The 54,517-nt window shown below is 50.8% G+C and carries 71 protein-coding genes, 1 tRNA gene and 1 pseudogene (1 of these 73 cut by a window edge); 65 read left to right on the top strand and 8 right to left on the bottom strand.

What is annotated here, in order from left to right; all coding sequences use genetic code 11:
• Positions 1 to 274, bottom strand: partial view of a flavin reductase gene (locus tag T320_RS11355; protein ID WP_037355868.1) — the 5' portion only. The gene continues 347 nt to the left of window position 1, outside the view; 274 of the gene's 621 nt are visible here — the first part of the coding sequence; its start codon is at positions 272 to 274; the stop codon falls past the left edge of the window.
• 134 nt (positions 275 to 408) lie between these two features.
• Here T320_RS11355 and smc point away from each other — a divergent pair, with 134 nt between their 5' ends.
• Both smc and ftsY read left to right on the top strand, forming a co-directional pair.
• Positions 409 to 3,954: a chromosome segregation protein SMC gene (smc, locus tag T320_RS11350; RefSeq protein ID WP_037355865.1), complete on the top strand. Its 3,546-nt coding sequence runs from the start codon at positions 409 to 411 to the stop codon at positions 3,952 to 3,954.
• 10 nt (positions 3,955 to 3,964) lie between these two features.
• Positions 3,965 to 4,882 carry a signal recognition particle-docking protein FtsY gene (ftsY, locus tag T320_RS11345; RefSeq protein ID WP_026761122.1) on the top strand — a complete coding sequence of 306 codons (918 nt, stop codon included), beginning with the start codon at positions 3,965 to 3,967 and terminating at the stop codon, positions 4,880 to 4,882.
• A gap of 64 nt (positions 4,883 to 4,946) precedes the next feature.
• Here the strand turns inward: ftsY and T320_RS11340 are convergent, their stop codons facing one another.
• Both T320_RS11340 and T320_RS11335 read right to left on the bottom strand, forming a co-directional pair.
• Entirely contained in the window at positions 4,947 to 6,455 is a 1,509-nt protein-coding gene (locus tag T320_RS11340) for an IMP dehydrogenase (protein ID WP_037355862.1), read from the bottom strand.
• Positions 6,456 to 6,893: 438 nt separating this feature from the next.
• Positions 6,894 to 6,969 (bottom strand) — tRNA-Ala (locus tag T320_RS11335).
• 162 nt (positions 6,970 to 7,131) lie between these two features.
• On the opposite strand from T320_RS11335, the gene ylqF reads away from it, so the two are divergent.
• The 6 genes from ylqF to T320_RS15010 all read left to right on the top strand — a co-directional run bounded on the left by ylqF (position 7,132) and on the right by T320_RS15010 (position 12,792).
• Entirely contained in the window at positions 7,132 to 8,037 is a 906-nt protein-coding gene (ylqF, locus tag T320_RS11330) for a ribosome biogenesis GTPase YlqF (protein WP_026761120.1), read from the top strand.
• Positions 7,985 to 8,818 (top strand): ribonuclease HII, encoded by an 834-nt coding sequence (locus T320_RS11325; RefSeq protein ID WP_231465897.1) that lies wholly within the window; start codon positions 7,985 to 7,987, stop codon positions 8,816 to 8,818. The genes ylqF and T320_RS11325 overlap by 53 nt, the downstream gene beginning before the upstream one ends.
• A gap of 30 nt (positions 8,819 to 8,848) precedes the next feature.
• Positions 8,849 to 10,903 carry a hypothetical protein gene (locus T320_RS11320; protein ID WP_037355859.1) on the top strand — a complete coding sequence of 685 codons (2,055 nt, stop codon included), beginning with the start codon at positions 8,849 to 8,851 and terminating at the stop codon, positions 10,901 to 10,903.
• An 83-nt stretch (positions 10,904 to 10,986) separates the two neighbouring features.
• On the top strand, positions 10,987 to 11,319 hold the full coding sequence (locus T320_RS11315) for an EscU/YscU/HrcU family type III secretion system export apparatus switch protein (RefSeq protein ID WP_026761117.1): 333 nt from the start codon (positions 10,987 to 10,989) through the stop codon (positions 11,317 to 11,319).
• Positions 11,320 to 11,343: 24 nt separating this feature from the next.
• On the top strand, positions 11,344 to 11,709 hold the full coding sequence (locus tag T320_RS11310) for a YraN family protein (RefSeq protein ID WP_037355857.1): 366 nt from the start codon (positions 11,344 to 11,346) through the stop codon (positions 11,707 to 11,709).
• A gap of 12 nt (positions 11,710 to 11,721) precedes the next feature.
• Positions 11,722 to 12,792, top strand: coding sequence for a YifB family Mg chelatase-like AAA ATPase (locus tag T320_RS15010; RefSeq protein ID WP_081824826.1), 1,071 nt, complete (start codon positions 11,722 to 11,724; stop codon positions 12,790 to 12,792).
• Positions 12,793 to 13,282: 490 nt separating this feature from the next.
• Here T320_RS15010 and T320_RS15005 read toward each other — a convergent pair.
• The 5 genes and pseudogenes from T320_RS15005 to T320_RS11290 form a co-directional block, all read right to left on the bottom strand.
• Positions 13,283 to 14,371, bottom strand: a pseudogene (locus T320_RS15005) (recombinase family protein); the annotation flags it as partial.
• Positions 14,372 to 14,456: 85 nt separating this feature from the next.
• Positions 14,457 to 14,684: a hypothetical protein gene (locus T320_RS14715; RefSeq protein WP_156032841.1), complete on the bottom strand. Its 228-nt coding sequence runs from the start codon at positions 14,682 to 14,684 to the stop codon at positions 14,457 to 14,459.
• 117 nt (positions 14,685 to 14,801) lie between these two features.
• On the bottom strand, positions 14,802 to 15,029 hold the full coding sequence (locus tag T320_RS11300; RefSeq protein WP_037355854.1) for a hypothetical protein: 228 nt from the start codon (positions 15,027 to 15,029) through the stop codon (positions 14,802 to 14,804).
• Between the two features lie 187 nt (positions 15,030 to 15,216).
• The gene (locus tag T320_RS14080; protein WP_051608741.1) at positions 15,217 to 16,245 is read right to left on the bottom strand and encodes an ImmA/IrrE family metallo-endopeptidase; all 1,029 of its coding nucleotides are present in this window, start codon (positions 16,243 to 16,245) and stop codon (positions 15,217 to 15,219) included.
• A complete protein-coding gene (locus tag T320_RS11290) occupies positions 16,238 to 16,600 on the bottom strand; it encodes a helix-turn-helix domain-containing protein (protein ID WP_037355852.1) in 363 nt (120 codons plus the stop codon). The genes T320_RS14080 and T320_RS11290 overlap by 8 nt, the downstream gene beginning before the upstream one ends.
• Positions 16,601 to 16,748: 148 nt before the next feature.
• On the opposite strand from T320_RS11290, the gene T320_RS11285 reads away from it, so the two are divergent.
• The 57 genes from T320_RS11285 (at position 16,749) to T320_RS11025 (ending at position 53,840) form a co-directional block, all read left to right on the top strand.
• Positions 16,749 to 16,952: a helix-turn-helix transcriptional regulator gene (locus tag T320_RS11285; protein WP_037355850.1), complete on the top strand. Its 204-nt coding sequence runs from the start codon at positions 16,749 to 16,751 to the stop codon at positions 16,950 to 16,952.
• A gap of 37 nt (positions 16,953 to 16,989) precedes the next feature.
• Entirely contained in the window at positions 16,990 to 17,742 is a 753-nt protein-coding gene (locus T320_RS14415) for a BRO-N domain-containing protein (RefSeq protein WP_231465896.1), read from the top strand.
• 12 nt (positions 17,743 to 17,754) lie between these two features.
• Complete coding sequence (locus T320_RS11275) at positions 17,755 to 18,054, top strand: hypothetical protein (protein ID WP_037355842.1); 300 nt, start codon at positions 17,755 to 17,757, stop codon at positions 18,052 to 18,054.
• Between the two features lie 5 nt (positions 18,055 to 18,059).
• On the top strand, positions 18,060 to 18,464 hold the full coding sequence (locus T320_RS11270) for a helix-turn-helix domain-containing protein (protein WP_156032837.1): 405 nt from the start codon (positions 18,060 to 18,062) through the stop codon (positions 18,462 to 18,464).
• Between the two features lie 150 nt (positions 18,465 to 18,614).
• Positions 18,615 to 18,824 (top strand): hypothetical protein, encoded by a 210-nt coding sequence (locus tag T320_RS11265; RefSeq protein WP_037355840.1) that lies wholly within the window; start codon positions 18,615 to 18,617, stop codon positions 18,822 to 18,824.
• Positions 18,821 to 19,183: a LysM peptidoglycan-binding domain-containing protein gene (locus T320_RS11260; RefSeq protein ID WP_081824824.1), complete on the top strand. Its 363-nt coding sequence runs from the start codon at positions 18,821 to 18,823 to the stop codon at positions 19,181 to 19,183. The genes T320_RS11265 and T320_RS11260 overlap by 4 nt, the downstream gene beginning before the upstream one ends.
• Complete coding sequence (locus T320_RS11255) at positions 19,180 to 19,431, top strand: hypothetical protein (protein ID WP_037355838.1); 252 nt, start codon at positions 19,180 to 19,182, stop codon at positions 19,429 to 19,431. Before T320_RS11260 ends, T320_RS11255 begins: the two co-directional genes overlap by 4 nt.
• Before the next feature lie 249 nt (positions 19,432 to 19,680).
• Complete coding sequence (locus tag T320_RS11250) at positions 19,681 to 20,169, top strand: hypothetical protein (RefSeq protein ID WP_037355836.1); 489 nt, start codon at positions 19,681 to 19,683, stop codon at positions 20,167 to 20,169.
• Positions 20,162 to 21,349, top strand: coding sequence for a DUF2800 domain-containing protein (locus T320_RS11245; RefSeq protein ID WP_037355833.1), 1,188 nt, complete (start codon positions 20,162 to 20,164; stop codon positions 21,347 to 21,349). The genes T320_RS11250 and T320_RS11245 overlap by 8 nt, the downstream gene beginning before the upstream one ends.
• A 21-nt stretch (positions 21,350 to 21,370) precedes the next feature.
• Positions 21,371 to 21,913, top strand: a complete 543-nt coding sequence (locus tag T320_RS11240; RefSeq protein WP_037355830.1) for a DUF2815 family protein — start codon at positions 21,371 to 21,373, stop codon at positions 21,911 to 21,913.
• A 14-nt stretch (positions 21,914 to 21,927) separates the two neighbouring features.
• Complete coding sequence (locus tag T320_RS11235) at positions 21,928 to 23,898, top strand: DNA polymerase (protein WP_037355825.1); 1,971 nt, start codon at positions 21,928 to 21,930, stop codon at positions 23,896 to 23,898.
• A gap of 13 nt (positions 23,899 to 23,911) precedes the next feature.
• Positions 23,912 to 26,392, top strand: a complete 2,481-nt coding sequence (locus T320_RS11230) for a virulence-associated E family protein (RefSeq protein ID WP_051608739.1) — start codon at positions 23,912 to 23,914, stop codon at positions 26,390 to 26,392.
• A gap of 293 nt (positions 26,393 to 26,685) precedes the next feature.
• On the top strand, positions 26,686 to 26,988 hold the full coding sequence (locus tag T320_RS11225) for a VRR-NUC domain-containing protein (RefSeq protein ID WP_051608738.1): 303 nt from the start codon (positions 26,686 to 26,688) through the stop codon (positions 26,986 to 26,988).
• Between the two features lie 139 nt (positions 26,989 to 27,127).
• The gene (locus T320_RS11220; protein ID WP_231465895.1) at positions 27,128 to 28,354 is read left to right on the top strand and encodes a DEAD/DEAH box helicase; all 1,227 of its coding nucleotides are present in this window, start codon (positions 27,128 to 27,130) and stop codon (positions 28,352 to 28,354) included.
• 1 nt (position 28,355) lies between these two features.
• The gene (locus T320_RS11215; RefSeq protein WP_037355823.1) at positions 28,356 to 28,637 is read left to right on the top strand and encodes a hypothetical protein; all 282 of its coding nucleotides are present in this window, start codon (positions 28,356 to 28,358) and stop codon (positions 28,635 to 28,637) included.
• Positions 28,638 to 28,639: 2 nt separating this feature from the next.
• Positions 28,640 to 29,212 carry a hypothetical protein gene (locus T320_RS11210; protein ID WP_037355820.1) on the top strand — a complete coding sequence of 191 codons (573 nt, stop codon included), beginning with the start codon at positions 28,640 to 28,642 and terminating at the stop codon, positions 29,210 to 29,212.
• A complete protein-coding gene (locus T320_RS15075; RefSeq protein WP_255327100.1) occupies positions 29,209 to 29,340 on the top strand; it encodes a hypothetical protein in 132 nt (43 codons plus the stop codon). Before T320_RS11210 ends, T320_RS15075 begins: the two co-directional genes overlap by 4 nt.
• Positions 29,327 to 29,464, top strand: a complete 138-nt coding sequence (locus T320_RS14705) for a hypothetical protein (RefSeq protein WP_156032832.1) — start codon at positions 29,327 to 29,329, stop codon at positions 29,462 to 29,464. Before T320_RS15075 ends, T320_RS14705 begins: the two co-directional genes overlap by 14 nt.
• Positions 29,465 to 29,608: 144 nt before the next feature.
• A complete protein-coding gene (locus T320_RS11205) occupies positions 29,609 to 30,016 on the top strand; it encodes a hypothetical protein (RefSeq protein ID WP_037355818.1) in 408 nt (135 codons plus the stop codon).
• Positions 30,017 to 30,029: 13 nt separating this feature from the next.
• Complete coding sequence (locus T320_RS11200; RefSeq protein ID WP_037355815.1) at positions 30,030 to 30,251, top strand: hypothetical protein; 222 nt, start codon at positions 30,030 to 30,032, stop codon at positions 30,249 to 30,251.
• On the top strand, positions 30,251 to 30,418 hold the full coding sequence (locus T320_RS14880; protein WP_197019428.1) for a hypothetical protein: 168 nt from the start codon (positions 30,251 to 30,253) through the stop codon (positions 30,416 to 30,418). Before T320_RS11200 ends, T320_RS14880 begins: the two co-directional genes overlap by 1 nt.
• On the top strand, positions 30,387 to 30,599 hold the full coding sequence (locus tag T320_RS14700; protein WP_156032830.1) for a hypothetical protein: 213 nt from the start codon (positions 30,387 to 30,389) through the stop codon (positions 30,597 to 30,599). Before T320_RS14880 ends, T320_RS14700 begins: the two co-directional genes overlap by 32 nt.
• A 17-nt stretch (positions 30,600 to 30,616) precedes the next feature.
• A complete protein-coding gene (locus T320_RS11195) occupies positions 30,617 to 30,901 on the top strand; it encodes a hypothetical protein (RefSeq protein WP_037355812.1) in 285 nt (94 codons plus the stop codon).
• Entirely contained in the window at positions 30,882 to 31,085 is a 204-nt protein-coding gene (locus T320_RS11190; RefSeq protein WP_037355809.1) for a hypothetical protein, read from the top strand. Before T320_RS11195 ends, T320_RS11190 begins: the two co-directional genes overlap by 20 nt.
• The gene (locus T320_RS11185; RefSeq protein WP_037355806.1) at positions 31,078 to 31,320 is read left to right on the top strand and encodes a DUF3310 domain-containing protein; all 243 of its coding nucleotides are present in this window, start codon (positions 31,078 to 31,080) and stop codon (positions 31,318 to 31,320) included. The genes T320_RS11190 and T320_RS11185 overlap by 8 nt, the downstream gene beginning before the upstream one ends.
• Positions 31,310 to 31,816 carry a hypothetical protein gene (locus tag T320_RS11180; protein ID WP_037355803.1) on the top strand — a complete coding sequence of 169 codons (507 nt, stop codon included), beginning with the start codon at positions 31,310 to 31,312 and terminating at the stop codon, positions 31,814 to 31,816. Before T320_RS11185 ends, T320_RS11180 begins: the two co-directional genes overlap by 11 nt.
• Positions 31,817 to 31,969: 153 nt before the next feature.
• Complete coding sequence (locus T320_RS11175; RefSeq protein WP_037356570.1) at positions 31,970 to 32,485, top strand: terminase small subunit; 516 nt, start codon at positions 31,970 to 31,972, stop codon at positions 32,483 to 32,485.
• Positions 32,463 to 33,707 (top strand): PBSX family phage terminase large subunit, encoded by a 1,245-nt coding sequence (locus T320_RS11170; protein ID WP_037355802.1) that lies wholly within the window; start codon positions 32,463 to 32,465, stop codon positions 33,705 to 33,707. The genes T320_RS11175 and T320_RS11170 overlap by 23 nt, the downstream gene beginning before the upstream one ends.
• 12 nt (positions 33,708 to 33,719) lie before the next feature.
• On the top strand, positions 33,720 to 35,126 hold the full coding sequence (locus T320_RS11165) for a phage portal protein (RefSeq protein ID WP_037355799.1): 1,407 nt from the start codon (positions 33,720 to 33,722) through the stop codon (positions 35,124 to 35,126).
• Entirely contained in the window at positions 35,119 to 35,304 is a 186-nt protein-coding gene (locus T320_RS11160) for a hypothetical protein (protein WP_037355795.1), read from the top strand. The genes T320_RS11165 and T320_RS11160 overlap by 8 nt, the downstream gene beginning before the upstream one ends.
• Before the next feature lie 54 nt (positions 35,305 to 35,358).
• Positions 35,359 to 35,988 (top strand): phage scaffolding protein, encoded by a 630-nt coding sequence (locus T320_RS11155; protein ID WP_037355792.1) that lies wholly within the window; start codon positions 35,359 to 35,361, stop codon positions 35,986 to 35,988.
• A gap of 14 nt (positions 35,989 to 36,002) precedes the next feature.
• Entirely contained in the window at positions 36,003 to 36,992 is a 990-nt protein-coding gene (locus T320_RS11150) for a major capsid protein (RefSeq protein WP_037355789.1), read from the top strand.
• A gap of 15 nt (positions 36,993 to 37,007) precedes the next feature.
• A complete protein-coding gene (locus T320_RS14070; RefSeq protein WP_051608737.1) occupies positions 37,008 to 38,699 on the top strand; it encodes a minor capsid protein in 1,692 nt (563 codons plus the stop codon).
• 14 nt (positions 38,700 to 38,713) lie between these two features.
• Positions 38,714 to 38,899, top strand: a complete 186-nt coding sequence (locus tag T320_RS11140; RefSeq protein ID WP_197019427.1) for a hypothetical protein — start codon at positions 38,714 to 38,716, stop codon at positions 38,897 to 38,899.
• 8 nt (positions 38,900 to 38,907) lie between these two features.
• On the top strand, positions 38,908 to 39,276 hold the full coding sequence (locus tag T320_RS11135; protein ID WP_051608736.1) for a YjcQ family protein: 369 nt from the start codon (positions 38,908 to 38,910) through the stop codon (positions 39,274 to 39,276).
• 53 nt (positions 39,277 to 39,329) lie between these two features.
• Positions 39,330 to 39,686 carry a phage head-tail connector protein gene (locus tag T320_RS11130; RefSeq protein WP_037355781.1) on the top strand — a complete coding sequence of 119 codons (357 nt, stop codon included), beginning with the start codon at positions 39,330 to 39,332 and terminating at the stop codon, positions 39,684 to 39,686.
• Between the two features lie 3 nt (positions 39,687 to 39,689).
• Positions 39,690 to 40,067, top strand: coding sequence for a hypothetical protein (locus T320_RS11125; RefSeq protein WP_037355779.1), 378 nt, complete (start codon positions 39,690 to 39,692; stop codon positions 40,065 to 40,067).
• Positions 40,067 to 40,651: an HK97 gp10 family phage protein gene (locus T320_RS11120; RefSeq protein ID WP_037355777.1), complete on the top strand. Its 585-nt coding sequence runs from the start codon at positions 40,067 to 40,069 to the stop codon at positions 40,649 to 40,651. Before T320_RS11125 ends, T320_RS11120 begins: the two co-directional genes overlap by 1 nt.
• Positions 40,641 to 41,069 carry a phage tail terminator family protein gene (locus T320_RS11115; RefSeq protein WP_037355773.1) on the top strand — a complete coding sequence of 143 codons (429 nt, stop codon included), beginning with the start codon at positions 40,641 to 40,643 and terminating at the stop codon, positions 41,067 to 41,069. Before T320_RS11120 ends, T320_RS11115 begins: the two co-directional genes overlap by 11 nt.
• A gap of 5 nt (positions 41,070 to 41,074) precedes the next feature.
• On the top strand, positions 41,075 to 41,272 hold the full coding sequence (locus T320_RS11110) for a hypothetical protein (protein WP_037355770.1): 198 nt from the start codon (positions 41,075 to 41,077) through the stop codon (positions 41,270 to 41,272).
• A gap of 5 nt (positions 41,273 to 41,277) precedes the next feature.
• On the top strand, positions 41,278 to 42,633 hold the full coding sequence (locus tag T320_RS11105; RefSeq protein ID WP_037355767.1) for a phage tail sheath C-terminal domain-containing protein: 1,356 nt from the start codon (positions 41,278 to 41,280) through the stop codon (positions 42,631 to 42,633).
• Positions 42,634 to 42,691: 58 nt separating this feature from the next.
• Entirely contained in the window at positions 42,692 to 43,177 is a 486-nt protein-coding gene (locus T320_RS11100) for a phage tail tube protein (protein ID WP_037355764.1), read from the top strand.
• Between the two features lie 15 nt (positions 43,178 to 43,192).
• Positions 43,193 to 43,621: a phage tail assembly chaperone gene (locus T320_RS11095; RefSeq protein WP_037355762.1), complete on the top strand. Its 429-nt coding sequence runs from the start codon at positions 43,193 to 43,195 to the stop codon at positions 43,619 to 43,621.
• 243 nt (positions 43,622 to 43,864) lie between these two features.
• A complete protein-coding gene (locus tag T320_RS11085; RefSeq protein WP_037355756.1) occupies positions 43,865 to 45,943 on the top strand; it encodes a tape measure protein in 2,079 nt (692 codons plus the stop codon).
• A complete protein-coding gene (locus T320_RS11080) occupies positions 45,940 to 46,647 on the top strand; it encodes a hypothetical protein (protein WP_051608735.1) in 708 nt (235 codons plus the stop codon). Before T320_RS11085 ends, T320_RS11080 begins: the two co-directional genes overlap by 4 nt.
• Positions 46,648 to 46,651: 4 nt before the next feature.
• Positions 46,652 to 47,683, top strand: a complete 1,032-nt coding sequence (locus T320_RS11075) for an XkdQ/YqbQ family protein (RefSeq protein ID WP_231465894.1) — start codon at positions 46,652 to 46,654, stop codon at positions 47,681 to 47,683.
• A gap of 32 nt (positions 47,684 to 47,715) precedes the next feature.
• Positions 47,716 to 48,090: a DUF2577 domain-containing protein gene (locus tag T320_RS11070; RefSeq protein WP_197019426.1), complete on the top strand. Its 375-nt coding sequence runs from the start codon at positions 47,716 to 47,718 to the stop codon at positions 48,088 to 48,090.
• 6 nt (positions 48,091 to 48,096) lie between these two features.
• Complete coding sequence (locus T320_RS11065) at positions 48,097 to 48,534, top strand: DUF2634 domain-containing protein (protein WP_037355754.1); 438 nt, start codon at positions 48,097 to 48,099, stop codon at positions 48,532 to 48,534.
• The gene (locus tag T320_RS11060) at positions 48,535 to 49,632 is read left to right on the top strand and encodes a baseplate J/gp47 family protein (protein WP_037355752.1); all 1,098 of its coding nucleotides are present in this window, start codon (positions 48,535 to 48,537) and stop codon (positions 49,630 to 49,632) included.
• Positions 49,622 to 50,269, top strand: coding sequence for a putative phage tail protein (locus tag T320_RS11055; protein WP_037355751.1), 648 nt, complete (start codon positions 49,622 to 49,624; stop codon positions 50,267 to 50,269). Before T320_RS11060 ends, T320_RS11055 begins: the two co-directional genes overlap by 11 nt.
• Positions 50,262 to 51,638: a glycine-rich domain-containing protein gene (locus T320_RS15085; RefSeq protein WP_037355750.1), complete on the top strand. Its 1,377-nt coding sequence runs from the start codon at positions 50,262 to 50,264 to the stop codon at positions 51,636 to 51,638. The genes T320_RS11055 and T320_RS15085 overlap by 8 nt, the downstream gene beginning before the upstream one ends.
• 17 nt (positions 51,639 to 51,655) lie before the next feature.
• Positions 51,656 to 51,958, top strand: coding sequence for a hypothetical protein (locus tag T320_RS11045; RefSeq protein WP_037355749.1), 303 nt, complete (start codon positions 51,656 to 51,658; stop codon positions 51,956 to 51,958).
• A 2-nt stretch (positions 51,959 to 51,960) separates the two neighbouring features.
• Complete coding sequence (locus T320_RS14695; protein WP_156032826.1) at positions 51,961 to 52,113, top strand: hypothetical protein; 153 nt, start codon at positions 51,961 to 51,963, stop codon at positions 52,111 to 52,113.
• 94 nt (positions 52,114 to 52,207) lie between these two features.
• Positions 52,208 to 52,663, top strand: a complete 456-nt coding sequence (locus T320_RS11040; protein ID WP_081824821.1) for a phage holin family protein — start codon at positions 52,208 to 52,210, stop codon at positions 52,661 to 52,663.
• A complete protein-coding gene (locus T320_RS11035) occupies positions 52,653 to 52,868 on the top strand; it encodes a hypothetical protein (protein WP_037355748.1) in 216 nt (71 codons plus the stop codon). The genes T320_RS11040 and T320_RS11035 overlap by 11 nt, the downstream gene beginning before the upstream one ends.
• A 3-nt stretch (positions 52,869 to 52,871) precedes the next feature.
• Positions 52,872 to 53,414, top strand: a complete 543-nt coding sequence (locus tag T320_RS11030; RefSeq protein WP_037355746.1) for an N-acetylmuramoyl-L-alanine amidase family protein — start codon at positions 52,872 to 52,874, stop codon at positions 53,412 to 53,414.
• 147 nt (positions 53,415 to 53,561) lie between these two features.
• Positions 53,562 to 53,840, top strand: a complete 279-nt coding sequence (locus T320_RS11025; RefSeq protein WP_037355744.1) for a hypothetical protein — start codon at positions 53,562 to 53,564, stop codon at positions 53,838 to 53,840.
• Positions 53,841 to 54,517 lie beyond the last annotated feature (677 nt).

Genomic DNA, 54,517 nt, shown 5'->3' with positions numbered 1-54,517 from the left:
CGGCGAATTTATCCACGTTTTTCCCGGATTGGAAACCGAAGCGCTTGAACAACTCAAAGTCCGCGTTCTGGCTGATGATGGAGGCGGTGAATTTTTTGCTGGCGGCAATCATATCGCGGGTGTGGTTGAGTTTATTGACCGCAATACTTATCTGATTCGGGTCGGAGGTTACCTGCGTGACGGTGTTGATGATACAGCCATTGTCCTTGCCGTCCAGATTGGCGGTCAGGACGTAAAGACCGTAGGAAATGTTGAACATGGCCTTGGGGTTCATAAGCTCTCCTCCTTATGGATCAATATAATAGATGAAAATTCAGATATATCTGCCATCTATTATACACGGTTTCGCAATAGACGTAAATATGGTATGATATAGGATATGTGTGAATCGTGAATGAGGTGTAGATTTTGCAGTTAAAACGCTTGGAGGCTTATGGATTTAAGTCCTTTGCAGATAAGATAACCATAGATTTTGACCAGGGGATAACAGCTATCGTCGGCCCGAACGGCAGCGGCAAGAGCAATATCACCGATGCCATCCGCTGGGTGCTCGGGGAGCAGAATGTCCGCAACCTGCGCGGCACCAAGGCCGAAGATATCATCTTCACCGGTTCGGCCTCCCGTAAGCCCTTGGGCGTAGCGGAGGTTTCCCTGTTCTTTGCTAATGACGGCACCCTGCCTGTGGATTTCCGCGAAGTGGTTGTGACCCGCCGTCTTTACCGCAGTGGGGAGAGCGAATTTTACATCAATCGCTCTCGCTGCCGGTTGAAGGATATCTATAACCTCTTTGCTGACACGGGCATCGGCCATGATGGCATGAGCATCATCGGTCAGAACCGCATTGACGATATCTTAAACAGCCGTCCCGAAGACCGCCGGGCGTTCTTCGAGGAAACGGCAGGGATTACGAAGTACCGCAACCGTAAGCGCGAGTCGGTTAGAAAGCTTACGGATACGGAAAACAACCTCGTGCGTGTGCAGGATATCATCCACGAGATTGAAAATCAGCTTGAACCTCTGGCCCGACATGCGGAAAAGACGCGGATTTACAATGGCCTCAACGAGGAATATCAGCGGTGCAAGCTGACCCGTCTGGCGCATGATTATGCCAAGGAAGCGGCGCAGAAGCAGGAAAATGACGAAAAGCTGGCTTCCCTGCGTGATGATGTTCTGGCGGCGGAAACTGCCGTGCAGGCTGTGGCGGCGGAAAAGGAACGGCTGGGCAAGGAAATCATTGACTTGGAGCGGGCGCTTAAAGAGCAGGCGGAAAAGAATGAAGCCCTGCGCCAGAAGATGGAAGGGGCCGCCCAGGAACTGGCGAAGCTCCATGAGCGGCAGGACCAGAGTGATGGCGCCCGTCAGAAGATTTTGGACCGGCGGCAGGAACTCAACCATGAGATTGCTCAGGCTGTTGCCGATATTGCCCGGCTTACGGAGCAGGCCAGCCAGCATAAGCAGGATTTGGCGCTCTTGGATGAACTTCTGCAGACTGAGCGGGCCAAGGAAAAGAAACTGGCCAAGCGGATTCACGAAGAAGAAGACAAGGCCCGGGCTTTGCAAAAAAAGCGGGAAGAGCAGCAAAATATCTGGAATGCCAAACAACAGGAATTTGCACTGGCGGAACGTGATTTGCAAAACGGCACGGATGGTCAAGAAGACCGGGAACGGGAACTTGCTCAGGCCAGGGAAAAGCTGGCAGAATTGGAGAACTTGCAGACCCGGCTCACGGCGGACCTGCAGGCAACGGTGGAAACCATTCAGATGGGCCAGCGCCAGGCAAAGGATGCCGAGGCGGAGAAGAATGCTGCTGTGGAAGCCCAACAGGCGGCAATCCGCCAATTTAATGACACGGTACAGCAGTTAAAGAGCGGCGAGAGCAAGCTGCAATTTCTCGTGAAGATGCAGCAGGCCTATGAAGGTTTCGGCAAGGCCGTTAAGGCTGTGCTGAAGGCCAATGAAAAATGGCGCAGTGGTGTGGCCGGTGCCGTGGCCGAACTTATTGATGTGCCCAAGGATTATATCACCGCCGTAGAAGTGGCCCTGGGGGGCAATCTGCAGAATGTGGTGACGCAGGACACCGATACGGCCAAAGCCGCCATCGCTTACCTAAAACGGGAACGGCAGGGCCGTGTGACCTTCCTGCCCCTGTCTACCTTGGTGGTGCGCCAGCCCCAGAGCATCCGGGAAGGCAAAAGTGACGGTGTGATTGGCTGGGCCAATACGCTGGTGAAGGTGGACAGCCAATACCAGAAGGCCGTGGACTTTTTGCTGTCCCGGACACTGGTGGTAGATACACTGGATAATGCCTTGCAGATTGCCAAGGCCCATGAACAGCGGCTGCGCATCGTGACACTGACCGGTGAACTCTTGAATCCCGGCGGTTCACTGTCCGGCGGCAGCCGCCAGCATGCGGAAGCCAGCTTCTTAAACCGCAGCGGCGAGATTGAAGAACTGAAAGCAAAATTAGCAGCGCTGACGGAAAAACAGCAGGCGCTCAAGGAAAGCCGCGCCATCAGAGAACAGGCGGTGACGGCGGCGGAAAACAAACAGCTCGAATTGCAGAAGGAACTGCAGGCACAGCATATCCGCAAGGCGGAGCTCAACACCAATCTGGAGCGTCTGGGCGAAAATCTGACCGAACAGAAGGTGCAGATTGGCGACTTGGAGCAGGCTATGGCGGCCATGCAGGAGACCTTTGCGAAGCTGCAGGAGAAGAAGGTGCTGGCCAAGCGGGCGGCCGCAGCGGCTGAAGCCCAGTACAATGAGCTGGCCCGGCAGGAAGCAGAAATCCGCGAGGGGCTTACGGATATTGAGCAGGATGCAGACGATTTGGCCCAGTACATCCACGATAGGGAAGTCAAGCGGGCTACTTTGGAGCAGGAAGCCATGGGCAACCGTCAGTTCCTCGAACTGCGGCAGCAAGCCAAGGCCAACAGTGAAAATGCCCTGCGGGACAATGAACGGGAAGAACGGGATTTGGACAGCAGTCTGGCTGACAGTGTAGACCGGCTGAAGGTGCTGGAGGACCAGCAGCGGGCTTGGCAGGATGTTTATGATGAAGGCCAGGTCAGCCATGACGGGCTGTATAAACAGCGAATGGACAAGCTGGAGGCTGGCCAGGCGGCAGACCGCAAGGCCCATGAGGCCGCGCAGAAGCGCAACCGCCTGCAGGAAGCCATCCAAAAGCATGAGGTGGCGGACAACAAGCTGCAGATGCACTTAGAACAGCTGCAGGAAACCATTCTGGCAGATTACGGCCTGACCCCGGAGCGGGCGGCCGAGGAAGCTATGGATGGGGAACCGGCGGAAATCCGCAGCCAGATGCAGACATTGGAGCGCAAGCTCAAGGAACTCGGGCCGGTCAACCCTAACGCCTTGGAAGAATACGAGGAACTTTCCAAGCGCCATGACTTTATGGAAAAGCAGGCAGGTGACCTCAATAGTGCCAAGGAGGATTTGGAACGCATCCTGGCGGATATGGATGAAGCCATGACCAAGCAGTTCAAGGAGGCCTTTGCCCAGATTCAGGTGTACTTTGCCGATATCTTTGTGCGGCTCTTTGGCGGCGGCAAGGCGGAATTGAAATTGCTGGATGAAGAGGATGTGCTTAACTCCGGTGTGGATATTCTTGTGACCTTGCCGCAGAAGAAGCGGCAGAACCTCTCGGCGCTGTCCGGCGGCGAGCGTGCGCTTACCGTTATTGCGCTGCTCTTTTCCTTCCTGCGCTATCGTCCGTCGCCCTTCTCGGTGCTGGACGAAATCGATGCGCCTTTGGATGAAGCCAACGTCGTACGCTTTGGTTCCTTCCTCAAGGAATTTGCCGAGAACACCCAGTTCATCGTGGTTACCCACCGTAAGGGAACCATGGAAGCGGTGGATACCCTTTACGGTGTCACCATTGAGGACGCCGGCGTGTCCAAGATATTGTCCGTAAAAATAGACGAAGTAGAATAAGGAGTAAACGATGGGATTTTTTGATAAATTGAAAAAGGGCCTGAATAAGACCCGCGAAAACCTGACCAATAAGATTGAAAAGCTGGTTATCGGTTATGCCGATATCGATGATGACTTCCTCGATGAACTGGAAGAAACGCTGATTATGGCTGATGTTGGCGTGCAGACCACCGAAAAGCTCATGACGGCTGTGCGCAAGGGCATCAAGAAGAAAGAAATCAACAGCCCCGAGGATTTGAAGCCCTTCCTGGAAAAGGAAATTGCCGAAATTCTCAATGCTGGTGAGGATACTACCCGCACGGCCGAGAATGGCCCTACGGTGCATCTGGTTATCGGTGTAAACGGCGCCGGTAAGACTACGACCATTGGCAAACTGGCAGCTTATTACAAGGCACAGGGTAAAACCGTTATGCTGGCTGCGGCGGATACCTTCCGTGCGGCAGCCATTGACCAGCTCGAAGTATGGGCGCAGCGCAGCGGCGCGCAGTTCATCAAGCACGAGGAAGGTTCTGACCCGGCAGCTGTTGCCTATGATGCGGTGAAGGCGGCCACGGCCCGCAATATCGATGTTCTGCTTATCGACACCGCCGGCCGTTTGCAGAATAAGTCCAACCTCATGCAGGAATTGGAGAAAATCAACCGCGTCATCGGCCGCGAAATCCCCGGTGCGCCTCATGAAACCCTGTTGGTGCTTGATGCCACCACAGGGCAGAATGCCATCAGTCAGGCCGAACTCTTTACAAAAGCTGCGCCGATTTCCGGTGTGGTGCTGACGAAATTGGATGGCACGGCCAAGGGGGGCGTGGTTATCGGCATCAAGAGCCAGCTTTCTATGCCGGTCAAATGGATTGGCGTTGGTGAGGGTATTGAGGATTTGCGTCCTTTTGTGGCGGAAGACTTTGCCAAGGCACTCTTTGCCAAGGAATAAGAGGATAACAAAAAATCCGCTGAAGCAGCATGCTTCAGCGGATTTTTATTGTCCGATATGTTTATTAATCTCTGCCCAGACGGTCGCGCAGGATTACGTCATGGGAGCCGCCTTCCACGATACTGGTTGCGGAAACCAGCGTGAGTTTTGCCTTGTCGCGGAATTCGGGGAGGGACAGGGAACCGCAGTTGCACATGGTGCTGCGGATTTTTGCAAGCGTCGTGCCTACATTGTCTTTGAGCGGGCCGGCGTACGGAACATAGGAGTCCACGCCTTCTTCGAAGGAGAGCTTCTTGGAGCCGCCCAAGTCGTAGCGCTGCCAGTTGCGGGCACGATTGGAACCTTCGCCCCAGTACTCCTTGTAGTAGGTGCCGTTGACTTTAACCTTGTCCGTCGGGCTTTCGTCAAAGCGGGAGAAGTAGCGGCCGAGCATCAGGAAGTCTGCGCCCATGGCCAGAGCCAGGGTCATGTGGTAATCATGTACGATACCGCCGTCGGAGCAAACCGGGATGTAGACACCCGTTTCTTCATAGTACTTATCGCGTTCACGGCAGACATCGATAAGAGCCGTAGCCTGACCGCGGCCGATACCCTTGGTTTCACGGGTGATGCAGATGGAACCGCCGCCGATGCCGACTTTGATGAAGTCAGCGCCAGCTTCAGCCAGGAAGCGGAAGCCTTCGGCATCTACCACGTTGCCGGCGCCGACTTTGACATCTTCGCCGAAGTTTTCGTGGATGTATTTGAGGGTAATGCGCTGCCATTCGGAGAAACCTTCCGAGGAGTCGATGCAGAGAACATCAGCACCAGCCTTGATGAGGGCAGGCACACGTTCTGCATAGTCGCGGGTGTTGATACCGGCGCCGACGATATAGCGCTTGTTGTCATCAATGAGTTCGAGCTCATTGTCCTTGTTGGCATTGTAGTCTTTACGGAAAACCATGTAGCGCAGGCGCTGGTTCTTGTCGATAATCGGGAGCATGTTGAGCTTGTTTTCCCAGATGATATCGTTGGCCTGACCAATGGTGGTTACTTCTTCGGCCTTGGCATAAACGAGATTTTCGAAAGCCGTCATAAATTCGCTGGCCGGGGTGTCCATGGACATGCGGGAAACGCGATAGTCGCGGCTGGTCACAATACCCAGCAGTTTGCCGTTAGCCGTGCCGTCTTCCGTTACTGCCATGGTGGAGTGGCCCGTATCCTGCAAGAGGTCTAAGATTTCGCCCAGAGTGGTGGAGGGCTTGATGTTGGAGTCACTGCTGACAAAACCGGATTTGTAATGCTTTACTCGGGAAACCATAGCAGCTTCGTCTTCGATGCTCTGGGAGCCGTAAATGAAGGACACACCGCCCTCTTTGGCCAGTGCAATCGCCATGTTGTCATCGGAAACCGCCTGCATGATGGCAGAGGTCATGGGGATGTTCATGGAAATCTTCGGTTCCTCGCCCTTGCGGAACTTGACCAGCGGCGTCTTTAAGGAGACATTTGCTGGGATGCATTTGTCCGAGGAATAGCCGGGAACGAGAAGATACTCGCCAAAAGTGTGTGATGGTTCTTCAAAATAGAATGCCAACGTAACCCCTTCTTTCTTGATACTGATAATCTACGATATAGCTTTACAGGCGTCAGCCGCCGTGTATATTGTGTAATATATTAATATATGGATAGGGCCTGTGTCAATCAGAAATTAAAATTTATGTTACAACTTTACACTTATACAAAGAACTAGCAGCTTGCCTCTTTCGGTCAAGCTGCTAGTTTATGTTCAAATATTCTATTTTCATCTTGTTTATGGGTACCAATCTTACGGGCCCATTGGACTCCCCTCCTTCACGAGCCATGTAACAACATCAGGTTTGAACTTCCCCTACGGCTAGCTATTACCTTTTCCGGTTGGTTCAACCTTTAGCTTGAAGTAATAATAACACAGAATAAACACAAAGTCAATAATTTTCTGACATGGATGGACAAAAATAAAACGGCCGCGAACAGCGACCGTAACATTCTCTTATGGTGGAGACAAGGAGGATCGAACTCCTGACCTCTTGCATGCCATGCAAGCGCTCTCCCAGCTGAGCTATGCCCCCATGGGTTGTTGTGACCTCGTGTGTCATCAACGAGTATTAGTATACGGGATAATGCTGCCCTTGTCAACAGCTTTTTTAATTTTTTTGCTGAATTTTTTTCGGCGGGGAAATATGATACAATGGTAAGCACAGATATTTATGTAAGACAGGAGAATTATATTAATGGAAAAACAGGATATTCCCAATTTGCAATGGTTCCCGGGGCATATGAAGAAAGCCCAGCGGCTGATTGAGGAAAATTTGAAACTGGTGGATGTAGTCATCGAGCTCTTGGATGCGCGGATTCCTCTGAGCAGTGCCAATCCCATGCTGGCGGAAATCATCAAGGGCAAGCCCCGCATGATTGCGCTGAACAAGGCGGACTTAGCTGACAGCGCCAGTACGAAAAAGTGGCTGGATTACTTCAAGAGCCAGAATGTGCCGGCAGTCGCCATTGACTCCATGAAGGGCAAGGGCATGAAGCAGCTCGTGAAGGTGGCTGAAGATTTGGCCCGTCCTAAGACGGAAAAATTTGTCAGCAAGGGAGCAAAGCCACGGGCTGCCCGCTGTATGATTCTGGGCATCCCGAATGTCGGCAAATCTTCGCTTATCAATCGTCTGGCCGGTGCCGTAAAGGCCAAGGCTGCCGATAAGCCCGGTGTGACCCGCGCCAAGCAGTGGATTAAGATTGGCACGAATCTTGACCTCTTGGATACGCCGGGTATCCTCTGGCCGAAGTTTGAAGACCAGACAGTTGGCTTAAAGCTCGCCTTTACGGGCGCCATCAACGACGATATCTACGACCGCGAAAAGGTTACGGCACTGCTCTTGGGCATCATGCGCCGCGATTATCCGGAGCGCTTGGCCGAACGCTTTAAGCTCACGGGTGATGTGCCGGAAGATGGTCTGGAAATTCTCGAGCTTATCGGCCGCAAGCGTGGCTGTCTTGTCAAAGGCGGGCTGGTGGATTTGGAAAAGGCCCAGAACATCGTGCTGAATGAATTCCGGGCAGGCAAACTCGGGCTTGTAACGCTGGATGAAGTGCCTGCAGATGATTCCGCAGAAGATGGTGAAAAAAGTAGTGAATGATTTAAGCAAATATACGATAAAACAAGTAGAGGAGTTTTTCGCGCAGGGACAGGTGACGGAGGAATTTCTGTCTGCTTGCGCGAATGATACAAGAAAGGCAGTGGGCACGCTTCTGCGCCGTTATCAGCGCAAGCAGGCAGACAGAAAGCGGGTGTCAGAACTCTATAGCTTTGAGCGGGAGTTCTGGGCCAAGGGCTGCGAGTTTGTGGCCGGTGTGGACGAAGCAGGACGCGGGCCGCTGGCCGGGCCGGTGTCCGTGGCGGCAGTGATTCTGCCCCATGATTTGTACCTGCCGAAAATCAACGATTCCAAGAAGATTTCCGCCAAGGTCCGCGAAGAACTTTATGATGAGATTATGGCCAAGGCCATTGCGGTGAAGGCGGCCTTTGTGGATGCCAAGACCATTGACCGGGTGAACATCTATCAGGCCACCATCAATGGCATGTACGAGTCTATCTTTGGGCTGGAGCAGGAAGCAAATGCCGTGCTCATCGATGCTGTGAAGCTGGAGAACCTCAATGTGCCCTCCCTGTCCATCATCAAGGGGGATGCCAAGTCCGCTTCCATTGCGGCGGCCTCGATTATCGCCAAGGTCAACCGTGACCGGCTGATGGATCAATACGACAAGGAATATCCGCAGTATGGATTTGCGCATCATAAAGGGTATGGCACGGCAGAGCATATCGCCGCCCTGCGGCAGTATGGACCCTGCCCCATACATCGTCAGTCTTTTGAACCAATTCGCTCCATGGTGGATAAAGAGATGAACGTTCCGTTTTAGGGATTTATTTTAGAGAAGGTGTGATGGGAAATGCCAATGGAAGCCTCAATGAATGTGGGAATCCGCCCCGTAGAACGACCCCAGGCCCCCAGTGCGGGAGAAGGTGTCGGCCGTCGTGGTGATGGCGGTGGCTCTTCGGCGGCATTTAGTCCCAAAACAAATGTGGCCATCCAAAATGCCGTGGATGATATGGCAGGGATTTTGTCTAAAATCGCGAGCAACCAGACTGACGCCGTGGAAAAGATGCCTGCGGATTTGCAAAAGCTCATTCAAAATGTCATGAAGCAGGCATTCTCTTTAGAAGAAACTTTGGCACAAGGTCTGGGGAGTACCTTGGAAAGCCAGCGCTTTTCCATGGAGCAGTTAAGTTCCTTTTCCCGCATGCTGACGCAGATGGGAAAGCTCATGGACCGGGGCATGACCATGGAAGTCAGCGATACCATGCAGGCTTTGCTGACCAATCTCAAGAATCTGGCCAGCACGGAGCAGGGAGCGGCCTTGGAGCCAGTTCTCCTGACCAAGGCGGCCTTTGAACTGCTCGATGGCAAACCCTTTGCTGAACTGCCCAAGGATGTTCAGCAACTGCTCCTGACCATGCAGCCCCAGGGCATGGTTCAGCCGCTGCCTGCAGGGGAAGGCTCGGCTACGAACTTTCTGAAACAGCTCGTGCAGTACTTTATGCCGCGGCCAGCTAGTGATGGCAGTGGGGCGCAGCCGCAGGCCAATCCGCCGGGACAGGCTGCCGCGCAAGGACAGCCTGGGCAGCCAATGGCGCAGAATGCAGCAGGACAAAATGCCAATGCTGCAGCCCAGCCAAATGCAGCTGCCACACAACCAGGACAGACCGCCAATGCACCGGCGGGCGGCAATTCGGCGGCCGGACAGAATGCGCCGCTGAATGCCAATACCATGGCTAATAACCAACCGTCTGGGCAGGCAAATTTGACAAGTCAAAACCAATTGACAAGTCAAAATGCGGCAAACGGTCAAAATCTGACAAGTCAATCTGCTCCGCAAAGTGGAGGACAGCCGGCGCAGGCCAATCAGTCAGGCCTTTCGGCCAATCCTGCAGGACAGGCAGCTGGCGGACCGGCCGGCAATGTTTCAGCTGGTGCAGGTCAGACGGCTTCACAGGCACAGGGCCCCGGTCAGGGAAACACGGCTTTGGGAAACACCGTACAGCAGTCTGGCGGAAATCAGCCCGCTGCGTCTAATAGCCAATCTGGCCCCCTGCAGGATGTCCGGGCAAATCTCGGTCAGGGAATGGCCCGGGAAAGTATGGTACAGTCGGAAGTGGTACAGCGGCCGCAGCAGACAGCTATGCAGCAGGCCAAGAACCAGCTGATGAATCAGGTGATGGAAAATACGCCGCAAACCATGAATGTCATGCGGGATTTGGCGCAGCTGCTCCTGAAAGATGGCAATCTGACTCAAAAGGACGCCCTGCTCATGCAGAGTTTTGTCAACGGCAAGGAGGCACTTTTAAGCGCCAAGGAAACCCAGCAGTTACAGCAGCTGATTCGCCTCTGTCAGGCCAATGTGCCGGCCACCATCCAGCAGGCGGCGCTGCAGCAGAATATTCCCGATTTGCCACGGCTTTGGGCCTTTATGCAGCTTTGCGATATGACATACACCAGGAATATGACGGCCCGGCAGTTAAAGAAGGCGGGCAAGGATGTGGCTACCTTTGTGCTCTCCATGCGGGGCTCCATGGAAGGGGATAACAGCATTGTTCCCGGACAGCGCTCTCTGAATTTCATGCTGCCCATGTATATGGGGGAGGAGAGTACCTATCCCGCTTATATCCATGTATATGATGAAAAACAGCCGGACCCCGAAACGGGCGAGATGAAGAAGGAAACCTGGCTGCGGCTCTGTGTGCTCACGGATAATATCGGGGCGGTGGAGCTGACCTGCAGGGTCTATCATGAAAATCAGCTCGATATGCGGCTCTTTTTCTCCAATACGGAAATTGCCAACGAATTCCGCTCGCAGGTGGATGCTTTGCGGAGCTCTTTGCGGGACAGCAGCCTAAAGCTCAAAGAACTGAAAGTAGGGGCTGTAGGTGAGCGGCGTTTTATGTAAATGATATAATGATGTCCTTGACACATGGACGGCTGTGACATAAAATATTAATGGTGAAGGAACACTCAGGCAGGTGAACAGGAATGCAGAAGCAGCGGGTACCACTAAAGACAGAACCGGAAACGGACCCCAATGTCCCCCAGCAGGCGGTGGCATTGAAGTATGATATGGAGCGCGATACGGCGCCGAAGGTCGTAGCTAAGGGCCGCGGTCACGTGGCGGAAAATATTCTGGCTGCTGCTCAGAAAAATGCCGTTCCCGTTTACCAGAACAAGACGCTGGTCAATATGCTCATGGCCTTGGAGATTGACCGGGAGATTCCCCCGGAACTCTATCGCACCATTGCAGAAGTCATGGCCTATGTCTATCGTATTGACAAGAAAGCGAAGAAGAATCAGCCTGGGCCTAAACTTTAATTTCAGGTTAAAGAAGGGCTGTCTATGCGTAATCAGATTCTTGGCCGTCAGGGAGAACAGGTAGCTGTTGATTTTTTGCAGCGGCAGGGCTATGGGATTTGTGCCCGTAATTTTCGGGTGCCGGTAGGAGAGATTGACATCATTGCCCGGAAGGGGGATGTGTTGGCCTTTGTCGAGGTCAAGACCCGTCATGGCAATCGCTATGGAACTCCTGCGCAGGCAGTGAATTTTCACAAACAAAAGAAAATAATTCAGACCGCTCAATGGTTTTTACGGCAGAAACGTTTATCGGAGGATAAGTGTTTCTGCCGTTTTGATGTGGTGGAGGTCTATGCCCTGCCGGAGGGGAAATGGCAGGTGCACCATCTGCCGGGGGCCTTTGAATGTTAGGGAGGGGATTGGATGTTTGCGCGGACTTTTGGGGCAACAACTTTGGGCGTGGACGGGCTGATTATCCATGTGGAAGTGGATTCAGCGGCGGGGTTGCCCGGCTTTGATATTGTGGGATTGGCTGATGCTTTGGTTAAGGAAGCCAAAGAGCGGGTGCGGACGGCCATCCGCAATTCGGGCATCAAGCTGCGGCAGGAGAAAGTCACCATCAATCTGGCGCCTGCCGATGTGCGCAAGGACAGCTCGGGGCTGGATTTGCCCATTGCGGTGGGACTGTTGGCGGCGTATGGATTGGTGTCGGCCGCGACCTTGGATAAATACCTCTTTGCGGCAGAACTGTCCTTGGAAGGAGACTGCCGGGGCATCCGCGGAATTCTGCCCATGGCGGTAAAGGCCAAGGAAGCGGGATTTACCGCCATGTTTGTGGCCAGAGATAATGTCAATGAGGCCTTGTTGGTTGAGGGGCTTGAAGTCTATGCGCTGGACAACCTTGCGCAGCTCGTGGGCTTTTTGACCGGCCAGGAACGACTCGTGCCTGCCAAACCGCAAGTGGCTGCTGCGGAGGAAGGCGTTTTCAGCGATGACTTTGCCGATGTGCAGGGGCAGTTTCAGGCGAAAAGAGCCTTGGAAATTGCTGCAGCCGGCGGCCATAATGTACTGCTGGTCGGCGTTCCAGGTGCTGGCAAGACCATGCTGGCGCGGCGCATGAGTTCCATCCTGCCGGAGATGACGCCGGAGGAAGCCCTCGAGGTAACGAAGATATACAGTGTGGCAGGTCTGCTCAAAGGCGGCGGACTCATCAAGGAACGCCCTTTCCGCAGTCCCCATCATACGACCTCGATGGTGGCTATGATTGGCGGCGGCAGTGTGCCAAGGCCTGGGGAAGTGACGCTGGCGCATAATGGCGTGTTGTTTCTCGATGAACTGCCGGAGTTTGGCAAGAAGTCTTTGGAAGTTCTCCGTGAGCCTGTGGAAGACAGAAAGATAACGATAGCCAGAGCACATGGTACCATGACATTCCCAGCCAATCTGATTCTGATTGCTGCGGCCAATCCATGCCCTTGCAGTCAACTGTGCGGGTAAAATCCGTGGGCGTAGTATCGTGGAATTTGTAGTGGATGGTTATGCGTGCCCGGGGCTTGGCACCGCTGGTGTCCGTGAGAACGGTGACCCTATCGACCATGGCCCGGATGACGGCCTGTTTTAATTCAAAGGTTATCTCTGCTTGCTTCAAATTTTTCTGCAGCAGTTCCAGCATATCGAGAGCAGTTTCTTTGGAATTGAATATCTCACTGGCCGACTTCTTAGCCATCAGCCTCATCAGTTCATCCTCGACCGCGGCGCGGTCTTTTTTTATTTTGTCCAGCTGGGCAGTAAGGTCATCAAGGCCGATAATCTTCTGGCGGTACAGGTCAAGCATACGTTCATGGTCTTCATCCAGCTCAGCAAGGCGCCCGCGAAGCCGTTTTTCCGTTTTGCCGTCGACGTCAATGTCGGCCGCAGCGGCCTCGATGGAGTCGACAACCAGCTGGGGATTGTTAATATAGCGCATGCAGTTGAACCAGACGAAATTATCCAGCCACTTCATATTGATACTCATGCCCTGACATTTTTCACGGTTCATGCGCCGATAATTTGCCCGGCCACCGCATGAGTAATACCCGTCCTTACAGGACTTAGATGGAGCATTGCCACGGTAGGTTGCTCCGCAGAGCTCACACTTAATGAGTGACTTTAACAAATACTGGTTTTTGGCATTTTTCAAGGCGTCAATCTTATTCATTTTCAGAACGACTTGGGCTTTTTCCCATGTCTCGGTATCAATGATGGCGGGAACCTGCCGTGATATCGTCTCACGGCCCCGCTGAGAGCGTTTTCCGTACTCATGTATACCTTTATATGTACTGGCGCGTAAAATGCGCAGAATACGGCTAGGGCCCCACATCCCGGAAGTATTATTCCGGCGTTTACCGCCTAAGTTGTGGGCAACCCATGCGGGCGGAATGCCCAGCGCGTTCAGATGGTCTGAGATTTTCAGGGTGGAAGCGCCTTCATCAGCACACATGTGGTACATCATCCGTACAACGTCAACCTCTGACATGTCGGTGCCGGGGATTGTGGTTTCATTCGGTTCAAGGTATCCCGCGTCATTTTTGAAATAGCCATACGGCACGATACCGCCCAGCCATTTCCCTTCTTTGGCCGCCCGCGTGGCACCTAAATCCATGCGCTGCAGGATGTTGGAGCGTTCCAGGTCAGCAACGCCAGCGAGGATAGTCAGCAGGAACCGACCGGAGGCATTGCTGGTGTCGAAAGGCTCGGTCATACTGCGGACTTTTATATCCATAGCGTCAAGGTCATGGACGGCGTTCAAGATAACCCGCGTTGACCGGCCGAGGCGGTCAAGTTTGAAAATCAGCACAAGCTGGAACTGGCCATCTTTGGCATCCGCCAGCAGTTCTGCGCCGGCAGGGCGGTCCTGCAGGGGCAGGGTGCCCGTGATACCGTCATCCCGGTATATCTTGGTTATGGCGATACTGTTAAGGTCGCAGTATTTCTGTGCAAACTCCACTTGGCTCTCAATGGTCTGCCGTTCCTGCTGGACTTCCGAGGATACCCGGCAGTATACAGCAGCCTTTTGTGGGGCTTCAAAATCAAACATATGCATCACTTCCTTTGGTAGATAAAACGGCCCCCGAAGGGATACTGGAATAGCGCAGTAACTTCTACGGGAGCCAGGAGCATACTTACTTATGAGTAGAGAAATAAGTGTCCGCTGCTTTTTCTAAAGCTTCTCGTAACTGAGGGTCTGTTGGTGCATGGGTGCTAAGGTCATACGTGTAATGGCTATTTTGAGCGTCTGGTTCATAAATTATAAAAGGAACACCGGTATCTTTATGTTTTACAATGCAGGCCCGCCTGCCGTTTAATTTTCCGTGATCTGCTGTGAAAAAGTCATTTTCTGAATAATGCATTGCTTAAAATCCTTTCTTGTTTCTTGTATAGTAACTTCTTTTATTAAAACGGCCCCTGAAGGGATACTGTAACTAGAATAGTGCAGTAAGTCCTGCAGGGGCCTTGGTTTTTATAGCTTAGAAGTCAAAGCTATATTCAGGATGATTCTTTAAGAAATCTTTCTGGTTAGCGGGATCATTTAAGATACGCATCAGCGAGTCAACCGTAGGGAAGCCATAACCGCATTTTTCAGCGAATAAAGCGCGGACCGCGTCAATGCTCTGATTACCACCATTGTTTACATGGTCAATGAAGATTTTGTAAGCCTGGGTAATCTGTTCATCTGTGAAATTGATTGTTGCCATAATTTTTACAAATCCTTTCGTTCCGCCAGAAGGCGGTTTTTTAATTTATTGCTACATAATACTGCTACGAATTGTATTGTATTATGATTTAGCCATTATTATGCGGCTCTCGATGAAGCGGCTTTTGTTGCGAGGTTATCTGGTGCATTTGCGAGGTTCATATTTATGCAGAGGAGGGCGGGAGAAGTTAGAAGGGCATTTCCTCAGAAAAAATGTTGGAATATTTATCGTTGGCGACTTTAGTCCACGGTTCTAGAATACCCTGTTGCAAGTAAGTGGTGGGAGAGCCGCAGTATACGCAGTATCTAGCATTGTTATCGGCATCGGCTCGGCATTCTTCGTTGGTGCAGGTATTAACAAATGTAGTGCCACATATTTTACAATAAGCATCAGTATCTGAAATTTCTTCGTTGTCGCATTTTGGACAGTTATGAAAATCTGGACCCGGATAAATCATATGGTGGATGACACCTCTTTCATCTTTAAGGAATTCAAAAATTGTTAAGTTAGGATTGTACCATGTATGGTGTACGCCCCCACATATAGGGCAGTAGTCTGCATCTTTAATGATAAAAAGCGCATGGCATCCAGGACAGTATTGGATATGCATGAATTCAAAGAACTGTTTGCGTAGCAACATATACTTAGGTACGTTAGAATATGCCGCGATACTTGATAGATATTGGGCTTTGTATTTGGCTGCAGTGTATGATATGCCACAGACATCTTGGATGGTATCTCGGTTACGGTAGGCTCCAGATTCAAATAGAACCAATCCCGGCGCCAGTACTTCAGAAGCAAAAGCATCGGCCTCTTGATCCAAGACACGGTATTCGTTGTCCGTCAAACCGCCACGCGCGAGCCGAGTTTCAGTAAACTCGGTAAAATGTCCTAATACAATATGACCGAGTTCATGGGCCAATGTCCAGCGTTGCCGTTCTGGAGGATATTTTGTTTCATTATACGCCACTGCGTACTTATTGGTATCAGCGTCATACGATGAGTATCCGTCCGCGGATTCAAATGTTTCTGCTATTTCATCATATGAGCAATTAAGCCTATTAGCAATCTTGCCATAAGTATTTATCTTTACCCCCATCTGATGCAAGACATCTAAGGGGACAAATGGCAGTTTTGTGATGTTCATCTTGATTAGGAAAGCATCTGCCATTTCCTCAGCTCGATGGAATCGAGCCCTGCGGGGAATCTTATTCATCAAACATAACTTCCAACATTTGTTTCAGTTTTTTCTTTTTCTTCTCTATCTCTTCAGGGGACTTGCCTGTTAGAGTTTTACGCGCTAATGCTCTGATATCATGGTCATCGAATATATCATCGACATCATCCTTTGCGGTGGGGGGTGCGGTCTGGTGTTCAGTTCGTTCTATAAGGCTCCCCATTGACACATTAAAGAAATCGGCTATCTGCTCAAGGGTTTCATAGCTAGGCATACGTTTTCCTGATTCATACATACTAACAGCGCTGCGCCCAATGCCCGATTGTTTGGAAAATTCATCTTGTGTTAAATGTCGAGATTTGCGCAGTTCTTTAAGTCTTTCATTAAATGGCATGATGCTCACCTCCTTATATAACCCATATTATCACATACCGTGACGATAAACAATGAAAAAATGTCACAAAAAGTGTTGACACTAATTGTGGCTAGTGATATAGTATAGCCATAGCCACGAAATGTGGCAAAAGAAAGGAGGCTAGAAAATGCCCGATAAGAACAAAATTGGTGAACGGCTTCGCCAACTTAGGGGGCACCTTCCGCGCGAATCCGTTGCCAATGCTTGTGGCGTAAGTCTTTCCGCATTATCAATGTATGAGAATGGCGAGCGTATTCCACGTGATGAGGTGAAAGTACGATTTGCTAAATTCTTCGGCAAGTCTGTACAAGCAATTTTTTTTGCTGATTAATGACACATATAGTGGCAAACAGAAGGAGGAAGAAACGTTGGGAAAAGAAATTCAAATCTTCAACAATCCAGAGTTCGGAGATGTTCGTGTAATGGATATTGAGGGAGAACCTTGGCTGGTCGGTAAGGATGTGGCTGAAAAACTTGGCTACACCAATACGCGCAAGGCCATTGCTGACCACGTGGACGAAGAAGATAAGGGGGTAACGAAATGTGACACCCTTGGTGGTAAGCAAGATTTGGCCATCATCAACGAGTCCGGTTTGTACGCATTAGTCTTTGGCAGTAAACTCCCCACCGCAAAGAAATTTAAGCACTGGGTAACGAGTGAGGTGCTGCCACAAATCCGCAAGACGGGAAGTTACAGCAAGCCAATGAGCCAGGTAGAGATACTTGCACAGGCCGCCCAGCAACTGGTAGAGCAGGAGCGGGAACTTGCCCGCCTGCGACTCGATAACGAGGAAATCCGCAAAGAGCAGAAAATCCAGTCAGCCCGAATTGATACCCTCAATGGCGTATGTACCGAGGGCACAAAACGGCAGAAGCTTGTGGCGATGATTCAGGCCTATGCGGCAAAGAACGGCCTGGCCTATCGCGAAGGATGGCACCGCTTCAAAGCGGCATACAATATGGCCTACCATACCAGCTTAGGCAATTCCATTTCCTACTACATGAAGGAGAAAGGCTTAAAGAAAAAGCCGTCCGTGCCTGAATTTTTGGAGGCAAAAGGGTTGCTGGACGATGCTCTGCGAATTGCGGATAAGTTGTTGAATGGTGAGATTGCAGCGTAAGGAGAGTTTTTTATGGATAAAGAATCATATTTGGATGTAAGGGTTGGCCGTACAGAGGCTTTTGAGTCAACGACTTTAGCAGTCAGTAATTATTTAGACAGCTTGCCTATCACGGTTGAACAAAATAACAAGTTGATAGAGCTGATTTGCCAGAATATCACCGCGGCGGAGCAGGGAGCCTTTTCTTTTGGCATCACAATCGCGAGTGCGGCGGCAGCTTATGCAGCTAAAGAAAATCGACAGCCGGAAGAAAAGGATTTTTTGAAAGCCGCTAAAGAGTATGGTGCGTTAGAAACGGAGGCACGGGCATGAAGCAAATGATGGTATCTGATGCAGTTATTGACCTCGTGGGCACACATGATGAGCTGATGAAAACTTTCGGGTGCAGTAGCGAACGCGCCTGGGATGTTGCCGAAAAGCTCTGCGCTGACCGCTACGGCGTGAATTTTGAGCCACTTCGGGCATTCATGAAAAGAAAAACGGAAGGCATTTCTTCAACCGGCATAGCCAAGGCGCTGGGGATAGTGAACGGCAAGGGCACGCCTGACCCAGCGGCGGTCAACCGCAAGTTGACGGAACTAGGGCTCCAGCACAGAGTAAATGGGCAGTGGACGCTGACCGAAAAAGGTAGAGCCTACGGCGAGAACAAGCCTTTTACCCGCAACGGACATAGCGGTTATGTGATTAACTGGCACGAGAGTGTGTTGGAAGTGATGAAGTAAGGGAGGTCGTTACTATGGCCCGAAAAAAGGAAATTACGGTGGCCGAGTCATTCGGGACTGTAAGCAAAGCAGAGGTGTTTGAAGAGTTGATTTGGATAGTATGCAAAAAGCGGGTGAAGCTGAAACCCGCGCCAGTAGGAGGTGGACACGATGACAGAGCAGGAGGCCATGAGAGTGGCAGAGCGTGCTGAGGGGCTTTACCACAGGGCCGTGCAGTATGCCGCAGGTAAAGAACATGGCGCAGAACTGCGGTTCCGGGCAGAGCGGGACGCTCATATAATCGGGCAGATTCTCGGTAAGGAATACCTTGATGTGATAGCAGATATTGAGACCTACGCCAATAAGGAGGTTCAGTCATGACGGATTTTTTGGAGCGAGTCGAGGAGGCGCGGGCTCACAAACGTGGCATTGAGTCGGCACTTAAGAAGTTTCTTGCCGGTACCGCCATCATCGGGGCCGCAGTAATTTGCGCTGGCTTTTACGACGGTGACCAAGTGAGAGTGGAAACAGTCTACACGGTACAGCCCGGCGATACTTTGTGGTCTATTTCCGAGGAGTATCTGCAGAAAAATACTGGCGGGCGGCGCTATATTCTGGAGTTCAAAGAGGGTATCAAGGAGCTGAATCCTTGGCTGATTGATAGCAAGGAACAGGTTCAGCCCGGCGACAAGGTAACTATCAGCTACTGGATAAAGAAATCGGAGGTTGAGAATAGATGACGAAAGTCGAAAAACACGCTGATTATGTCATAGACCATACGGATATGGCTGTAATGGCCTACCTCGAACAGGACTCGGACAAGCTTGCCGTCTGTACATATTGTGATTACCCCGAATTTATCAGTGCGGTGGCCTTCCTTATTTGGGACGCCCATACGGAAAAAGGGGTACTGCTGGAGAAAATCGGCGAAGACCTGAACAAGGCGGTAAAACTTTTGGCTGCGGAAATGTATGAGGAGAGTGATTAAGACGCAAGCAGTTACATGTAAGCCCGGATATGGGTGCCTGTCCTGCCGGTTACCCGCCAGCTACTGTAAAGGAGCTTCACCGGGGGTAACACCGGAAGAGCGTCAAATGCTTATTGTTGCTGGCGCCAGCAATAGAGACAGAGGCGCAATAAAAAGGTCGCTCCTGCGCCAACAGGAACGACCCGAATAAAACCCCACTCCAAAAGGATTTTATAGTCTGATTTTACCACAGGAGGTTATGAAAAATCTATGGATATCAACGTAAACGTACACTTTGACGAAAATTTTGTGAATGCCCTGTCTGATATTGCGGGGTGTCTGGCGGCGGTCAGCATGGCACACAGCGGTAATGTGAATGCCCATCTGCCGGAAAAGACGGTGGAACCGCCCAAGGCGCCCGCTAAGCCCGCCGAAAAGGCAAAGGCTGCCAAGGATACCAAGACGGCGGAAAAGCCGCTCTCGGGCGCTCCTGTGAGCCCTGCTAAGGCAAAGGAAATCAATGACCTGGTGAAGGAACCGGAGCCGAAGAAAGCAGAGGCCGCAGATAAACCGACCACAGAGGAAATCGAAGCTATCCGGGGCAAGGCCGGGGAATTCATGAAGGCCGATAAAGCCACCAATCAGCCGAAGATTGCGGCATGGCTTAAAGAGAACAGTCTGAAGCGGGTAGGCGAGATTGAAACCCGTGCCCAGATTGATTCACTGAAAGCACTTATTGGAGGTGACAAAGTTGCCTGAAGTACATGCAATGCTTAGTGCTTCCGGCTCCCACAGATGGCTGCATTGTCCGCCATCGGCGAAGCTGGAAGCGGCTGTCCCCGATAAGACCTCCAGTTATGCGGAGGAAGGAACGGCGGCTCATGCGGTGGCAGAATTGCGGCTCCGGCATTTTCTCCGGACAGGGAAGGTCGCCAAGGAGCGGTTGAAGTCCATCTCTATCCCCAGACAGATGGGCGAACATTATGAGTACCCGGTAGACGATGAAATGTGGGAAGCCACCGGCCGTTATCTGGATGTCTGTATCGAGAAAATCAACGCCGCGCGAAAAGCATCGGGGGACGCCAAGATTATGGTGGAACAACGGCTGGATTTCAGCGCATGGGTGCCGGAAGGCTTTGGCACGGGTGACCTTGTTATCGTATCCGATGGCGGTTTGGAAGTCTGTGACCTCAAGTATGGCAAAGGAGTGCCTGTGGATGCTGTGGGCAATACGCAGATGCGCCTGTACGCTCTGGGGGCCTATAACGATAACTACCTGCTCTATGATGTCAGCAAGATTCGCATGACCATCATCCAGCCGCGGCTTGATTCGGTGTCAAGTGATGAACTCACGGAAAAGGAACTTCTGGAATGGGGCGAAACCGTCAAGCCCATTGCCCAGCAAGCCTATAAGGGCGAAGGCGAGAAGGCCGCAGGCGAACATTGCCGTTTCTGCCGTTGCCGGGAAACCTGCCGCCAGCTGGCAGATTATATGCTGGCCTCGGTGAAAACCGACCTTACGAGTTCCGACCTGCGGGCGGATGAGATAGCCGACATCGTTCTGAAGGCCAAGGAAATCAAGAAGTGGCTGACAGACATTGAAGACTATGCGCTGGCAAAAGCCATCGAGGGGCAGGAATGGCCGGGGCTGAAAGTAGTGGCCGGCCGAAGCTCCCGCAAGCTGTCAGACCCTGCACTGGCGTCAGGCATTCTGCTGCAGGAAGGATATGCTGAGGCAGATATCTATAAGCCACAGGAACTTCATACGCTGACAACGCTGGAGAAGCTTGTCGGCAAGAAAAAACTGAGCGAACTGCTCAAAGATGTGATTGTGAAGCCTCAGGGCAAACCCACGTTGGTTGCTGAAAGCGACAAGCGCCCGCCCATGGAGCTTGATAATATAGCCGCGTCAGACTTTGACGATTCTTTACTTAACTGATTACTTTGGAGGTAAAACATTATGAAAATCACTACTGGTCTTGTTCGTCTTTCCTTTGCTCACCTGTTGACTCCTGCGGCCATGATGGGCAGCGATGTCGAGAAATACTCTGCTTCCTTCATTATCCCGAAGTCGGATAAGAAGGGCGTAGCTATCATTGAGAACGCCATTGAGGCCATGAAGAATGATAAGGACGCTATTGCAAAATGGGGCGGCAAGAATACCGGTATCCGTATTCCCCTGCGCGATGGTGATACGGACCGGCCGGAGGATGCGGCCTATGCTGATTCCTACTTCCTCAATGCCAACGCCAATGTTGACCATAAGCCCCGTGTACTGAACCGCGATATGGTGGAAATTGCTGACCCTGATGAAATCTATTCCGGCTGCTGGGTGCAGGCAGTTCTCTCGATTTTCCCCTATAACTCCAACGGCAACAAAGGTATCGGTGTAGGCCTTCTGGGTGTCCGCAAGATTAAGGATGGTGACAGCCTGGGCGGCACGGTTGTTTCGGATAGTGACTTCGATGACAGCCTGCTGGGTGATGCCGAAGACCTGCTGTAAGAAAGGAGTATGCTATGTCCACTGTAATGTGCGTGGACATCGAAACATACAGCTCAAATCATATAAAGTACGGCGTTCACAAATATGTGGACGCCGATGATTTTGAGATACTGCTTTTTGCATACTGTTTCGATGATGGGCCGGTGACAGTGGTTGATTTCACCGCAGGCGAACAGATTCCGCCCGATGTTTTCAATGCACTGCGTGACCCCAAAATACTAAAGACCGCATACAATGCCAATTTCGAGATTACCTGCCTGAAGGCGGCCTTTGGTGCGGATGCAGTTCCGGATGACCAGTGGGAATGTGATTCCGTCCTTGCTCTTTATAACTCCCTTCCTGCAGGGCTGGGGGTGGACGCCAAGATACTTGGCTTTCCGGAAGATAAACAGAAGGACACCCGAGGCAAGGCGCTAATCAAGTATTTCTGCGTTCCCTGCAGCCCCACAAAGAGCAACGGCGGCCGTACCCGCAACAGGCCCGGTGATGCCCCGGACAAATGGGAAATTTTCAAGGAATACAACGCGCAGGATGTTGTGACGGAAAGGGCCATCCGCAACGCACTGATAAGCAACCGCCCAAGTCCCGAGGAACATGAAATGTGGCTGATTGACCGCTGGATCAATAACAACGGCATTGCCATTGATATGACCCTCGTGGACAACGCCATCCGTATGAACGAGGAACACGGCGAGGTGCTCATGGAAGAAGCCCGCCAGCTCACAGGACTGGATAATCCAAACAGTCCGCTGCAGTTAAAGAAGTGGCTTGGCACGATGCTGGGGGAGGAAATCACCTGTCTGGATAAGGCCGCGATTGCCGACCTGCTCAGCCGGGAAATTCCGGAACCTGTGCGCAGGCTCCTCACGATTCGCCAGAGCCTTGGCAATACTTCCGTTAAGAAGTATCAGGCGATGAAAGAGTCGGTATGCTCTGACGGCCGCATCCATGACCTGTTTCAGTTTTATGGTGCCCAGCGGACGGGGCGTTTTGCCGGCCGAAATGTCCAGCTGCAGAATCTGCCGCGAAATTACATGTCCGACCTCGATGATGCAAGAAACTGCGTTATTGACGGAGATACCGAAATGATGGAAATGCTCTACAATGTGCCGGACACGCTCAAGCAGTTAGTTCGTACGGCGCTGGTGGCCCCGGACGGTACCCGCTTTGTAGTGGCTGACTTTTCCGCCATCGAGGCCCGCGTTATCGCCTGGGTAGCGCAGGAGAAATGGCGGCAGGATGCCTTTGCCAATGGGGAAGATATTTACTGCGCCTCAGCTTCACAGATGTTTCACTGCAAGGTAGTCAAACATGGTGAGAACGGGGAACTCAGACAAAAGGGGAAGATTGCGGAGCTGGCGCTTGGCTATGGCGGCGGCATCGCGGCGCTCAAAAACTTCGGCGCAGATAAGATGGGACTGTCAGACCCGGAGCTGGAGGATATTGTACAAAAGTGGCGGGCGGCATCGCCAAGGATTCCAAAGCTGTGGCATGAGCTTGAAAATGCGGCTCTTGAGTGCATCCGTACAAAGCGTACGATTCATCTGCCGCAGTACCGCAACATTGCCCTGGAATGGTTCGAGGACAGTCTTATGCTGGTACTGCCAACCGGCAGGAAGCTGCGCTATAAGGACGCCACCATTGCCAGCAATAAGTTTGATAAGCCCGCCATTATCTTCAAGAGCATGAATCAGCAGGCCAAGAAATGGGCGAAGACAGAGACATGGGGCGGCAAGCTGACAGAGAATCTTATACAGGCTATTGCCCGCGACTGCCTCTGCGCCGCCATGAAGCGGCTCAAAGAGTGCAAGCATGCGTCTTATAAGATATGTGCCCATATCCATGATGAGGTTGTTCTGGAAGTTCCCAAAGGGGAAGGGAGCCTCGAAGATGCCGTGGCTATCATGACACAGAATGAGCCGTGGAATGAGGGCCTTTTGATGAATGCCGACGGATTCGAAAATAACTATTATATGAAAGACTAAGGAGGCGCGGTCATTGTTCAAATTCAATATAGCAACCGCACCGACGCGCAATACTAAGCAATGGACCAATAGGGAAATGACCTGGCAGGAGTTCTGCCATACTATCGAGGAGCCGATAGTCACCAGCGAGACGGCGGCCGAGTACAAGGCAATGACCAAAACCGAAAAGGGGCAGGCGAAGGATACCGGCGGCTTTGTCGGCGGTTATCTGGAAGACGGCCTCCGGAAAAAGGATAAGGTCAAAAACAGAGTGCTGCTGACGCTGGATGCAGACCGTATCAGCAAAGGGGACGCCTTCCTTACTTCTGTCAGGGAACAGCTGACGGGAACGGCATGGGCGGTTTACTCCACCCACAGCCACACGGCAGACAAGCCCCGTTTCCGTTTGGTGGTTCCGCTGAGCCGTAAGGTCAGCCCCGATGAGTATGAGCCGATAGGCCGCAGGATTGCCCAGCGCATTGATATCGAGGCCATGGACCCGACGACCTATGAGGCCTCACGTTTTATGTACTGGCCAAGTCACAGTAAAGATGGCGAGTATATCAAGGAAATCAGCGAGGGCAGTCTGCTGGATGTTGATGCGATACTCAGCTCCTATGAGAACTGGCAGGACGCCACAACATGGCCGATTGCCAAGGCAGAGACAGTGGCCCATCAGCGGGAACTCAAGAAGCTGGGGGACCCGCGGGAAAAGAAAGGTATTGTCGGGGACTTCTGCAAGGCCTATAGCATTACGGAAGCCATCGCGGCTTTTCTGCCGGAAGTCTATACGCCCTGTGATATCCCGAACCGTTACACCTATGCCGAAGGCTCGACTACAGGCGGCGTCATTATCTATGATGACGACCTGCACGCTTACAGCCATCACGCGACGGACCCCATCAGCGGGCAGGATGTCAATGCTTTTGACCTTGTCCGGCTCAATAAGTTCATCGAGCGGGATGATGATATCAAGGAAGACACGCCTATCAATAAGCGTCCGAGTTACATGGCCATGGCAGAGTTTGCCCAGCAGGACGCCAACGTGGCGAAGGTGCAGATGGCAGAAATCGCCGGTGACTTTAGCGATGATCTGCTGGACGGCGAAGGCGCCGGGGATGAGGCCTTTAACTGGCTGACGGCGCTGGAGCGTGGCGGTAAGGATGGCAGAACCATCAAGGCCACCGCCGGCAACTTCCTTCTCATCCTCGAAAATGACCCGCGACTCAAAGGAATGGCGGCTTTGGATGATTTCAGCCACCGCGTCCTTTTGAAGCGGGATTTACCCTGGCGCAGGATGCGCAAGAAGGACGGGGATGTGTGGACGGATGCTGACGACGCCCAGCTTAGGAACTATATCAGCACAACCTACAGGAATCTTACAGGCAAGGCGCTCATCGATGACGCCTTTACGGAAGTGACACAAAAAGCCCATTTCCATCAGGTCATTGACTGGTGGAACACACTCAAGTGGGATGGAAAGCCCCGTGTCAGCCGTATCCTTATCGATTACTTAGGCGCAGAGGACTGCGAGTACACCGAGGCCGTTACGACACTGTTCTTTAAGGCCGGCGTTGCCCGTTGCTTTGTCCCCGGCATTAAGTTTGATACCTGCCTTGTGCTCACAGGGCCGCAGGGGATCGGCAAATCAACCATCCTCAACCGTATGGGCGGTGCATGGTTCAATGATTCCATTATTTCCCTGCAGGGAAAGGATGTTATTGAACAGCTGCAGGGGAGCCTTGTGGTAGAACTGGCAGAAATGCAGGCCGCAAAACGTGCCGAAAATGACCAGATGAAGGCGTTTATCAGCCGACAGGTGGATAAGTTCCGCTTGCCGTATGGTCACAGGACGGGAGAATTTCCACGCCAGTGCATTTTTGCAGCTACCACTAATGAAGATGCTTTCCTCAAAGACCGCACCGGTGCCCGCCGATTCCTTATCGTGCCTTGCATGGGCGGCGGCGTAAAACCGCTGAAAGAGTTCACCAAGGCCGAGGCGGCCCAATGCTGGGCAGAGCTTTTGGAAATCTGGAAAGAGGATAAGAGCATGATGCTTAGCGAGGAGATGCAGAAGCAGGCGGCTGAGATTCAGGAAGAGCACTCAGAAGGCTCCGAGAAGTTCGGCCTGGTGCAGGATTATCTTGATACATTGCTTCCGGAAAGCTGGGATGACTGGGACCTTAATACGCGGCGGCAGTTTTTGCGTGGCGATATGATAGAGCCGCCAGCTGGTGAGGTGGTTCGCGACAAGGTTTGCGCTATGGAAATATGGTGTGAGCTTTTCGAGAACAACCGGGCAGCCATGAAAAACGTTGACGCCAGAGAGATTAATTCCATTCTGCTGCAGATGCCGGGATGGAAGCCTAAAAAAGGCGGGGGAGGCAGAGGACGCTTAAAGTTTAAGCATTATGGTTCACAAAGAGCTTTTGTCAGAGTGTCCGTAGATGAAGAACAATGCAGGGGTGTCCAATACACATCCGAAATTGAACACCCTATGGAAGATTTATTGTAATTGGACACCTTACAGCGGTGTCCAAAGTGTCCAATTAAAAATGAATTGGACACCGAATTGGACACCGCGCAATGCTAGTAAATATAAGGGGTTATGATGTATGGTGTCCAAAGTGTCCAATTATTTATATATAAGAGTTATATGGTTATTTAGGCGCGTATACGCGCGAGGCTATATGCCTAATCGCCCCTAACGCCCCTAATTCTATATAAACTATAAAACCTTGCAAAAATTGGACACCTTGGACCCTTAAATCAGTTTTGAAAAGTGGAGAAAATGAGGTGTGTTTGTGAGTGACGGACATTTTGGAGAAGGATGTAGAGAAGAAATTGAAGGTGAGGTTGGAGAAATCCGGTTGTCTGGTGCTGAAATTTGTCAGCCCCGGCAATGCGGGTGTTCCCGACCGGCTGATTATTACGCCATCAGGCAGGATGTGTTTTGTGGAGCTGAAACGGCCAGGCGGAAAGCTGAGGCCGCTGCAGAAGTTATGGCGGGGTAAACTCCGCCGGTATCAGGTGGAGTATTTCAAAGTGGAAAATGAGGTTGAGATTGAAATGGTTCTGGAATGGACCAAGAAAGAAGGTGATGCCAAGTGAAGTTCATACCACATGCGTATCAATCCGAAGCGATTGACCGCTTGGAGCGGTTCCCGAAATACGGCCTGTTCCTTGATATGGGCTTAGGCTAGGCAAAACCATCATCACTCTGACGGCTATTCAGAATCTGATTTATGACATGTTCGCCGTCCGTAAGGTGCTGATTGTGGCACCAAGGACGGTGGCAGAGTCAACATGGCAGGATGAAGCGAAGAAGTGGCAGCACCTCCAGTTGAGATTTTCCACGGTGCTGGGAACTCCCAGACAGCGTGTTATGGCGCTTGAACGTGATGCAGACTGTTATGTTATCAGCCGTGACAGTGTCACATGGCTTTGTGAGTATTACGGGTACCGGCTGCCTTTCGATATGCTGGTGCTGGATGAGTCATCGAGTTTCAAGAATCCGCAGGCAAAGAGGTTTAAGGCCCTGCGAAGAGCGCGGCCCAGCTTTGACAGGGTGGTACTGCTGACAGGAACGCCGGCACCTAATACGCTGATGGATATATGGAGTCAGATTTATCTGCTGGACGGCGGAGAGGCACTTGGCAAAACCATCACTTCTTACCGTACCCGGTATTTCAGACCGGCCCAGACTAATGGCTATATCGTCTACAGTTACCGCCTGCGTGATGATAAGGCAGAGCAGGAAATCTATGATGCCATTGCGCCGGAGGTTATGAGCCTTAAAGCCGGGGATTATCTGAAACTGCCGCCAAGGATTGATAATGTCATTCGCGTGGAAATGGATTCCAAGGCGCAAAAGACCTACAGAACCATGGAAAAGGAATTGGTACTGGGGCTGGGAACTGATGATGAAATCACCGCCATGACTGCAGCGACTCTTAGTAATAAACTCCTGCAGCTGGCCAACGGCAGTATTTATACCGACGATGGGAATATCGTTGACGTCCATGATGCCAAGATTGATAAGCTGGCTGAAATTGTGGAGGCCAATGAGGGAAAGCCCATTTTGGTATTTTATGCTTATAAGCATGACCTTGAGAAACTGCAGCAGAACTTTCCGGAAGCGAAACTCTTGACGGGGGCCGTCGAGATGCAGGAATGGAACCGCGGGGAAATCCCGATGCTGCTTGCGCACCCTGCATCCTGCGCTTATGGATTAAATCTGCAGGCGGGCGGCAATATCATCGTGTGGTTTGGGCTGACATGGAGCCTTGAGCAGTACCAGCAGGCCAACGCGAGGTTATACCGTCAGGGGCAGGATAAGCCGGTGATTATCAACCATATTGTGACCAAAGGAACTATGGACGAGCAGGTAATGAAAGCCCTGCAGACTAAAGCCGCGGGGCAGGATGCCCTGTTGAACGCCGTAAAGGCAAAGATTCGTGAATATGGAGGAAAATAGAATGCATTTGAAAGTTTGTAAGCCCGAGGAAACCATGGAAAAACAGTTGGAGCATTGCGGCAAGGAACTGGAGGAGCTGGTGCAGGCGCTGGCAATGTACCGCAATAATCCTGATATGAAGCATCGCGCCGAAGTGATGTTTGAGGCCATGGACACTATAACCTGCCTTTGGACGTTTATCGCGATGGAGTTTAGCCGGTCCGAAATCGAGGCGGGGATTGAGTTTATCAATAACAAGAACTATGTGCGGCATTATCTGCTGGAGCAGGGGGAGGATGACTGAGTATGAGCTTTGCCAAGAAAATGGCCCGCAAGCGGGATTTGGCTATGCGGGGCAATGAACACAAGGCGCACAGAACCGCTAACCGGGCAGAGCGTGATGTAAAAATGGCCTATCGGTATCAGATGGCTGCCGATATGTGCGTGCGTAAAACGGCCCTGCGGAATCTCAGCGCGGTTTTCCTTTATGCCATGCACCAGTACGAGGGCTTTGGCCGTTCCCGTCTGGAACGCCTGCGGGATAAAATGCAGAATGTCTTTGAGTGCATCATCGGCAAATATGTTACCCTGCCCGAAATTGCCGAATTTCTTAGCAACGATATCGGGTTAGAGTGCGGGCTGGCTGTGAATAACCCGAAAGCCAGCCATCACCGGCAGATTGAGTTTAAGGCCGTGCAGCAGATGTCGGCGGCCTTCCTTATGGCCATGCTGGATGAATTCGGCTATAAGAAAAAGCGGCTGGGGAAGGCCTACGGATATTGTGCGGCCCTGAGCGATGAAATCGGGGACAAGAAAATCACCTATGATGAAATCAATGAGCAGATGGTTAAGATTATGAGCAAGAAGGTGGCGGCATGATTGCCTTTATTGCGGGAATGTTCTTCGGCAGTATCGGCGCCAGCATTACTTTATTGTTCTTCATGGGCGCCAAGATGAACGACAGGTGTTATGAGTGTACGAGGGGGCAGCAGATTGATAAAGATTGATAAGCGGCACCATAAGATTATTCGGACTTCCCCAACGTGGGGCGTCTGGGCGTATACCTACCATGAGCGTCATCGGCAGGAACGCAAGGCAAGGCAGATAATGAAAGGGCAGAGGCATGATTAAGCGTTTTTTGTGGAGGGTTCAACCTATGCGACATATAGCAAAGCGCGACCAGCGCCATCGTGAAATGCAACAACGTGAGGATGCGTTCAGGAAGTTTTTGGAAGCTGAGAAAAAGAAGCTGGCGGAAAGAAAGAAGGGCTGACTATGGTTAATGCATTAGGGCAGGTCAATATGAGCGGCGGAACGCCGGTACGCAATAAGGAAAATGAGTGCCGTGGGAGCATGGTTTTTGAGTGTCACTCGCGGAAGGCAACGCCAGAGGAACTGGAGCGCTATTTTGGGGATAAGCCGAAAAAGCAGGTTGACGAACCACAAAAGATGAAAACCATCTCCAAGGACGAATTACTTGAACGCCTGCATCCTACTCACAAGGAACCGGAGCCGCAGGACCCCGAACCCGAACCCGAGCCCGAGCCCGAACCTGAACCAGATGAGCCGGAGCCGCTAGTTCTTGATGGTATTGTGGCAGCCGCCCGCAAGGTTGAGGAAAGGAAGTACAAATCTATGAAGGCCGCGGTTATAGCTATTGGCCTTGTGAACGGATGGGAATAAGGAGGCAGATTGAATGAGTGGAATTGCGAAAGTAAAAGCTGATGGGCGTTTTCTGATTGCGGGGCCTGCCGGAACGGCGGCGATTGATTACCATGAGGGCGAGTTGTGGCGGTTCCGTCCTTCTTCCAGCGGGGCCAACATGCTGGGCATTGAATTCGGGGAAGATATTCATCTGGAAGTGACGGTGCAGAAATTCTATGCTGTTTTCGATGTGATTAAGAGGGGGCAGGCTTAATGACGATTGAGCAAATAATAGTCTTAACAGCTATGGCTTTAATCGGATATGACATGTCCCGTGAGATTAGTTCTGAGCGTAAGCGTGTGAATAGGCTGTTGGATGATTTGTATAAAAGGGTTAAGCGATTGGAGCGTGAAAGCATTGGCCAGCAGGAAAAGATTTGAAATCAGGTTGACGCTTGCAGAATTTTATGCGATTCGTAAAGCACTTATCAAGCAAGGCGGCGAGCCGGAACTGCTGGCGAAAATAAACGAGCAGATTGAAATGCTGCATGCGTATTTTGATGGGCGATGGCATTCGCCCGGAGGAGTTAGGCCCTATTTAGAAATCTGGAGAACGCGTTGATTAGGAGCGTGGCGAGGATGGCAGAAAGACAAGCAGTTAAAAATGATTTATCGTGGCGAGAGAAGTTAACGTATATCTGGTGCGTCCTAAGATATTCAAAACGAATGGCAAATTGGGTTGTTATGAATTGTGAGCATTGCCATCATCACGAATTAGAAAGGATTGGAAAGCCCGTAGAAAGTGATGCTGGGAATCAAAAAGAGTTTCAGCAAAAGTACAGGTGCTTACATTGTGGTGCTATTGGGATAGTTACGCAAATATGGGTTAAGGAGAGTGGTTTGGATGGCAGAGAAAATGACTGAACGTGAGCAGTTTTACTATGGAAAAGGTTATGTGCAAGGCAAAATTGATTTTGCAAAAGAAGTGATGGAGCGAATTGGTTGTATAGAAACGTGTTGCGATGAGGAATACGATATGGGCGTTAGTTGGGCTGTCTGTGAAGCGTTACGGATAATCAATGAAATGGTAGGTGGTTCAGATGACTGACAATGTTAATCATCCGGCGCATTACAAACTGCCCGGAGGCGGCGAAACCATAGATTTTATAGACGCTGCTTGTGGCGAGGGCGCGGAATATTATTATCAGGGCAATATACTTAAGTATGTTTGCCGATACAGAGAAAAGGGCGGGGCTGAGTCGCTGAAAAAGGCCCGCTGGTATCTTGACCGGCTTATCGGTATGCAGGAGATTAAGGAGATGGGGCTACGCGATGGAAAATAACGAGCAGGATATTGTCAAGAGCATGAACGAAGACCGTAAGCTGGCAGAAGATTTTATCCTGAACTATGAAAAGCATAAAAAGGACTATGAACGTAAAAAAAGGGATTGGCTTGAGCAGAGCCGCCCGCCAGTGGATACCAACATTGGTGGCGGTAAAGGTAATCTGCCCGGGCATCCAGTGGAGGATATGGCTATTAAGTCTGCCGATTATGATGCTGAGCGTCCTAGATATCTGTGGCTTAGAGCAGTGGGGATTGCACTGCGGACCTTCGGGGAACGCAAGAGAATCTTTATTGCCTGCCGGCAGGAGGCTGAGCAACAAAAGAAATTTTGGCGGGGCCAAAGGATGTGGGTGCTATATACGCAGCGTAGATATAGCGAAGAAATCAGCAAGAGATACATCAATGGGAATGGCTGGGTGAGTGACCGCACCATAAAAGCATGGTGGCATCAGATTCTGGATAGGGTTGTGGAAATTCACTTGCGACTAAAATAATTTTAGCGGGGAAGCACTTTTATTGACAAAAACCGTGGTATGCTATTACTGTGGAACAATTAAGGAAACCCCTGAAATATTCAGTTCAAGGAAAGGCCGTCTGTTATGGGCGGTCTTTTCTGTTGCAGTTCATTATGGGAGTGTGGTGATGATGTGAAATTGACAGAAAAGCAGAAGCGATTCGTGGATGCGTATATTGAGACAGGCAACGCCAGTGAGGCGGCAAGAAGGGCAGGATATAGTTCAAAGATAGCCAACAGGATATCGTCGGAGAACATGACAAAACCTGTCATCCAGCAGGCTATCGAGGCCCGGCTCAAGGAAATCGAGAGCAAGCGGATTGCAAATGTGACTGAGGTCATGGAGTTTCTCACATCAGCATTGCGCGGAGAACTGACGGATGAAAACATCGTAACTGAGGGCACTGGCGAAGGTTGCAGCGAAGCCCGAATAATCGAGACAAGAATATCCTCGAAGGACAGACTCAACGCCGCTCAGCAGCTTCTCAAGCGCTTCCCGCGTCAGATGGATGTGGCAGAACAGGAGGCCCGCATTAAGCGCCTTGCCTCCGAACTGGAAAGCTTGGAGAAAGCGAACGGCGTAGAGTCGGTGCAGATTGTTGATGATTTGAGGGAGGACGACACGGATGACGACGATAAGGCTGAGTAATATTGTGGCCCGGTCGTTCTGGGGCGTTCATCAGGATATCAAACGGCATGGCCATACTTATTACTGGATGAAGGGCGGCCGTGGTTCCACCAAGTCATCTTTCATCAGCACCGAGATCCCCCAGCTTTTAATCCAAAATCCTGAATGCCATGCGGTGGTGCTCCGCAAGGTCGGCAACACTATCAAGAACAGCGTATATCCGCAGGTACAATGGGGAATCGAGCAGCTGGGCCTCATCGACAAATTCAAGTACAAGACCAGCCCGCATGAAATCACCTACAAAGCGACAGGTCAGAAAATCCTGTTCTTTGGCTGTGATGACCCGCAGAAAATCAAGTCCATCAAATTGCCCTTTGGCTACATCGGGATAGTTTGGCTGGAGGAGCTTGACCAGTTCAGCGGCATGGAGGAAATACGAAACCTCAATCAGTCGCTTTTGCGTGGCGGCCCTAAATATTGGGAGTTCTGTTCCTTCAACCCGCCCAAGAGTCAAAATTCCTGGGTAAATGAGGAGCAGCTGCTGGACGATGACACAAGGCTGGTGCATCACTCCACTTATCAGACGGTGCCGGAGGAATGGCTAGGCGAGCAGTTCTTTAACGATGCCGCCCGCCTAAAGGAGAAGAATGAACAGGCTTACCGGCATGAATATCTGGGGGAAGTCACCGGCACCGGCGGCGCAGTATTTGACAATGTGGAGGATAAGCGCCTCTCTGACGATGATATTGCCGCCTTTGACCATTTATACCACGGCCTTGACTTCGGCTTCTCCATGGACCCGCTGGCGTACGTAGGGATGCATTACGATGCCAAGCGGGAAGAACTGTATATCTTCGATGAGATTTACCAGCAGAAACTAAAAAACAGTATGGCGGCTGAGATGCTTAAACCGAGAGTCAAGAACGACCGCCTTATTGCTGATTCTGCTGAGCCGAAATCCATTGCAGAGATGAGGGATTACGGCCTGCGTATCACAGGAGCCCGCAAAGGCCGCGATTCTGTGGAACATGGTATCAAGTGGCTGCAGGATCGGGCAAAAATCTATATTGATAAGCGTAGATGCCCCAATGCCTACCGCGAGTTTGTGACCTATGAGTACCAGCGGAACCGGCAGGGGCAATTTGTTTCCGCTTATCCCGATGAAAATAATCACGCAATTGATGCGGTCCGCTATGGATGCAGTGAGCTCATGAAAGCGGGCGGTATTCGGATTTTTAGATAAGGAGGTGATTCAGTGGAAATTGAAGTAGCAAAAAAGCTGATTAATAAGCATGTGCAGGGCCATGCAGATTTCATGAGCAGGGCCGCTGAGGGGGACAGGTACTATCGGGTAAAGAACGATATTATCTTCCGCAAACCGAAGCATCAGAAGGGGCAGGATGAAGCTGATAACCCCTTGCGTAATGCTGACAACAAAATACCGTTTTCTTTCTATCAGCTGTTAGTCAATCAGAAGGCTGGCTATATGTTCACGGCGCCGCCGTTGTTCGATGTGGGCAATGACGGGCTGAATAAGGCGGTGGCAGAGGACTTGGGTGACCGATACGCCCAAAAGGTCAAAGAGCTTTGTATCAACGCCAGCAATGCGGGTGTTGCATGGCTCCATTACTGGATGGATGAAACAGCAGGCTTTTCTTATGGTGTTGTGCCCAGCTATCAGATTATCCCGGTATGGTCCCGCAAGCTCGACAAGAAGCTGCTGGCAGTTCTGCGAGTCTACACGGACTTTGATGAGAACGGTGACGAATGGGACATTTACGAGTATTGGACAGATACTGCCTGCGAGGCATTCCGCAAGCGTGGCAATGAAACCTTTGACGGGCTGACCTATTATCCCATGTTCACCGACTTCTACACGGCGGGGCTGACGGATGCAGATTACAGGTTGCTCCATAATTGGGGCAGGGTTCCGTTTATCCCCTTCTTCAATAACAACATTGCTACCCGCGACCTTGACGCGGTGAAGGGCCTTATCGATACCTACGACAAGACATTCTCGGGCTTTGTGGATGATTTGGAGGACATTCAGGAAGTTATTTTGGTGCTCACCAATTACGGCGGGCAGGATATGAAGCAGTTCCTGTCTGACCTCAAATACTACAAATCCATTCAGGTTGATTCTACCGGAGACGGCGATAAGAGCGGTGTTTCCACCCTCAACATCGATATTCCGGTTGAGGCCCGCGATAAACTGCTGGAACTGACCCGTAAGGCTATCTTTGATACCGGGCAGGGGATTGACCCTCAACAGCAGGGCATTGATTCCACCAGCGGAGAGGCTATGAAGTTCCTGTATGCTTTGCTGGAGATTAAGGCAGGGCTTATGGAGACAGAGTTCAGAATAGGCCTTGCGGAGCTTGTCCGGGCTATTTGCAGAGCGCATGGGCAGGAAGTGGGGCAAATTATCCAGACATGGACGCGCACCAGTATCCGCAATGATGCAGAACTGGCTGGGATGTGCAAGAACTCTGTGGGTATTGTCTCAAAGAAAACCATCCTCAAGAATCACCCCTTTGTGGAAGATGCGGAGAAGGAACTGGAGCAAATCGAGAAGGAGCACCAGGAAGAGATGGAGGCAATGAACAGCTATGGCGTAGACTTGCCGCCAGATAATGAGGGAGGTGACAACAACGATGTATGAGTTGCTTTGTGAGTACGCTGAAAAGTTCGGGCAGGATTTCCCGATTTCGGCGGTGATGAAAACCTCAAACGAAAATGGCGTAATTCAGCTGGTGCAGAAATGCATCAACACGGATACGCCTTTTTTAGTGGCAGGCAAGGCCGTCACTAAGAAGAAAACCACGAAAACTGAAAAATAAATCCTTTTGGTGGCTAGGTTACCACCGTAAAAACCGGATAGGAGAGAAATTACCATGACAATCAAAGAATTGCTTAAAAATATCGGTGTTGCCGATGACAAGATGGATGAAGCTGAAAAGGCAGTGAAGGATTACCTCGATGGGGACTTTGTAACAAAGGCCCGATTCAATGAGGTCAATGAGTCGAAAAAGTCGCTGACTGACCAGCTGGCAGAACGTGACAAGCAGCTTACCACCTTGAAGAAATCCGCCGGCGATAATGAGGGCCTCAAGAAGGAAATTGAAGCTCTGCAGGCCGCAAATAAACAGCAGAAGGCCGAATTTGAGGCACAGGCCAAAGCCTTGAAGATTGACACTGCTGTGAAGCTGGCTATCGCTGACAGCGCCCAGGACGCCGATATTGTGGCAGGCCTTATCGACAAGGCAAAACTCATCTTAGGTGAAGATGGAAAAGTCACCGGGCTTACTGAACAGGTGGAAGCTTTGAAAAAGGATAAGGCATTCCTTTTCAAGGGCACATCTGCCAGCAACCCCAATTACAATCCGAACGGCGGGGGCAATAACCCGCCCGCCACGAATCCGTTCAAGAAGGAGACCTTCAATCTGACGGAACAGGGCAAGATGTTAAGAGATAACCCCGAACAGGCGCGTGCAATGGCCGCCGAAGCGGGGGTACAGATTTAAGGAGGAATTAAATTATGGGTACTACTTTAGCTGATGTTATTGTTCCTGAACTTTTCACGCCGTATACGGTGCAGAAAACCATGGAACTTTCCGCATTGTTCCAGAGTGGCATTATCGCGCACTCTCCGGAGTTTGACCGCCTCGCAAGTGAAGCGGCCCCGGTGCATAACATGCCGTTCTTCGAAGATCTGACTGGTGACTCTGAAAACGTGGTGGAAGGCACCGACCTGACCGCTGCTAAAATCACCAGCAAGATGGATGTGTCCACGACCATCCGCCGCGCTAAGGCATGGAGCGCCACCGACCTTTCCGCCGCACTGGCAGGCAAGGACCCCATGGCCGCTATCGGTTCCCTCGTTGCTGGCTTCTGGGCCCGCGATATGCAGAAGGAACTTATCAATGAATTGAATGGTGTGTTTGGCTCCTATACGGCTGACAGTACCACCGTAACCCCGCTGGAAGATCATATCCTCGATATTTCGGGTGGTACTGGCGCTGCGGCAAATATTTCCGCATCCGCTTTCATTGATGCCTGCCAGCTCCTGGGCGATGCACAGGGCCAGCTCACTGCAGTTGCTATGCACTCTGCAACCAAGGCATACCTCAAGAAGCAGAACCTCATCCAGACGGAACGCGATTCCACGGATGTTGAATTCGATACCTACCAGGGCCGCCGCGTAATCGTTGACGATGGTTGCCCGGTAGCTAACGGCGTATACACGACGTACCTGTTCGGTAACGGCGCTATTGCGTACGGCAACGGCTCTCCTGTGGGCTTTGTACCGACTGAACTTGACCGCGAGAAGCGCAAAGGCTCCGGCGTTGATTACCTCATCAACCGCAAGACCTTCATCCTGCACCCGCGCGGAATCAAGTTCACTGGCGCTGTTCGTGCTAATCAGGAAACTGTAAGCCGCGCAGAACTGGCCAATGCCCAGAACTGGCAGCGTGTTTACGAGCCGAAAGCAATCCGCATGGTTTGCTTCAAGCACAAGCTGGGCTGATGAAAGGAGCGCCGCATGAAAAGTTCTGCTTATTGGCAGCGCCGGTTTGAAGAACTTGAAGCGGCGCTTTTGCAAAAGGGCGAACGGTATAACGCCGATGAGGTTGAACGGCAGTTCCAGCTGACCATGGCAGAGATTGAAAAGGAAATTGCCCGCTGGTATCAGCGTCTGGGCGATAACAATGAAATCTCGGCTGCCGATGCCCGCAAGCTGTTGTCACGGGATGAGCTAAAAGAGTTTCATTGGACTGTGGAAGAGTACATAAAAAGAGGGCGTGAGAGCAATTACACCGACAAGTGGAAAAAACAGCTCGAAAACGCATCCGCAAAGGTACATATCACCCGGTTCGAGGCTATGAAGCTACAACTCCAGCAACAGCTTGAGGTGCTTTACGGTAATCAGGTGGATGGGCTTGATAAGCTCATGAAGGATATCTACACCGAGGGCTTCCGCAGGAGTGCCTTTACGATAGATACCGGCATGGGCGTCCATTATGATTTGTCTGCGGTTAATCCCCAGCGCATTGATACCATCGTCAAAAATCCCTGGGTCGCTGATGGAAAGAATTTCTCCGACAGGTTGTGGCGGGATAAGGATAAACTGGTAAGCACGCTCCAGCAGGAGATGCAGAACGCCGTTGCACGTGGCGATAAGCTCGATACGGCGGTCAAGAACATCGCCAAGCGGATGAATGCTGCCAAATCTGCAGCCGCCCGCCTTGTTATGACGGAGAGCGCTTTCATCAGCGGAAAAGCCCAGCGTGATTGTTTTGCTGACCTTGATGTTGAAGAATATGAGTTTGTGGCTACCCTTGACCGCAAAACCTCGGAAACCTGCCGTGCACATGATGGCAAGGTATACAAGGTGAAGGACTATAAGCCCGGAACCAATGCGCCGCCTATGCACTGCTGGTGCCGTTCCTGCATTGTTCCTTACTTTGGGGACGATGAAGGGATAAGCGGTGAGCGTGCAGCGCGTGACCCGGATACAGGGAAGCGTGTCATGGTGCCAGCGGATATGACTTATCCCGAATGGGAGAAGAAGTATGCTGAACAGGTTCGTGCAACTACGCCAGACCCTGCTACAACTCAAAATTATGCACCCGTTAAGCTTAATAATGAACAGGCTGTGAAAACTCATCGCGGGGACAGGGAAATAACTCTGCATCGTGTCCTGACTGCCACTAATCCGATATATGTATCAGAGAGTGTGACCTTGAAGCCTAAAGCTTTGCATAATATAGACGGTGCGATTACACAGGTACTGGATATATTAAAAGTCCAGAGGGATGATATGCCAAAGGTTTATGTCGTCAGTCATGCGGATATGCAGAAGCCGGCACTGGCCTCATATTTGGCATTGGATAATGTCATATTCTTGGATGAAGCTCTCGGGAATAAACGTAAAGCACTCTCAATGCAATCTTCATATGCTGCTTCTGACAATTACCTGAGTACATTGCTTCACGAGTATTATCATTGGCTGGAAGCCCGCAAATATATTGATAGCGGGAAGCCTATACGAAACACTGAGGATTATGTAAAATACATAGCCGAAATGAATCGTAAAGCGAAAAAAGCCGTTGAAAGACTTAAAAAGCAAGGATATAATGTAGGTAGGGTAAGTGAGTATGCTCAATCATCATTGGATGATAAAAAATACGATGAAGCCTATACAGAGTTTAAGGTATATGAAGATTTGAGGTGAGCAATATGCGTTGTATGGAATTGCCAAAGGAATTGGAAGATTTGCGTAAGCTGTATACGCCTTACTTAATTACAGCACCTAATGGTTTTGACCGTATCTTGAAGCCCGGAACTCCAAAGCATATTGTGGAAGCCAGAGAGAAGTTCTTCAAACTGGATCATGAGCTAATGCTGGATGAAATTAGACGTGGCATTCGATGAGGTGTGTTATGGCAGCCAATGATTACCATGTTATTGTCTACCAGTTGCTGAGTTATCTGTACGAGTGCTTGAAGGAAGGCCAGTTCCCGAATATCGAGGCGCTGGATAAATTCCGTGCTGACAAGAACATCAACGAGCGGTATTGGGATTACATTCTGATACATCTGCTGGAGGATGGACTTGTTGAAGGGGCTTCTTTGGTGTCTATTCCGGGTAGGGATTGGCCAGGGATAAAGTACACGCGTCGTTTTGCGATTACGCCTACAGGAATCAGCTATCTGGTAGAAAATTCGCTGATGCAGAAAATGAGAAATATGACTGAACAGGGATTGATTTCTACAATCCCGTCGTTCATTGCAAAGTTTATGGGTATGTGAACCGTCTGAGCAGTCAGGCGGTTTTCTTATGCCCATTTTTAAGGAGGTGGTAAATGGTGACACTTGAACTTGAAGCGCTAAAACCGTTATTGGGGTTGGCGGTATCGGATACATCACAGGATGCCGTTCTCACGTTCATACTGGATGATGTGCAGGAAGTTATTCTGAACTACTGCAACCTTGACGAACTGCCCAACGGCTTAAAGAACACGGCTTACCGCATGGCCATGGACCTTTACCGTAATGAGGGTATTGGTGATGCGGATGGAGCGGGCGGAAACGTAACTTCCATCAAGGAAGGCGATACGCAGGTAAACTTCGGCTCTACCAAGTACGAGGCAACCTTTGCGGCCTCCCTGCTAAAGAATTATATTCCGCAGTTGAACCAATATAGAAGGTTGAGGTGGTAACCGATGGGCAAGTTTGAAACTGCGCTGAGGCGTGCCAGAGGCCTGCTGGAGAGCCGTTACGATGGAACCTGCACAATTTATCGCTATGAACAGACAAGGGCCTCTACAGGGGAGGATATCAAGGAACGGACTGTTTACCTTGAAGATGCTCCCTGCCGGTTGTCCTATGACCGGGCACCGGCGGCAGCCGATTCTGTTACGGCTGATACGATTGAACAGGGAATAACGCTTTTCCTCACACCGGATGTGGCTATTCCTCCGGGGTGCTATATCACGGTTACGCAATGCGGGGTTACCACGAACTATGAAAATAGTGGCCCTGCTAAGGTGTATGCCACACATCAGGAAATTGCCCTCAAGCTGGCAGAGGAGTATGCGTGATGGCAAAGGTAGATAATAGCGGTTTGGAAATGCTCAGGGCCAGAATCAATCAGGCGCTGACGGGATCGCAAAAGCAGCAGTTCTTTGAGAGCTCCTGCAGGGAGATGGCAGCCCGCTTCCTGACCAAAGTCATCAAGCGTACACCGGTAGGTGATGGCGTATTTGAAGCCGTCCGCAATAACGATGGCACTTATGCCAAGGGCAAGAACGGCAAGCCTAAGCTCAAGAGGCTCACCAATGGCGGGACACTTCGCCGTGGCTGGACAGCAACGAGCGAGGGCGCGGCCAAAAGCGGCGGGCAGACCAATCCCATGCAGTTTTCACGAACGATACATGTTTCCCACCAAGGGAACTATTACATCATAGTGGTAAAGAATCCGGTGTCCTATGCCTCGTATGTGGAGTATGGCCATCGGCAGCAGAGTGGCAGGTTTGTGCCGGTGCTGGGCAAGCAGCTAAAGAAAAGCTGGGTTCGCGGTCAGTTCATGATGACCAAGAGCGCTAAAGAGCTTAGTGCGCAGGCGCCAGCTATCCTGCAGCGGAAGCTGAATAAGTTTTTACGGGAGGTATTCGATGGGCAATGATATAATCACGGGTATCATTCAGAAATTAAGGGATACCTTCGGAAATGAAACAACGATATATGTGGATGAAGAGAAGCAGGAGCTCAGCGAGCCCTGCTTTTTCATTCGGATATTGACGGTATCACAGGATTTGGTTATTCGAAACCGATACCGAAGAGTATACAGCCTCGATATTGAGTACCATCCGGAAGAACGGGAAAAAATTGCCCGCGAGCTTGCGGAGGTGGCAGATACCTTATCCATGGCACTGGAATATATCCATATCGGTGACAATCTTACCCGTGGTTCAGGTATCCATTATGAGGTACAGGACGGTGTCCTGCATTTCTTCATTGATTATGATTTCTTTGTGTTCAAGGTCCTCGACCGGGAAGAATACATGGAAACCCTTATACAGACTGGCCATTTGAAGGAGTGAACAGTATGGCAGATAAAAAGAAAGCGGCCGAAGCCACCTACACGAAGGAGGCGCTGGCCAATTCCAAGAAATACCGCGCTTGGTGCGATGTGCTGATGATTGTCCTGGAGGATGGCAAGCAGTACACGCTGGCTGAGGCGGATGCCGCCATTGATAAGTTCAAGACGGCAAAAGTTGTTGAAAAGGTAAATGGGAAGGAGTGATTTGAATGGCACTTGGTGGCGGCACTTGGCTGTTCCAGAATAAGAAACTGCCGGGCACTTATATCAATTTCGTTTCCAAGGTTCGTGCAACCACGGACATTGCTGACCGGGGCTATGGCACTATGGCCCTTGAATTGGATTGGGGTCCTGTGGGCGAGGTGTTCACGGTAACAGCAGAGGATTTCCAGGAGAACAGCATGGCCTACTTCGGCTATGATTACACGGCGGATGAATTGAAACCGCTGCGGGATTTGTTCCTCAACCTTAAGACCGGATACTTCTGGCGGTTGGACAATGGCGCTGTGAAGGCAGCAGGCACAATTGCCAGAGCCAAATACCCTGGCATTCGCGGCAATGATATTACGGTTGCGGTAACGGCTAATGTGGATGACCCCACGAAGTTCGATGTCGTAACCTATATGGTGGTTGATGGCACCAACGCGAAAGTGGATGAACAGAAGGGCGTAAGCTCCTGGGATGATGTTGCAGATAACGATTATGTTAACTGGATCCGCACGGAGGATTTGGCGCTTACTGCAGGGGTAACCCTTTCGGGCGGTTCCAATGGCGATTCGATTACCGGTCTGCAGTATCAGGAATACATCGATGCTATTGAGCCGTATTACTTCAATACCATGGGGTATGCAGGCAGTGACAACACGATTCAGCAGCTCCTTATCCAGTTCACGAAGCGTATGCGTGACAGTTCGGGCGCTAAGTTCCAGCTGGTCATCTACGGCCGCGAGAATGTGGATTATGAGGGCGTTATCTCCATCAAGAATGCGGTCAAGGATACCGGCGCACTGCCGGGCTCTACGGTTTACTGGCTGACTGGTGCCGAGGCCTCCTGCGCAGTTAACGCTTCCTGCACCAATAAAACGTATGATGGTGAGTATACCATCAACACGAAGTATAAGCAGACGGAGCTGGAACAGGCCATCACTTCGGGCATGCTGATGTTCCATAATGTGGCGGATTCCGTATCCGGTGATGTGGTTGGTGATGTTAAGGTTCTGACGGATATCAACACTTTCACGAGCTTCACGAAGCAGAAAAATCAGGACTTTGCCCTCAATCAGGTTATCCGTGTGCTGGATCAGATTGCCATTGATGTGGCCCGCCTGTTCAACAAAACGTATCTGGGCAAGGAACAGAATGACCAGGACGGCCGTGTGGCTCTCTGGGGCGATATTGTGGCGCTCCACAAAGAGTACCAGCGCGTCCGTGCCATCCAGAACTTCGACCCGAAGGATGTTCCTATTCCGACGCAGGGCGAAGCCAAGACCACGGTAATGCTGGATTATGGCGTACAGCCGACCTGCTGCATGGAAAAGCTTTATCTCACTGTAGAGGTCGCGTAATAAGAGAATTGTGGGACGGAGGCAGCTCCGTCCTTTTACTTAGAAAGGAGAATCATACATGGCTATTGATGCAATCCGCACGATGCAGGCAAAAGATGTTGTTGCCGCAAAAATGGCGAGTGCGTTTGTGACGATTGACGGCAACCGTTATCTGTTGTTTCAGGCCAAGAACCTTGAAGCCAAGCTGGAAAAGGATAAGCAGGAGGTCGCTATCCTGGGGCGTATGAGCAAGGGCCATAAAACCGTAAGTGTTAATGGCACCGGCTCCATGACCATCTATAAGAATACGGCCCTCTTTGACCAGATGCTTCTCAAGCTCAAGAGCACTGGTGAGGATACCTATTTTGATATGCAGATATCCAACAACGACCCGACATCGGCAGCAGGGCGGCAGACGACGATTTTGAAGGACTGCAACATCGACAGCGCCATTGTGGCAAATTACGATGCTGACGGTGAATGGCTGGAGCAGGATATCGACTTCACCTTTGAAGATATCGAACAGCCGGAGCAGTTCGCACAGCTGGATGGTATGACGGTTTAAGAGGAGGATAAGTAAATGGCAGAAGAAAATCTGCAGGCGTTCCTGCTGGAAAATGCAATCAAAGCAGATGAGATTGAGTATGTGGCATCGCCCCGCTTTGTGTCCGGGGGCAAACCTGTGCCTTGGAAAATCTCTCCCATCACGAATGATGAGAATGAGGCGCTGACAAATCGGTGCAGACGTAAACAGTTTGTTCCGGGCACCCGCGAGACTCGTATGCGGGTAGACCAGGAAGCGTATGCGGCAGAGCTTATCTGCGCCTGCGTGAAGTATCCGAATCTCAATAGCGAACAGCTCCAGTCCTCGTATAGTGCAGTGGGAGCCGCTGATTTGGTCAAGAAGATGCTCACCCCCGGCGAATATCAGGATTTGTTCAGCGCCGTTATGCAGGCCAACTCGTTTGATATCGGCATGGACGAGAAAATCAAGAAAGCAAAAAACTAATCGAGGGAGACGACTTTTATGCGAATATCGCATATTATGCTCTCCACAAGTTCCATTGGCCGCCCAGTAAGCTCTTTGGCCTTCCTGAACCCGAGCGTGCTTTCGTCTTTGCGGCGATTGCGGTCAAGTTGAAGAAGGATAAGGAAGAGGCCAAGAAGGCCAAACGGCGGAAAAAGTAAAAGATAAGCTCTCATAGGTTGGGGGCTTATTCTTTTGCGGAAAAATATAGAAAGGAGGATGTGTATGGCTACGATACAGCAGGCTATTTCTTTGGCAGACGGTGTTTCGCCTGTGCTGGGTAAAATTGACCGCAATGTGGATAAAACCATTGGGAAGTTCAACCGTGCAGCAGGTGCTGCAACACGAATGGAAACTGCGGCGGCACAGGGCTCCATGGGCGTAGCAAACGGTGTGGAAATGGCAATGGGCCCCATTGGCCGCTTGGGCAGTATGGTTACCAATCTAAGCGGTAAACTGCGTACAGCAGGAAGCGGTGCTTTTAGCGGTCTGCGGGAGGCTATGTCGGGAGTAGCAGGGCAGTTTGCTATCGCCACAGTGGCAGCAAATGCGTTTATGGCAGTATTTTCGCAACTGGGAGAATTGCCGGGGCGTTTGATAAAAGCCAGTGATGCCTATGCGGGGATTATGGCTCGCCTGCGCTTGGTGGCTGGTGGCGCCCAAAAGGCTGCAGAGCTTAATGAACTGATATACAGTTCCGCCCAAAGGGCCCGGGGCAGTTACGACCAGATGGCGGATTCAGTATCCAAGATAGCCATGACGGCCAAGAAAGCCTTTCCTGACCCGAAGGAAGTCGTTCCGTTCATGGAAGGGATTCAGAAGCTTTTCGTTATTGGTGGTACCGGCATTGAACAGCAGAAGGATGCGCTCCTCCAGTTGACGCAGGCTCTCGGTTCCGGGAAACTGCAGGGGGATGAGTTCCGTTCCATCGCAGAAGCGGCCCCGCTCATCGAACAGATGGTGGCAAAGTACATGCAGATTGACCCCGGAATGCTTAAGGAAATTTCCAGTAAAGGTGAAATTACCGCAGACATTCTGAAAAATGCCATCCTCACGAATATGGGAGAAATCGACAGCCAGTTTCAGTCTATGGGCACGACTTGGGGCCAGCGTTGGCAGCAGATTGAAAATGCGGGGCAGAAGGCCTTTGCTCCCGCTTTGCTAAAAATCAACGAGCTGGCCAACAGTCCCGGTGCGCAAAGATTTTCGGAATTGGTTGTTGCTGGTCTTGTTGTGGCAGCCAATGCCGTCAGCGGCTTAATCAATAATATGCAGTGGCTGGCAGGCGTAATTGGAGAAGTTGGCAGTTATGTGGGTTCTTGGCTGGGGGCTGGCTTCCAGATAGCTGGTCAGTACATGGAAGAATTCCTCGAAATCGGCATGGCAGGCCTTGCCATATATGCTGGTTACTGGATTGCAACGAACCTCTTGGTGGATGGTTATGTGCTTTCGGTAGCGGCGGCAACGCTGGTTGAATGGGGAATGGTGGCGGCAGGATATGCCAAAGAGGCTATTCTGGCATTGCTCAACCTCAGAACAACGATTGCCATTGCCCTGACATCAGCATGGACGATGGTTACCAACGGCCTGCGTGGGGCATGGGCTTTGCTGAATATTGTAATGTCGCTGAACCCCATTGGCGTGGTTATCGCCTTGGTGGCCGTGGCTATTGGCGTATTTGCCGCATGGTCGCTCCACACCTATGGCCTGCGTAATGCCTTGGCTAGTGCATTTAGCACGATGGCTGGCATAGTTGCCAATGCCGTAAACTTCATGATTGATAAAATCAATGGCCTGATTAAGATGATTAACAAAGCGGCGGAAGGGATAAATAATCTGTTCGGTACCAGTATTGGGCAGGTTGGAGAAATCAGCTATCGTGCGGATGCAGGCGCATGGAGCAAAGCCGCTGGCGACTTTGTTCAGAACTTTGACATCCACGATTACATTCCTACCATTGAGATGCCGGATATGACAGGTTCTGCCGGAGGTGGAGGCGGCAGTTATCCGGGTACTGCTTATGGCGGCCCCGGCGAAGGAAGTAAGGCCGCCAAGGATACGGCGGGCAATACCGGTCGTATGGCAGATGCCATGGATATCGCAGAAGAGGATTTGAAGTACCTGCGCGATATGGCTACGCAGGAGGCCATCAACCGTTATACGACGGCTGAGGTCAAAATCGACATGGGCGGTATCAGTAACAACATTTCCAATGGTGTTGATGTGGATGGCATGATGACCTATTTGAATGATAGCTTGATTGAGGCCATGAAGGCAGGCGCTGAGGAGGTGCATCCGGTATGAGTTACTACTTTTTCATAGATTCCGTCATGCTGCCGATTCCGCCGGCCAAAATGTCCATCAAGGTCAAGGGAAAGAATAAAACGGTAACCCTCATCAATGAGGGCGAAGTAAATATCATCAAGCAGCCGGGGCTGACAGAGATTTCTTTTGATGCCCGGCTCCCCAATAAAAGTTATCCTTTTGCCGATTATGATACCTCGCTGGTTGACTCACTGACCAGCAGTTTTCTGGGGAACAGCTTCAGCTTCAAGAAAGCATCCTACTTCTTGGATAAGTTCAAGCAGGCAAAGGCTAACCAGTATCCGCTGCAGTTGGTTATCTGCCGAATGTCGGGGGCATTTTCCATGCTCTTTGATACCAATATGTATGTGACCTTGGAAGATTACAGCATTAACGAGGACGCCAAGGACGGGCTCGATGTTACCTGCCCTTTGAAGTTCAAGCAGTACAAGCCCTATGGCACGAAGGAATGTGAAGTTACCACGGATGAAAATGGCAAAAAGCATTTGACAGTTAAAGAGACCCGCCCCGCGATTGGCAAAACAATCCCTGCGGCTATGCAGATTCGAAATGAGAAGTCTGTTTGGGAAGCGGTCAAAGGCGTTTCCAATGGTTCTCTTGACTGGCGTGCGGTGATGGGGGCTAACGGGATAACGAACCCCTGCGCAACGATGATTCCGGGGACGGTGATGCACCTTGGCTGATTTCATGTCCACACAACAGCCGTCCATGGGTGCTGCGGTTTCTGCCACACAGCAGGAAATGCAGTTGATTATCCATGACAAGGAAAACGATAAGTACTACTGGCCAGCAGTGCAGGAGGGAGTAACCTGGGATTTGACCTGGAAGGGCAGCCCTGGGAAACTCACCTTTAATGTACTGGCGGATGAAACACTCAATTTCCATGAGGGCGATGAGGTACAGGCCAATTTCGGCGGCACTAATTTCTTTTATGGGTATGTGTTCATCAAGAAGCGGAGCAAGGACGGTATTATTACAGTCACTGCTTATGACCAGATACGTTACCTAAAGAACAAGGACATTTACAACTTCGTTAACAAGAAAGCCAGCGACATCATCCGTCAGATAGCGGATGATTTTCAGCTGAAGGTGGGAAAGGAAAAAGGAGATATGGCCGATACCGGCTATGTTATCCCAAAGTACCGTGGGGCCAATAAGACACTCATGGACATCATCCAAACTACGCTGGATATGACGACCGAAAACAATGGCAAGCTGTATGCGTTCTTTGATGACTTCGGGGAGCTGAAACTTAAGGACTTGCAGGATATGCAGGTGGATATTCTTATCGATGCCGAAACCGCGCAGGACTTTGCTTATTCATCGGATATTGATAAGGACACCTACAATCAGGTAAAGCTCTACTACGACAACAAAGAGACTGGCAAGCGGGATGTATGGATGTCCAAGGACAGTGCCAATATCAAACGCTGGGGCGTTCTGCAGCTGACGGAATCTGTCAACCCTAAGAAAGCAATGAACTTCGGTCAGATGGCTGACACCAAGCTTAAGCTCCATAACCGGGTGAAACGAACGCTTTCCATTCGTGGGGCTTTTGGTGATTTGCGGGTTCGTGCAGGTTCAATGATTTATGTAGACCTCAATCTGGGCGATATGAAACTAACAAAGCAGGTTATCGTGGAAACAGTAAAGCATAAATTTGATAATGGCCTTCACACTATGGATCTTACGGTGAAGGGAGACGTGATTACAGGATGAGCGGTGCAAATTTACTGCAAACACTCCAGCAGATGGCAAAACAGACAAATGCTGCAGGCGACCCTGCCGATTGGTGCCTTGGTGAAGTTATTGGTGTGAGTCCGCTGACGATTCGCGTTGAGCAAAAGGATGTCGTAACGGAGGAGTTCTTGGAGCTGACCGATGCGGTTCGGGACTACAACGTAGATATCGAGGTAAAGCATACCACTGAGAACCGGGCTGGAGGTAGTGGACTTCCTGAATTCGCCAGTCATAACCATGATTATATGGGGCGAAAACGTATTACGGTTTATAACAGCCTGCACGTTGGGGAAACGGTAATTTTGCTCCGGCAGGCAGGCGGCCAGAGCTTTCTGGTGGTATCGAGAAATCGTGACCATACAAATCTTAGTGGACAGTGGGGGTGATGCTTTGTGGCACTTTTGCCTGATACCAGCGTAAGTGATACCGGTACGCTGATGGAAACGGCTGAAATTCAGCCCAATAAGACATATAAAATGAGAATCTCCGATGAACAAGTGGCGGGAACCTTGGTCGATAAGCTTACGGCTGTTCAGCAGGCCGCCTATAAGATACTGAATACGGAACGGTATAAGCATGTCATCTACAGTTGGAATTATGGTGTTGAACTGCAGGATTTGTTCGGAAAGCCTATTCCTTATGTGCTGTCAGAGATTCCCCGGCGCATCACAGAGGCCCTTGTTCAGGATGACCGTATCAATGATGTCACAGATTATGATATCAGCTATGTAAGGGACAATTCACAGGGGAAGCGTGGCGATGTACTGGTGAAATTCAAGATTCAGTCGATTTATGGAGATATTGAAATGCAGAAGGAGGTGGCGATATAAATGTATGAAGATCAGACACAGGAAGTCATATTATCCCGAATGCTTTCCAAAGTCTCGGATGATTTGGACAAGCGCGAGGGCAGCATCATCCATGATGCCTGCGCACCTGCTTCCATTGAAGTAATGCTCCTGTATGCGATGTGTGATTACTTCCTGACCAATACCTTCGGCGATACCGCAGAACGGTCTTACCTCATAGAACGCGCAAAGGAACGCGGGCTTACACCGCATGCCGCTACTTATGCAGTGGTAAAGGCAGGCTTTACGCCCGAAAGTTTGGAAATCCCCATTGGCACTCGGTTTTCTTATGATGACCTGAATTATGAGGTTATTGAGAAGGTAACGGCAGGCGCGTATCTAATGCGCTGTGAGACTGCAGGTGTCGTTGGCAATGTTCCAGCAGGTACGCTCTTGCCTATCGATTATATTGCGGGCCTGCAGACGGCGGAGCTTACCGAGGTAACCATCCCGGGCGAGGATGAGGAGGACACAGAAGTTTTCCGGGCCAGATATCTGGCGAGCTTTGATAGTCAGGCCTACGGCGGTAATATCGCCGATTATAGGGAGAAGGTCAATGCCATCGAGGGTATTGGCGGCGTAAAGGTTTATCCCGTCTGGAATGGTGGCGGCACGGTGAAAGTGGTGTTCATGACCTCAGAGTTCGAGCCGCCCACCGCAGAATTTATCAGCAGCACGCAGAACCTTATCGACCCGGAAGGGCATCAAGGGGAAGGCGTTGGGATTGCGCCGATTGGTCATGTTGTGACGGTGGCCGGAGCCATTAACTCAGCTATCGATATCGGGCTTCATTTGACCTACTCTGCAGGCTCCTTTGAGGATTATCGGGAGTCGATTGAAAAGGTCATTGATGACTATTTTAAGGAGCTCAATGCAACGTGGCAGAACACGCAGGTTGCAACTACAGACCAGGTCAGCAATGTGGGGTTGGTAGTCAGAATCTCACAACTGGAAACCCGCATATTGGCGATTAGCGGCATTACCGATATTGAGCATACCACGCTGAATGGCGTCGAGGAAAATCTTACGCTGGGCGTTGATGAGCTGGCGGTGAGAGGAAGTGTGACGGATGGCACTTGATTTGAACCCGCGCGAAGTGCGCATAGAACGATATTTCCCCGACGTCCTTGCCAATGCGAAAGAGTTCAAGGCGTTGGCTGATGCAATTAACCCAGAATTGAAGCTCAACTGGCAAGCACTTATCAAGCAGATGGCCAATACCTTTGTGTATGACCTCGATAAAGATGGCGCCGCCCGTTGGGAGGATATGCTGAACCTGCATCCCTTGCGTACGGATACGCTGGATGCGAGGAAAAAGCGGATTCTCACCAAAATCAACTCTACTTTGCCATATACTTTCCGAAGCTTTCAAAATATGTTGGATGGCATTTATGGAAAAGGGCAGGTAACGGAACGGCTTAACGCTGATGAATATGAGTTGTGGCTGGATTTGGCGGCCACGGCCATGGGGAAGAATGCAGCAGTTCGGCGGCTGGCCCGCGTGATTGCCCCCGCCAATCTGACCATCAATATAAGCAATACGAAATCCGTCCAGCAGAAACTTTATTGGGGCGGTATTGTTCGGGTTACGCATAGGACAATCATTGAGGCGGGGAAGGATCCGCATCTCACAGGAGATTATCCAGTCAATAATTATCATGGCGGGCTTGTTTATACCTATAAGCATATAACGATTGGAGGACCAGGAAATGAGTAATTATCCAAACACAACCCTTACCAATGCAGGGCAAGACCTTATTGCCGAGTCTATTGCCGAAGGTAAGGCTTTGATTTTCACGAAGGTTGAACTGGGTGACGGTAATCTGGCAGCAGGCCAAAGCATTTCAACCTTGACGGCGCTTATCTCTTCGAAGATGAATGTACCGCTTAGCTCCGGCTCGGCGGATAATGGACAGGCTAAACTTCGCTTTGCCGTGGGTAACAGCGGACTTGAAGAAGGCTTTTTCGCCCGCGAGGTTGGTGTATTTGCTAAAGCTGGGGCAGACGGCGTTGAAACGCTGTACGCTTACACGAATGGCGGCAACTATGTTGACTTCATTCCCGACCAGAGCCGCCCGATTGATGACCAGATTATGGACGTCTACATTGTTACGGGTAACGCTGCGGAAGTTCAGATTCAAGTAGATAGTGCAGCTTATCTGACGGTTTCAGACCTTACGGAACACAACGATGATGCTGAATCCCACAAAGATGTATACGGCAGATTCATCCGCCAAAGACAGACGGATTATGAGCTGAAAGATGTTGTTTACCTGCCCTCACTGGGCGCCAAATTATATTTGGAATGTACATCGCCAGGCACAACCTCCTCCGGCGACCTTGTTATCACGTCACCTGCTATTGGCAATACCGTAACAGACGGCACAGTAACATGGACAATCCGCGCAGTAGCAAGCACGGCTGATATTCCTGCGCCCGTTGATATTAGCGGTAAGGCGGATATTACAGGGGCTAACATGGTCTATCACAAAGACATTATCACCACGAGTGGCACGTATACTGCACCTTTGACGGGGCTGTATAAAATCACCGTCAAAGGTGGCGGCGGTGGCGGTGGCGGTGCGCTTCACGATAGCACCAACAATGGTGGCGGTGGCGGTGGCGAAGGTGGTACTACCATTGCATATATAAGCATGACCGCAGAAGATACCGCAAATGTTATTATTGGTGGAGGCGGTACAGGTGGATTAGGTGGCCAACATAAGGCAGGAAACGGCGGAGATTCATCTGTAACATATAATGGCAATACTTACACAGGCGGTGGCGGTCGTGGTGGAAATCAAAAACCAGATGGCACACAAAATATTACAATGGGGGGATTAGGTGGCACAGGTACAATGTATGGAGAAGCAGGGCAAACCGCTGGAAAAACTATATCATCAAGCGAAGCGGCACCGGGTGGCACTGGCGGTGGCACTGGAGGTGCTCCGGGAATGTATTCTGGAGCAGGTATCAACGCAATCGCTAATACAGGCGGTGGTGGTGGTGGTGCAGGTGGTATTTCCAGCTATACTGGCGGTGACGGTGCTGATGGCTACGTATGGTTTGAATATTACACGCCTTGATAGAAAGGAGCATGATTATGCCTAGATATTACAGCCCAGATGGGAACATTGAAGTTTGGGAAACTAAACCCGATGGCTACTACACAGAGGAAGAATGGGCAGAGCTTCACCCTGCACCACCTGCTCCCGAACCTACTACGGATGAAAAAATTGCGGCACTTGACGCGCAGTACAATGCCGACAAAGCCGACCTGCTGACGGCATACCAGACTGCTCAAATCTATGGCGATACGGAAACGATGAAAAGCCTCAAAGCCGATTTACAGGCACTTGATGACCAGTATGACGAGGACTACGAAAAGATTGTGGGAGGCGAATAATCATGGCAAAGAAAAAATACTGCAATCGTTGTGCGCATGAAATGTGGTATAGCGAGGACGATAAGCGTTGGTACTGCACAAATGAAAAGTGCGTCAAGTACAAGACACAGCCCGAAGAGCCACAGGAGAGCGACAATGGAAATGAAACCGATTGAGCGCATTATCGCGTTAGCACTGGCGGTGGGTGCGCTCATATGTATGTGGGTGGATTTGGGGCGGTAACGCCCCTTTTTGCGGAGGCGGTGAAAATTGAACGAGGTTACAGCAGTATTACAATCAATGATTCCGTGCCGCACGGAAGTGGCATGGGGAGGCATAACAGGAGTTGCAGGAACAATGGTTACTTTTCTTTTTGGAGCATGGAACGATGCGCTGACAGCGCTGGCGATGTTCATGCTGATTGATTACATCACCGGTGTAATGGCGGCGTATATGAAACCGAGGGCGAAACTGTCTAGCAAGCGGGGCTTAAGAGGCATCGTCAAAAAACTTGCCCTCATTACTTTTGTCGTATTTGCACATTACCTTGACCTTGCCATTGGCCAAAATATTTTCTGCTTGCTTGTGACGTACGCCCTGCTCGGTAATGAAGGCTTGAGTATTACAGAGAATCTAAGCCATTGTGGAGTACCAATTCCTGCCAGTGTGAAGAATAAACTCGAACAGCTGGCACATGAGAAAGAGGGCGGTTCGCGTGGAGCTTAAAAAGTTACGGAGTTTAGACTTAAAACAACAATTGCTGTTCTGCGAGGCTTATCTACCGGACGCCTATGAATTTCTGCGCGATACAAACCGAATTAAGCTGCCGAAGTTTGACGAGAACGATGAGGTTATATCATGGGGTGTTACCCCCCAAGATACCCCCCAAGTTACCCCCCAAGTTACCCTTTATGATGAAAAGGAGGAATAACCAATGAAAGTTTTTCTGAATCCGGGGCATGCCCCCAACGGAAACCCTGACCCCGGTGCGTGCGGTAACGGCCTGCGCGAATCTGATATTGCCGCTCAGGTTGGTCACTTAGTAGAGGGCTATCTTATAGCAGCAGGCCTCGAGGTAATGACTCTCCAATCTGATAGCCTGTCTGAAATCACGGACACGGCGAATGACTGGGGAGCTGATGTGTTCGTAAGCATTCACTGTAACAGTGCGGCGTCTGAGTTTGCACGCGGGGTGGAGACGTTCTCATTCCCCGGCAGTGTGGGCGGCCGAGATATCGCCGGATGCATCCAGCGCCAGATTGTCGGCGCATTCGCTGAGATTGACCCGGACTTCCCTGATAGAGGGCTGAAGGAGGCCAATTTCTACGTTGTCAGAAATACTGACATGCCGGCCTGCCTGGTTGAACTGGCATTCATCAGTAATGAGGAAGATGCCGCCCTGCTGAAGTTCCAGGTCGACGATTATGCCCGTGCCATTGCTCGTGGTGTGACTGATTACGAGCAGGCAATTAGTTAACTCGTTTAACTCAACTTTTAACGAATTAACTTAAATTCGAACGATTTTTAATTTAGTTAAATAGCCATGAGCCCTTTATTTACGGGGCTTTTGGTTATTGCCGGTTATATTGTTCAAACGATTATCGAACGATTGGAGGAATTTACTATGAGCAAGTGGACTGAAATTCGTGACGCCGTGGTGGAAGCGCTGCAGGTTGAAGCCGTAGGCAAGAACCTTAAGGATGAGTTTATCAAATGGCTGACCAATGAAGGCATTGCCCTTCTGCAGGCAGCCGCTGACCGGGTTATCGCAGAGTGCAAGGCCGATGCGCCGACCGAAACAGGCTGGTGTAAGATTCGCGATGCTTTTGTCGTACCCGCCGCCATCAACATCGGCATGTATGTGCTGAAAGTTGTGCTGGAGAAGGCCGCCGCCGAAGCGTGATTTATAATTAAATATGAATCAGCCCCGGAACTCGATAGCGATTTGCTACTGAGTTCCGGGGCTTTTGTGCTATGATTATATTACTTATATTTCTACTTTTATAAGTAGTATAATATTTATCTGAAAACGGCCGCCCACTCTGCCAGTTTATCCGGAGATGGGTGCTTTGCTTTGTCGCTGGAGCCTATCCTGCCATGCTCCCATTTATGATACGTTTTGCGGGATACACCGAAAAAGGCGGCGGCCTCATCCAATGTCATAAGCCGGTAGAGTCGGCCCTTTTTTAATTGTTCGGGAATAGTGTTATCGGGAAGTTGGTCATAGGCTCCTATGAAGTAATACGGGAGCCCGAAGTAATTGCTAAAGGCTTTTAGGGTATCCATGCAGAACACGGAGTGGCAATTATTTACCACCTTACTGATGGCAGCCTTGCTGGTATTACCCGCCGCCGCCAGTTCGCCCTGCGACAGATTCTCCCGGAACTGGAGGTATATGATTCGCTCCTGCGTGGTTGTTCCGGGAGATGGGGCGGGCGGGTAGTCTACTGTTATCGTTACCGCACCCGCACAATTATCCGCACGGATGCCCTTGCAGTCAACTGTGCGGGTAAAATCCGTGGGCGTAGTATCGTGGAATTTGTAGTGGATGGTTATGCGTGCCCGGGGCTTGGCACCGCT

This window comes from Selenomonas sp. FC4001, from assembly GCF_000701565.1.
Classification (GTDB): domain Bacteria; phylum Bacillota; class Negativicutes; order Selenomonadales; family Selenomonadaceae; genus Selenomonas_A; species Selenomonas_A ruminantium_B.
This window is presented reverse-complemented; position numbering and strand designations above follow the sequence as displayed.

What these genes read in the sequence shown, in the direction of transcription:
- T320_RS11310 (WP_037355857.1), top strand. Translation starts at nt 11,344, where the DNA reads ATGCGTAATCAGATTCTTGGCCGTCAGGGAGAACAGGTAGCTGTTGAT.
- T320_RS14715 (WP_156032841.1), bottom strand. Translation starts at nt 14,684, where the DNA reads ATGCATTATTCAGAAAATGACTTTTTCACAGCAGATCACGGAAAATTA.
- T320_RS11125 (WP_037355779.1), top strand. Translation starts at nt 39,690, where the DNA reads ATGGGCAAGTTTGAAACTGCGCTGAGGCGTGCCAGAGGCCTGCTGGAG.
- T320_RS11325 (WP_231465897.1), top strand. Translation starts at nt 7,985, where the DNA reads ATGAAGTGCCTGCAGATGATTCCGCAGAAGATGGTGAAAAAAGTAGTG.
- T320_RS15010 (WP_081824826.1), top strand. Translation starts at nt 11,722, where the DNA reads ATGTTTGCGCGGACTTTTGGGGCAACAACTTTGGGCGTGGACGGGCTG.
- T320_RS11170 (WP_037355802.1), top strand. Translation starts at nt 32,463, where the DNA reads ATGACGACGATAAGGCTGAGTAATATTGTGGCCCGGTCGTTCTGGGGC.
- T320_RS11285 (WP_037355850.1), top strand. Translation starts at nt 16,749, where the DNA reads ATGCCCGATAAGAACAAAATTGGTGAACGGCTTCGCCAACTTAGGGGG.
- T320_RS14070 (WP_051608737.1), top strand. Translation starts at nt 37,008, where the DNA reads ATGAAAAGTTCTGCTTATTGGCAGCGCCGGTTTGAAGAACTTGAAGCG.
- T320_RS11240 (WP_037355830.1), top strand. Translation starts at nt 21,371, where the DNA reads ATGAAAATCACTACTGGTCTTGTTCGTCTTTCCTTTGCTCACCTGTTG.
- T320_RS14080 (WP_051608741.1), bottom strand. Translation starts at nt 16,245, where the DNA reads ATGAATAAGATTCCCCGCAGGGCTCGATTCCATCGAGCTGAGGAAATG.
- T320_RS11095 (WP_037355762.1), top strand. Translation starts at nt 43,193, where the DNA reads ATGGCAGAAGAAAATCTGCAGGCGTTCCTGCTGGAAAATGCAATCAAA.
- T320_RS15075 (WP_255327100.1), top strand. Translation starts at nt 29,209, where the DNA reads ATGATTGCCTTTATTGCGGGAATGTTCTTCGGCAGTATCGGCGCCAGC.
- T320_RS11030 (WP_037355746.1), top strand. Translation starts at nt 52,872, where the DNA reads ATGAAAGTTTTTCTGAATCCGGGGCATGCCCCCAACGGAAACCCTGAC.
- T320_RS11075 (WP_231465894.1), top strand. Translation starts at nt 46,652, where the DNA reads ATGTCCACACAACAGCCGTCCATGGGTGCTGCGGTTTCTGCCACACAG.
- T320_RS11120 (WP_037355777.1), top strand. Translation starts at nt 40,067, where the DNA reads ATGGCAAAGGTAGATAATAGCGGTTTGGAAATGCTCAGGGCCAGAATC.
- T320_RS11315 (WP_026761117.1), top strand. Translation starts at nt 10,987, where the DNA reads ATGCAGAAGCAGCGGGTACCACTAAAGACAGAACCGGAAACGGACCCC.
- T320_RS11210 (WP_037355820.1), top strand. Translation starts at nt 28,640, where the DNA reads ATGAGCTTTGCCAAGAAAATGGCCCGCAAGCGGGATTTGGCTATGCGG.
- T320_RS11250 (WP_037355836.1), top strand. Translation starts at nt 19,681, where the DNA reads ATGGATATCAACGTAAACGTACACTTTGACGAAAATTTTGTGAATGCC.
- T320_RS11300 (WP_037355854.1), bottom strand. Translation starts at nt 15,029, where the DNA reads ATGGCAACAATCAATTTCACAGATGAACAGATTACCCAGGCTTACAAA.
- ylqF (WP_026761120.1), top strand. Translation starts at nt 7,132, where the DNA reads ATGGAAAAACAGGATATTCCCAATTTGCAATGGTTCCCGGGGCATATG.
- T320_RS11275 (WP_037355842.1), top strand. Translation starts at nt 17,755, where the DNA reads ATGGATAAAGAATCATATTTGGATGTAAGGGTTGGCCGTACAGAGGCT.
- T320_RS11290 (WP_037355852.1), bottom strand. Translation starts at nt 16,600, where the DNA reads ATGCCATTTAATGAAAGACTTAAAGAACTGCGCAAATCTCGACATTTA.
- T320_RS11115 (WP_037355773.1), top strand. Translation starts at nt 40,641, where the DNA reads ATGGGCAATGATATAATCACGGGTATCATTCAGAAATTAAGGGATACC.
- T320_RS11260 (WP_081824824.1), top strand. Translation starts at nt 18,821, where the DNA reads ATGACGGATTTTTTGGAGCGAGTCGAGGAGGCGCGGGCTCACAAACGT.
- T320_RS11190 (WP_037355809.1), top strand. Translation starts at nt 30,882, where the DNA reads ATGGCAGAGAAAATGACTGAACGTGAGCAGTTTTACTATGGAAAAGGT.
- T320_RS11320 (WP_037355859.1), top strand. Translation starts at nt 8,849, where the DNA reads ATGCCAATGGAAGCCTCAATGAATGTGGGAATCCGCCCCGTAGAACGA.
- T320_RS11180 (WP_037355803.1), top strand. Translation starts at nt 31,310, where the DNA reads ATGGAAAATAACGAGCAGGATATTGTCAAGAGCATGAACGAAGACCGT.
- T320_RS11200 (WP_037355815.1), top strand. Translation starts at nt 30,030, where the DNA reads ATGAGTGGAATTGCGAAAGTAAAAGCTGATGGGCGTTTTCTGATTGCG.
- T320_RS11080 (WP_051608735.1), top strand. Translation starts at nt 45,940, where the DNA reads ATGAGTTACTACTTTTTCATAGATTCCGTCATGCTGCCGATTCCGCCG.
- T320_RS11135 (WP_051608736.1), top strand. Translation starts at nt 38,908, where the DNA reads ATGGCAGCCAATGATTACCATGTTATTGTCTACCAGTTGCTGAGTTAT.
- T320_RS15085 (WP_037355750.1), top strand. Translation starts at nt 50,262, where the DNA reads ATGAGTAATTATCCAAACACAACCCTTACCAATGCAGGGCAAGACCTT.
- T320_RS11220 (WP_231465895.1), top strand. Translation starts at nt 27,128, where the DNA reads ATGTTCGCCGTCCGTAAGGTGCTGATTGTGGCACCAAGGACGGTGGCA.
- T320_RS11130 (WP_037355781.1), top strand. Translation starts at nt 39,330, where the DNA reads ATGGTGACACTTGAACTTGAAGCGCTAAAACCGTTATTGGGGTTGGCG.
- T320_RS11160 (WP_037355795.1), top strand. Translation starts at nt 35,119, where the DNA reads ATGTATGAGTTGCTTTGTGAGTACGCTGAAAAGTTCGGGCAGGATTTC.
- T320_RS11045 (WP_037355749.1), top strand. Translation starts at nt 51,656, where the DNA reads ATGCCTAGATATTACAGCCCAGATGGGAACATTGAAGTTTGGGAAACT.
- T320_RS11185 (WP_037355806.1), top strand. Translation starts at nt 31,078, where the DNA reads ATGACTGACAATGTTAATCATCCGGCGCATTACAAACTGCCCGGAGGC.
- T320_RS11105 (WP_037355767.1), top strand. Translation starts at nt 41,278, where the DNA reads ATGGCACTTGGTGGCGGCACTTGGCTGTTCCAGAATAAGAAACTGCCG.
- T320_RS11205 (WP_037355818.1), top strand. Translation starts at nt 29,609, where the DNA reads ATGGTTAATGCATTAGGGCAGGTCAATATGAGCGGCGGAACGCCGGTA.
- T320_RS11100 (WP_037355764.1), top strand. Translation starts at nt 42,692, where the DNA reads ATGGCTATTGATGCAATCCGCACGATGCAGGCAAAAGATGTTGTTGCC.
- T320_RS11140 (WP_197019427.1), top strand. Translation starts at nt 38,714, where the DNA reads ATGGAATTGCCAAAGGAATTGGAAGATTTGCGTAAGCTGTATACGCCT.
- T320_RS14695 (WP_156032826.1), top strand. Translation starts at nt 51,961, where the DNA reads ATGGCAAAGAAAAAATACTGCAATCGTTGTGCGCATGAAATGTGGTAT.
- T320_RS11085 (WP_037355756.1), top strand. Translation starts at nt 43,865, where the DNA reads ATGGCTACGATACAGCAGGCTATTTCTTTGGCAGACGGTGTTTCGCCT.
- T320_RS11235 (WP_037355825.1), top strand. Translation starts at nt 21,928, where the DNA reads ATGTCCACTGTAATGTGCGTGGACATCGAAACATACAGCTCAAATCAT.
- T320_RS11110 (WP_037355770.1), top strand. Translation starts at nt 41,075, where the DNA reads ATGGCAGATAAAAAGAAAGCGGCCGAAGCCACCTACACGAAGGAGGCG.
- T320_RS11270 (WP_156032837.1), top strand. Translation starts at nt 18,060, where the DNA reads ATGATGGTATCTGATGCAGTTATTGACCTCGTGGGCACACATGATGAG.
- T320_RS11150 (WP_037355789.1), top strand. Translation starts at nt 36,003, where the DNA reads ATGGGTACTACTTTAGCTGATGTTATTGTTCCTGAACTTTTCACGCCG.
- T320_RS11265 (WP_037355840.1), top strand. Translation starts at nt 18,615, where the DNA reads ATGACAGAGCAGGAGGCCATGAGAGTGGCAGAGCGTGCTGAGGGGCTT.
- T320_RS11215 (WP_037355823.1), top strand. Translation starts at nt 28,356, where the DNA reads ATGCATTTGAAAGTTTGTAAGCCCGAGGAAACCATGGAAAAACAGTTG.
- T320_RS11070 (WP_197019426.1), top strand. Translation starts at nt 47,716, where the DNA reads ATGGCAAAACAGACAAATGCTGCAGGCGACCCTGCCGATTGGTGCCTT.
- T320_RS11055 (WP_037355751.1), top strand. Translation starts at nt 49,622, where the DNA reads ATGGCACTTGATTTGAACCCGCGCGAAGTGCGCATAGAACGATATTTC.
- ftsY (WP_026761122.1), top strand. Translation starts at nt 3,965, where the DNA reads ATGGGATTTTTTGATAAATTGAAAAAGGGCCTGAATAAGACCCGCGAA.
- T320_RS14880 (WP_197019428.1), top strand. Translation starts at nt 30,251, where the DNA reads ATGACGATTGAGCAAATAATAGTCTTAACAGCTATGGCTTTAATCGGA.
- T320_RS11025 (WP_037355744.1), top strand. Translation starts at nt 53,562, where the DNA reads ATGAGCAAGTGGACTGAAATTCGTGACGCCGTGGTGGAAGCGCTGCAG.
- T320_RS11060 (WP_037355752.1), top strand. Translation starts at nt 48,535, where the DNA reads ATGTATGAAGATCAGACACAGGAAGTCATATTATCCCGAATGCTTTCC.
- T320_RS11155 (WP_037355792.1), top strand. Translation starts at nt 35,359, where the DNA reads ATGACAATCAAAGAATTGCTTAAAAATATCGGTGTTGCCGATGACAAG.
- T320_RS11195 (WP_037355812.1), top strand. Translation starts at nt 30,617, where the DNA reads ATGGCAGAAAGACAAGCAGTTAAAAATGATTTATCGTGGCGAGAGAAG.
- T320_RS11255 (WP_037355838.1), top strand. Translation starts at nt 19,180, where the DNA reads ATGACGAAAGTCGAAAAACACGCTGATTATGTCATAGACCATACGGAT.